Origin of the sequence: Kineosporia mesophila (assembly GCF_021129235.1) — a bacterium.
Lineage (GTDB): Bacteria > Actinomycetota > Actinomycetes > Actinomycetales > Kineosporiaceae > Kineosporia > Kineosporia mesophila.
The window spans coordinates 57,672-110,083 of record NZ_JAJOMA010000025.1 but is presented as its reverse complement, the minus strand read 5'-3'; the positions used below and the strand labels follow the sequence as shown (position 1 = coordinate 110,083).

The window sequence follows — 52,412 nt, the reverse complement described above, 5'->3', positions numbered from 1 at the left end:
GATGCTCTGTCCAACCGGATTTCCCAGGCGAACCACGCGAACTCAAACCCTTGCGGGCTGGAACTCGGCAGGTTCTTGAGGAAGTCGACCCGGGACCGGCCACTTTCGTGTCCGTGCCTCCCGCGCTGCCAACATGTAGAACTTTACGTACGCCCGACCACCAGGTCAAATCGACGTGACATCTACTCGCCGACGTACCCCCAAAGGGCTACGCGGTCATGCTGATCAGTCGCGGCGGAGCACCGGGACGCCGAGCGAGACGGGACGCGGGCCGCTACCCGCGGAGGCCGCCGGCGACGGACCGCACGCATCGATCTGACGGCGCTCCCACGCGTCCCCTGATCGGCTCCGACGCACCCGGTAGGCCTCACCCGAGTCGTCGGCGACCAGGTGGTGCGGGGCCCCGTAGGAGATGCGGACCGACACGAAGTCACCCGGGCGCGGCGTCTCGCCGCCCTCGGGCACGGTGAAGTGCACGAGCCGGTTGTCGGGGGCGCGGCCGGACAGGCGCGTGGTGGCGCCGTCCTTCCGCCCCTTGCTCTCCATCACCAGGAGCTCGAGCACCCGCCCCTCCAGCTTGCGGTTCTCCTGCCAGGAGATCTCTTCCTGGAGCTTGAGCAGCCGCTCGTACCTCTCCTGCACGACCTGCTTCGGGAGCTGGTCGGGCAGGGTGGCGGCCGGGGTACCCGGGCGCTGCGAGTACTGGAAGGTGAAAGCCTGTGCGAAACGGGCCTGTTCGACCACGTCGAGCGTGCCCTGGAAGTCTTCCTCGGTCTCCCCGGGGAAACCGACGATGATGTCCGTCGAGATCGCCGCGTGCGGGATCTGCTCGCGCACCCGCTCGAGGATGCCGAGGAACTTCCTCGACCGGTACGACCGCCGCATCTCCTTGAGCATGCGGTCGGAGCCCGACTGCAGCGGCATGTGTAGCTGAGGCATCACGTTGGGGGTCTGCGCCATCGCGTCGATGACATCGTCGGTGAACGCGGCCGGGTGCGGGCTGGTGAAGCGCACCCGCTCCAGCCCCTCGATCGCACCGCAGGCCCGCAGCAGCGCCGCGAAGGCTCCCTTGTCACCGAACTCCACGCCGTAGGTGTTCACGTTCTGCCCGAGCAGTGTCACCTCGACCACGCCCTCGGCGACCAGCGCCTCGACCTCGGCCAGGATCTCGCCCGGACGCCGGTCGCGCTCCTTGCCACGCAGCGAGGGCACAATGCAGAAGGTGCAGGTGTTGTTGCAGCCGACGCTGATCGACACCCAGGCCGCCGCGGCCGACTCGCGCCGGGTGGGCAGGGTCGAGGGGAAGACCTCGAGTGACTCCAGGATCTCGACCTGGGCCGACTCGTTGTGCCGGGCCCGCTCGAGCAGCACCGGCAGCGACCCGATGTTGTGGGTGCCGAAGACGACATCCACCCAGGGAGCCTTCTTCACGATCGTGTCGCGGTCTTTCTGCGCCAGACAGCCACCGACCGCGATCTGCATGCCGGGCTTGCCGGCCTTCACCGGAGCCAGCTGGCCCAGGTTGCCGTAGAGCTTGTTGTCGGCGTTCTCGCGAACCGCGCAGGTGTTGAAGACGACCAGGTCGGCGCCCTCTCCCCCGGGTTCGACGGGGACGTACCCGGCGGCGTCCAGCAGGCCGGACAGCCGCTCCGAGTCGTGCACGTTCATCTGACAACCGAACGTGCGCACCTCATAGGTACGCGTCGTGGTGTCTTCAGCGGACGCGGGGGTCTCGTGTTCGATCGTCGTCATAGCAGGTCAACTCTACGACGCCAGGATGACGGGTGAGTTCCACTACCGGCCGCGGGGGTAACGGTTCAGGACATCCCGCAGCGGGGGCACGACCACACCCTCCTGCGCCATCAGCCGGCGCAGGCCGCGACGGTTGTGCAGGACCCCGGTCACCCCGGCGAGCCAGAGCAGGTAGAAGCTGCAGAACGCGACCCGGAAGGCACCCAGGTCATAGGTCGCGGGGGTACCCGCACCCTGAACGTCCAGCAGCGTCCCGATCATCAGCAGGGCCAGCAGCGAGGCGAAGAACCCGGCGCTGTTGGCGATGCCGGTGGCACTGCTGATCAGATGCGGAGGGTTGGACGTGCGGGCGAAGTCGAGACCCACCAGCGAACCCGGGCCGCCGGCACCCATGCTGACCACCAGCAGGACGAGCAGCCACATCGGCGACGCCCCCGGGTGCGCCAGCACCGCGGCCAGCATGACCGCCTGCCCACCGACGATGCTCAGCACCGCCCACGACCGGCGCAGCGGGTGTCGGCCCACGAACCGGCCGACCAGGAGTCCGGTGGCGGCGTTGGCCAGCACGTAGAGCGTGAGCAGCGCCTGGGCCCGGCCGGTGGACTGGCCCTCCCCCTCCGTCAGGTAGGGAAATCCCCAGAGCAGCGCGAAGACGTTACCGGCGGGCGGGGTGACGAAGTGGGTCCAGAAACCCAGGCGCGTGCCCGGGTTGCTCCACACCTCCCGCAGCTGGTGGCGGACACCCGGGCTGGGAGGCAGGTCGGTCACAACCCTTCCAGGCGGCTCGTTGCGCACGCTCAGGCCCACCGCGAGCGCGGAGACCAGCAGGAGCGCGGCGAGGCCGAGGAAGGCGAAGGACCAGCCGCGGGCGTGGACCAGGGCCAGGAAGGGGACCACGCTGATGATCTGCCCGGACTGGGCGACCAGCCCGGTGACCTGGGTGAGCAGGGGCGCACTGGAGGGTGGGAACCAGGCGATGATCAGCCGGACCACGGAGACGAAGACGGTGGCGTCGCCGGCCCCGACCAGGATCCGGGCGGCGAAGGCCCCGGGCACGCTCTCGGTCAGGGCCAGCAGCGCCTGACCGGAGGCCATCACGAGGAGGCCGACCGTGAGGACCCGGCGCGGGCCGGCCCGGTCGAGGATCACCCCGACGGGCAGTTGCATGGCGCCGTAGACGCCGAGCTGGAGCACGGCGAACGTGGAGAGGGTGGCGGCCGCTACGCCGAACCGGTCGGAGGTCTCGACCGCGACGGCGGACAGGGACGAGCGGCTGGTGATGGCCAGGATGTAGGCCATGACGCCGAGGGACCAGACGAACCAGGCCCGGCTGGTGCTCACGGGACGCGTTTCCTTCAGTGGGACCGGAGGCCGGTGTTCCCGTCGTCCCCACGGCACACGACCGGAACGACAAGACGTCCCCGGCCCGTACCCCCATGTTGTACCGCACCGGATGCTCGCCCCGTTCGGCGTGCCAGATGTTTCGGGCGGATTGCGAGGTGGATCCACGCTGAGGGGATCAGGCATGGTGGGGCGATGCGGCAGGCCCGGGCACTCGTTCTCGCGGTGCTCCTCGTGCTGCCCCTGGCCTGTTCGGCGTCCGGCAGTGAGCAGGCCCGCAGCGACGGTGAGCCGGTCGCCGACCGGATCGTGATCACCGCGGGCACCACGGCCGGTGTCTACTACGCCTGGGCGACGGCGCTGAAGGAGCAGCTGAAGAAGGCGCACCCCTCGCTGGACGTGGTGGTGCTGCCCTCGTCGGGCAGCATCGAGAACCTGTCCCGGCTCAGTGCGGGCACGGCCGATCTGGCGGTGAGCGCGGGGGACGCGGCCGAGAACCGCAACGGGGTGGGGGCCGCCGACGACGTGAGCAATGATGTGCCGCTGCGGGCGATCGCCCGGATCTACGACGACTACTACCACGTGGTCGTGCCCGCCGGATCGTCGTTGCGGACGTTCTCGGACCTGGCCGGGAAGAAGGTGGCCGTCGGTGACCCGGGCTCGGGCACGGCACTGATCGCGCGGCGGCTGCTCGGGCTGGCGGGGATCACGGTGAAGGAGAAAGGGCTGGGGATCGTCGACGGTCTGGGCGCCCTGCGCGACGGGGAGGTGGACGCGGTGTTCTGGTCGGGCGGTGTGCCCACGACTGCGGTCGAGAACGCCCGGCGCACCACCCCGTTGCGCCTGATCGGACTGGACGACCTGCCGCGCCGGATGCGGGCCACGTACGGCTCCGTCTACCGGCCCGCGGCGATCCCGCCCGGTCGCTACGGCATCTCCGAGCAGGTCGACACGCTCGCCCTGGCCAACATGCTGGTGGCCCGGGCGGACGCGGACGACGACCTGGTCACGGCGGTGATCTCGACGATCTTCGAGCACCGGGAGGCGATCGCGCGGGCGGCCCCGGCGGCGAACCAGACCGATCTACGCTCGGCCATCCTCACCGGGAGGCTGGATCTGCACCCGGCGGCGGTCGCGTACTACCGACGGCAGAAGCTCTAGCCGGTCTCAGCGGGGTCCGGGCACCGGCGGCAGCCAGAGCGTCACGCGCAGGCCGCCCTCCTCCCCCGTGTCCACCTCCATCGTGCCGTGATGGCGTTCCACCAGTGTCTTCGCGATCGACATGCCCAGCCCGGTGCCCTCCTGCCCGGCGTCCTGCGAGCGCCAGAACCGGTCCGACACCCGGGGCAGATCCTCGGCCGCCACCCCGGGTCCGTCGTCGGTCACCGTCACCAGCACCCCGTCGTCCACCGGTCGCGGTGGGTTCGGGGGGTCGGTCACCAGCGCCAGAACAGAGGACGAACCGGGCCCGGCGAGCGGGACCGGCGGCGGTTCTGGAGGAGTCGGGGGGAACAGGGCCACAGGACGCACGTCGACCGTGACGGTGCCACCTTCCGGTGAGTACTTGAGGGCGTTGTCGAGCACGGCGTCCAGCGCCCCCGCCAGGGCCCCGGCGTCGTGCTGGGCGCGGGCGTGCGCGATTCCCCGCCGCACCAGATGGATGTCGCGACGGTCGGCGACGACCATCCAGAAGGCCAGCCGCTCGTCCACCACCGCGGCGGCGTCGAGCAGGACGGCGGGGGCGCCGGCGTTCTCGACCGTGGCGAGCGCGAGCATCCGGTCGAGGGTGCCGGCCAGGTGCTTGCCGTCGGCCAGGGCCCGTTCCATCGCCTCGGTCTGCCGGGCCGGTGAGGTGCCGGGCATCCCGGCGGCCAGGTTCAGCGCCTCCAGCCGCATGAGCAGCGCGGCGAGCGGGTTGCGCAGCTGGTGGCTGGCGTCGGCGACGAAGGCGCGCTGGGCCTCGACGGCGCCCTGCACGTGCACCGCCATCTCGTTGAAGGAGGTCTCCAGACGGCGCAGTTCCGGAGGGCCGGAGCCGGTGGGCACCCGGGCGGAGAGGTCGCCGGCGGAGATCTGGTGCGCGGCCTCGTCCAGGCGCCCGACCGGTTTGAGCAGCCGGCGGGCCAGCCGGTCGGCCAGCGCAACCGCCCCGATCATGGCGACCAGTTCCAGGGCGATCAGGATCGACCAGCGTTGCAGTACCCGGTTCGCGGCCCGGTCCACCGGCGAGACGCTCACCACCGCACCCACGACGTCCCCGTCGCGCACCACCGGCTGGGCGGCCACCAGGGGCTCGTCGTCCCAGGGCTGGATCTGGTCCCACACCTCGGTGAGCCGGCCGGACAGGGCCGTGTCGAGGGCGGCGTCCTCCGCCGGGTTCAGCGCGGTGGTGGGGTCGTCGTGGCCGCTGAACCGGGGCCGCCGGGCGGCGTCGTACACGGTCACCGAGATGCCGTAGAGCTCCTCGTAGCGGTTCAGGTCCCGCTCGAGGGTCTGTACCTCGACGTCACCGGCGTCCGGGGCGAACGGCACGGTGCTGACGAACAACGACAGGTCGGCCATCCGGTCGGTGTGCAGGGTCCGCGCCTCGTCGGAGGCGATACCGGTCATCAGCGGCACCCCCAGGGATGCGAGCACCACACCCATCAGCAACAACAGCAGAGCGGAGAGACGTGTCCTCATCGAGGAGCCGAGCTGTGCATGATCACGACCAGAACCTTGCTGCGCCAGATGTTTGCCGGATGCTCAGGACCAGGTGCTGCTCGCGGCACCGATCGCCAGACGGTAGCCCACCCCGCGCACCGTCTCGATCAGGCCCGGTGACTTGGTCTTGGACCGCACCGCGGCCACGTGCACCTCCAGCGTGCGGCCCAGGCCGTCCCAGGTGGACTGCCAGACCTCGCTGATGATCTGTTCCCGCCGGAACACCACACCCGGGTGCCGGGCCAGGAGCGCCAGCAGGTCGAACTCCTTGCGGGTCAGGGCGATGGCCTTCCCTCCCCTGACCACCGTGCGGCTACTGACGTCGATGACGACCTCCTCCGCGGACAGCGGCGGGGTCTCCTCGGCCGGCTGCGCGTCGTCGGTCGTGTGCATCGTCCGCAATTCGGGCTCGTAGGCCACCGGATCCACCACCCCCGAGCCCCCCGTGGCCCCCGGGGCCCCGACCCCGGCCACCGCCGGCTCGCGCCGGTGCCGACGGGCGATCGCGTGCAGGCGCGCCAGCAGCTCGCGCACGTCGTACGGCTTCACCAGGTAGTCGTCGGCGCCCAGGTTGAGCCCGTGCACGCGGGCCGTGAGGTCGGAGCGTGCCGTGGCGATGAGGATCGGTACGTCGTGGGTGCGGCGGATCCGGCTGCACACCTCGAAGCCGTCCCGGTCGGGCAGCCCGAGGTCGAGCACGACCGCCTCGGTCTGAGCCGTCAGGCGCGCGAGGGCCTGACGGGCGGTGGTCACGTGCTCGACCTCCATGCCGTGCACCCGCAGCACGTCGGACAACGCGGCACCGAGCCGCGCATCGTCCTCAACCAGAAGCACACGCATCCACCTACCATCGCCCCTTCGGGTGTTTCGTGGAAGTCACGTAATCAGTACGTGACCTCAGAGGATCCTCAATTCACCTTTTCGGTGTACCCCCATCTTCCCTACCTTCCAGACACACCATGCAGGAGGAGGAATCAGCAATGACGGCCGAAAACGTTGCACCGGGCGATGATTCAGCGACACCAAAGAGTGTCAATGAGCCCGGCGACCAGGCGGCACTGGTCAGGCTGACCGGCGTCAACAAGCATTTCGGCGCCCTGCACGTACTGCGCGACATCAATCTCACCGTTACCGCGGGCGAGGTGGTCGTGGTGATCGGCCCGTCCGGTTCGGGGAAGTCGACCCTGTGCAGAACGATTAACCGGCTCGAAACAATCGATGCGGGAACGATCGAGCTCGACGGCAGGCCGCTGCCGGAAGAGGGCAAGGCACTGGCGAACCTCCGGTCCGACGTCGGAATGGTATTCCAGTCGTTCAACCTGTTCGCCCACAAGACGGTTCTCGAGAACGTCACGCTGGGGCCGATCAAGGTGCGCAAGGCCAGGAAGGCCGACGCCGAGCAGCAGGCCCTGGCCCTGCTCGAGCGCGTCGGCGTGGCCACTCAGAAGGACAAGTACCCGGCCCAGCTCTCGGGCGGCCAGCAGCAGCGCGTGGCGATCGCCCGGGCCCTGGCGATGAAACCGAAGGTGATGCTCTTCGACGAGCCCACCTCCGCGCTCGACCCGGAGATGATCAACGAGGTGCTCGACGTGATGACTTCCCTGGCCAAGGAAGGAATGACGATGGTCGTGGTGACCCACGAGATGGGCTTCGCCCGCCGGGCCGCCGACCGCGTGGTGTTCATGGCCGACGGCCAGATCGTCGAGCAGGCGCCGCCGAGCACCTTCTTCACCAGCCCGAGCAGCGACCGGGCCCGGGACTTCCTCTCCAAGATTCTCACGCACTAAGCATTTTCGACACCAACCAAGAGATTGGCGCACACGATGAAGACCAGCACCCTGCGTTCCACACGCCGCCTGCGCACCGCCAAGGTCGCGGCCGTGGTCGCGGTCGGCGTCCTGGCCCTCACCGCCTGCGGCGGGGGTAGCGACAGCGACGACGACGGCGACGCGGAGGCCACCCAGGCCACTTTCGAGGCCGGCACGACGATGGAGACCCTGCAGAAGGCCGGCAAGATCACCATCGGCACCAAGTTCGACCAGCCCGGCTTCGGTCTCAAGGGCCTGTCCGGCGAACCCGAGGGTTTCGACGTCGAGATCGCCAAGATCATCGCCGAGGGCCTGGGCATCGACGACGACAACATCACCTGGGTCGAGACCCCTTCGGCCGTGCGCGAGACCAAGATCGAGGACGGCGAGGTCAGCCTGGTCGCCGCCACCTACACGATCAACGACGAGCGCAAGAAGCGGATCACGTTCGCCGGTCCGTACTACGAGGCCGGCCAGCAGGTCATGGTCCGCAGCGACGACAGCGCGATCACCGGACCGGAGAGCTTCAAGACGAACGCCGACCTCAAGGTCTGCTCGGTCGCCGGTTCCACCCCCGCCGACAACATCAGCTCGTACCTGGCGAGCAAGAGCCAGCTCACCACCTTCGACGTCTACAGCAAGTGCGCGGACGCCCTGCGCAACAAGCAGGTGGACGCGGTCACGACCGACAATGTCATCCTGCTCGGCCTGGTCGGCGACTCGGACGGCGCCTTCAAGGTGGTCGGCGACACCTTCACCAAGGAGCCGTACGGCATCGGCGTCAAGAAGGGCGACACCGCTTTCTGCCAGTACATCGTCGACACGCTGAAGAAGGCGTCGCAGGACGGCGACTACGAAGAGGCCTGGACCGAGACCGCCGGCAAGGTCGAGGGCTCGACGGTTCCGACCCTGCCCACCGCCGACGCCTGCGCCTGATCGCTCGTGGGCCGGTACCGGGGGCCGCCAGCCCCGGTACCGGCCCGACGGCGCCCGTCGCACGTCCCCTGACTGGAGTCGCTGGTCATGAACGTCATCACTGACAACTTGGACCTGTTCTTCCAGGGATTCCTGAAAACCCTGGGGATCTGCATCATCTGCCTGATCGGGGCACTGATCCTCGGCACGGTAATCGCCGGCTTCCGGGTATCCCCCGTCGCCCCGTTGCGGGGTGTCGGCACGACCTACGTGAACCTGGTGCGCAACTGCCCGCTGACCGTCGTGCTGTTCTTCATCGCGTTCGGTCTGCCGGAGATCGGGATCAACCAGTCGTACTATGTTTTCGGCTGCGCGGCCCTGATCGTCTACACGGCCGCCTTCGTCTGCGAGGCACTGCGCTCCGGCATCAACGCCATCCCGGCCGGCCAGGCCGAGGCGGCCCGGGCCATCGGCCTCACCTTCACCCAGAACCTGGGCTCGATCATCCTGCCGCAGGCGTTCCGCACCGCGATCCCGCCGGTGGGCAGCGTGATCATCGCGATGTTCAAGAACTCGGCCATCCTCGGTGCCTTCGGGGTCAGCGGCGACCTTCTCGGCAACGCGATCCTGCTGACCAGCTCCCGGGGTCAGGACCCGACGGCGGTCTACCTGGGCATCGGCTTCTTCTTCCTGCTGATCACGATCCCGGCCGGTCTGATCCTGCAGTACCTCGAGCGTAAGGCGGTGATCCTGCGATGAGCGATACCAATCTCTCCGTCCTCTACGACGTTCCCGGACCCCGGGCCCGCCGGAGGGCACTGGTCGGCAGCGTCGTCGTCGGGCTGCTCACGCTCGCCGTGCTCTACCTGATCTATGCCCGGCTCGACGACCAGGGACAGTTCGAGAGCGATCGCTGGTCGCCGCTGCTCGACCCGTCCGACGAGAGCTTCCAGGCGGTCTGGAAGCAGCTCGGCACCGGGCTACGCAACACGCTCGTGGGCGCGCTGGTCGCGATCACCCTCTCGGTGGCCATCGGCATCGTCCTCGGGATCGCCCGGGTGATGCTCGGACGTCGATCACGGGTTCCACTGGTCGCCGTGATCGAGTTCTTCCGCGGTCTGCCCGTCGTCGTGCTGATGTACATGGCCTACCAGCTGCTGCCCGACCTCGGCGTCAACTACGAGCCGCTGCCCGGACCGGACGCGTTCTGGTGGATGGTCGTCGGTCTGGTCGCCTACAACTCGGTGATCTTCGCCGAGATCCTCCGGGCCGGGGTCAACTCGCTGCCAGGCGGCCAGCGCGAGGCCGGTCTGGTCATCGGGCTCACCCCGCTGCAGACCATGCGGATGATCCAGCTGCCCCAGGCCTTCCGGACCATGCTGCCGGCCATCATCAGCCAGATGGTCGTCGTGCTGAAAGACACCTCGCTGATCGCCTTCATCGGCGGTTACGAGGAACTGCTGCGCAAGGGCCAGTTCGTCTATCTGAACCTGAAGAATCCGCTGCAGACCCTGCTTTTCGTCGCCATCATCTTCATTGCGGTGAACTTCACGCTGTCCTGGCTGGCGAACCTTGCGCAGCGGCGGATGTCGCGCCGGTCGGCCGGGCGCGGGATAAACCCGATCCACCTCGATCCGGGCAGCGCAGGCAACACCACCCTCTGACCCGATCGGGCGAACACCCCCTGCCAAGGGCGCCGGTGCGCGGGAGACTGGGCTCCTCGCACCGGCGCCCTTCGCAGGGGCGCTCCGGCGAAGGAGGAGCCATGACTCTGACCGGTGAAGAAGTCCGGACGTACGTCGGCCTCACGGTTTTCGACGCCACCGAGATGATGGTGGGCAAGGCCGACGGGATCTGGTTCGACGACGCCACCGGCGTCCCGGCCTGGATGTCGTTCAGCACCAGTTTCTTCGTGGAACGGGACGCCTTCGTCCCGGCCGCGCGGATCACGCCGTTCGCCCGGGGTCTGCTCGTGCCCCTGGTCCGCGACGACATCCGCAACATGCCCCGCATCAAGCCGCGTGACCACGCCCTGTCGGGCGTGCAGGTGGCCCGGCTGCACGAGTTCTTCGGCACCTTCGCGGGCGAGCACCTCACCAGCGCGCACGAGGGCGCGCCCCAGTTCCCGCAGCCGAGCACGGTGCCCGACCCGCACACGCTGTTCAAGGGACGTGCCCACGAAACCGCTTTCGGCACGGGCACTCCCGGCCCCAACGAACCCCACGACGTAACGTTGCAGGGCACCGGCAACCACGCGCCGTAGTCTTCCTCGTTCGTGATCATGCCAACGTTCCCCGGGGAACGTTGGCATGATCACGAACGAGGAGGAGGGGACGATCTCCTGCCGGGCTTTTCCCCGGAGTGTGCGGGAGCCTGTCGATCACGGTGAAAGCACTCGGGACGGACGAGGCCCCCAGATGCCCGCGGACCTCGTCCTCAAGCTCCGACTCGGGCTGCGCACCCGCGGGCTCCCGCAGCACCCGGAAGGCGACCACCGCCTCACCCGTGGTCTCGTCGGGCACACCCACCACATGGGCGCTCACGGCCTCCTGGCTCAGCTGTTCAGTGAGGATGGCCGTGAGTGGTTCCTGGTGCACGGCGGCCCGGTCTCACTCGTTCTCCAGGTTCTCGGCGAGGTGGTGCGTGGCCACCGGCTCGCGGTGGCGGTCGAACCGCACGACAGAGTGCAGGCCGGGAACAGCAGCTCCAGGTCGTTGTCGTCACCGCTGAGGTTCGAGTTCCAGTCCATCCGCAGGTTGAACTCGGGATGCGGCGAGCCGGTGCGTCTCTTGTTGATCGCGATCAGCCGGCGGTGCCGTGGGGAGGTCTCGAAGAAGGTGCCGGGCCCGGGTCATGCCTCCAGCACCAGGTGGTTCCGGCCCGAGCGCTCGAACCCGGCTGCCGGCTCCAGCCCCGCCGGACCCGCTCCGATGATCAGGTAATCGACCGTGCCAGTCATGACTGCGACGGTAGGTCGTTGATCTCAGAGGGATTTCAGCCGTGGCGGTCTCGAGTGGTGTTCCCGGGGTGCCGCAGCAGACTGGGCCTTCCCGGGACTCCCGGGCTGCACGATGAAGGAGGAGACGTGAACCTGAAGCCTCAAGAGGCCCGTGAGCTGGTGGGCCGTCCGATTCACGACGCCCGGGGTGAGCACCTCGGAGACATCAGCGGGGTGTATTTCAACGATTCCGGTCATACCTTCGACTGGCTGTCCATCGTCTCCGGCGACGCGACGGCCTTCGTACCGGCCGGCGGACTCCGCGACGACCAGGATCGGCTGACCCTGCCCTTCTCCGGTGACGTGCTGGACAACCAGCCCCACATCGAGCCGCACGATGGGGCCCTGTCGAATGCGCAGGTGGCGCGGCTGCACGAGTTCTTCCACACCTTTGACGGGCACACCCGCATCACCACCGCGACCGAGGGCGAACCCCTCGTCGCCTCTTCACCGGACGAGGACGTGCCCTTCACCGGGCGAGGCCACGAGGCCGCCTTCGGCACCGGAGCCCCTCGTGCGGACGAACCCCACGACGTGACCCTGCAGGGCAACGGAAACTACGCGCCCTGACCACCCGCCGTACGCGAGCGATGAGGCGAACCGGCCTCATCGCTCGCGGCGGTTTGCCCGTCCATTCCCCGCGCGGTGACCCATCCCCTCCGCGATCATGCGATCCCCCAGCCTTCGGCCGGGGCCCCCAACCCTTTCGTGATCATGCAAAACCTCCCCGAACCCGGTGGGCCAACCCCGTTCGTGAATATGCAGACCCTCCCCGGACGTGGTCGGCCAACGCCGTTCGTGATCATGCAAACCCTTCCGGCATGAGCTATTCACCCTTGCGCGTGATCGGGCAGGCCCTCAGCCCCCGCCGGTAGACACCCTCATTCCCGGGGAACCGGGGGACATCTCCCGACCAAAGGCTGAGGGGTTGCACGATCACGGATGAGGAGGGGGCCATCCCCTTCCGGCGGCCAGGCCAGTGGTCCACGGGCTGGATCCGGCTCAAGCTCTGGGCACTCGCGTCAGCACACCGCGCCTTCGCCGGCTGATTCCACCGAACACAACGGCGATCGGGGCTCAGTCGAAGTCCGGGTGGTCGAACACGCCCTGGGCGCCCAGATCGGCCAGTTCCTCGCGGATGGCCTGATAGGCGACGCCTGAGCTGTATCCCTTGCGGGCGAGCATGCCGGCCAGGCGGCGCAGGCGGCGTTCCGGGTCGTCTTTCGTCATGCTGCGGGCCTTTTTCCGCACGAGTTCGCGGGCCGTGGCGAGCTCGTCGTCGGAGCTGAGGGTGTCGAGTGCCTCGCGGGCCGTCTCCTCGGCGACGCCCTTCTGCCGCAGCTCGTAGGCCAGCGCACGTTTGGCCAGCCCTCGCCCGGTATGCCGGTTCTCGACGTACTGGTGGGAGAAGGCCGCGTCGTCCACCAGATCGACCTCTTCGAACCGGTCGAGCACCGCAGCCGCGACGTCGTCGGGAATCTCCTTCTGCACCAGCACTTTCGCCAGTTGCGCACGGGTGCGTGGACCGGCCGAGAGCTGCTTGAGCAGGATCTCCCGGGCCTCTTCCGTAGGGTCGGCCGGCGGTCGGGCCCGACGGGTCTTCCCGGCACTACCGTCGACCTCGTCGGAACCCTCGGGACCAGCGTCCCGGTCCCGCGACGCCCCCGGCCGGCCGAAACCACCGCCGCGGTTCAGACCGCCACGTCGCCCGAAGCCTCCCCCGGAGGGACCACGGCGCGAGCGACCCCGACCCGGGGACCCCTGGTCCGGACCGTCACGATCCGAAGCGTCACGCCCTGAAGAGTCACCCTCTGAAGAGTCACCCTCTGAAGAGTCACGGTCGAAGGCATCGCGGTCGGAGTCACGGCCCCGGGAACCCCGGCCGGAAAAACCGCGACCGCCCGAAGCCGTTCGGCCCCCGCGGGTCCTGCCCTCGGATCCCTGGCCGGCACCACCGCCGCGAGTACCCGCCGGATCATCGTCCGTGACCTGGCCGGCCCGAGGCACCCAGTCGGGGTTGGACCACTGCGGCTGGGACTCCGGCCCGGTGGTGGCCTGACCGGGATCGTCGCTACTGGCCGGGGCTTCACGCCACTCGGCTTCCTTCTGGGCGATCATGTCGCGCAGGTCGTGCTGGTTCAGCTTCGTGCCGTCGAGACTGACGACCTCGCTGCCGGAAGCATCGTTTTTCGTGGCGCTCTTCCCTGCGCCGCGTTTCGCGGTGCCGGCCTGACGGCCGGAGAAGAGATCGTGGACAGACGCCAGTCCCGAGGTGCCCCCCTCCGGGACACCCCGGGACCGTCGCTGGTCTTCGGTCATGCCTACTTCACCTTTTCTGACCCCGGAGGGTCGGGAGGTGCGCCCAATGATGGGCCCGCCCAGGGTTCCGACCGGTACCGGAGGAGGTCGGCCGGAACCCTGGGCGTGCTGTCAACGGGATCAGAAGCTGACCGCGACCTCGGCGGGGGCGTCCACCTTTGCGCCCACACCAAGCTTTTCCTTGATCTTCTTCTCCAGCTCGTTCGCCAGGTCGGGGTTGTCGCGCAGGAACCCGCGCGCGTTCTCCTTACCCTGGCCGAGCTGGTCGCCCTCGTACGTGTACCAGGCGCCCGACTTACGGATGAACGAGTGCTCGACGCCCATGTCGATCAGGCCTCCCTCACGGGAGATGCCCTGGCCGTAGATGATGTCGAACTCGGCCTGCTTGAACGGCGGGCTCATCTTGTTCTTGACGACCTTGACCCGGGTGCGGTTACCGACAGCGTCGGTACCGTCTTTCAGGGTCTCAATGCGACGGACGTCGAGCCGGACCGAGGCATAGAACTTCAGCGCCTTACCACCGGTGGTGGTCTCGGGAGACCCGAACATCACACCGATCTTCTCGCGCAGCTGGTTGATGAAGATCGCGGTGGTGCCCGAGTTGTTCAGCGCACCGGTGATCTTCCGCAGAGCCTGCGACATCAGGCGGGCCTGCAGACCGACGTGGCTGTCACCCATCTCGCCCTCGATCTCGGCCTTCGGCACCAGGGCCGCAACGGAGTCGATGACGATGATGTCGAGCGCGCCGGAGCGGACCAGCATGTCCGCGATCTCCAGCGCCTGCTCACCGGTGTCGGGCTGGGAGACCAGCAGGGCGTCGGTGTCGACACCGAGCTTCTCCGCGTAGGCCGGGTCGAGGGCGTGCTCGGCGTCGATGAAGGCGGCGATACCCCCGGCGCGCTGGGCGCTGGCCACGGCGTGCAGGGCCACGGTCGTCTTACCGGACGATTCCGGGCCGTAGATCTCGACCACACGGCCGCGCGGCAGGCCACCGATGCCGAGGGCGATGTCGAGCGCGATGGAGCCGGTCGGAATGATCTCGATGGGGGGACGCGTGTCGTCGCCGAGACGCATCACCGAGCCCTTGCCGAACTGCCGGTCGATCTGGGCAAGAGCGGCTTCGAGAGCCTTTTCACGGTCCGCGGGAGCGGGCATGGAGGTTCACCTCACAGTCGGCCGGCTTCGCGAGGTGTCGCGGTGCGCCGGGGTTCTTCGCGTCGGTGGAGACGCTAGACGCGACCACCGACAATCTTCGCCGAGTAACTTCGCCCTGTGGAAAACCGGGCACTCGATGCACCGGTGGAAAGCACGATCCTCGTCGACCCACGCCCACCGGAACACGGGGACTCTATCCGAACAAGTGTTCGGACGAACACCTCGACACGCCCAGCGATCGAGCCGTCACGCGAACCAGGCAAATGCGCGAAAACGCCCACATTGCATTCGCGGCCAAGGAACTCGGGGACCTGGAATTTTAACTCTCTGCAATCGCAGCCCAACACGTTGAGTGATCACGGAACGCACGCGGAACAGGCCCCAAAGTCATGCCACTCTCGCCCCGTAGTTCCCCACCGACCCAGCATCATCACTGGCCAAGACAAGGATGACAAATTCAGGAACACGGAGTGACACATGCTTCTAAGGGGTGGCGACGGACGTTACTTAGAGGCACAATGACGGACATGATCGATGCTCTCCGCGAAACCGACGAGTTCGGGCGTTCCCCGCTCCACTACGCCGCTGCTGACGGCGATGCCGCCGAGGTGGCGCGTCTCCTGGCCGAGGGTGCCGACCCGAGCCAGCCCGACGCCGTCCGCTTCACGCCGCTGCACTTCGCCGCCCAGGAGCAGCACCCCGAGGTGATCGCCCTGCTGATCGCCGCCGGGTCCGCCACCACGGCGACCGACCGCTGGGGCAACACCCCGCTGTGGCGCGCGATCTTCACCGCGCACGGGCAGCGCGCGGCCGCGAACGCCCTGCTGGCCCACGGCGCCGACCCGGACGCCGCCAACTCCACCGGCATCAGCCCGCGCCGTCTCGCGCAGCGCATGGGCCTGGGCGAGCTGACCAGCACCCGGGTCACCAGCAGCCCGCCCACCGGTTCGTTCGCCCTCCCCCGTCAGCGCGACTGAGCTGTCCCGGTCCATCACCAGCACCGGGTCAGGACAGCAGTAACCGCTCCAGCCGACGGCCGGCCATCAACAACCCGGCCGTACCCAGCACCAGCAGGTACAGCACGTGCACGACCGCCGATGCGTCCATCGTGCCGAGCACCAGCGCCCGCTCCAGCTCAACCCCGTGATAGAGCGGGGTGAGCTGAACGAGCACGCCGAAGGGCTGCGGGTAGGTGGAGAGCGGATAGAAGGTGGTGCTCAGCAGGAGCAACGGCAGCACCACGAGGTGCACCAGGTCGAAGTCCTGCCACGAGCGCATGAACGTGGTCGCCGCCATGCCCGCCCCGGCGAAGGCCAGCCCGACGAGCGTGGCCGCCGGTACCGCCAGTACCGCCCACCACGACTGCACATAGCCGGCCACCAGCAGGATCAGCAGGAACGCCGTGGCGTAGCCCGCTCCCCGCAGCAGTGCCCAGCAGATCTCCCCCGCCGCCACCGCGCGTGGCCCCAGAGGTGTGGCGAGCATGCCGTCGTAGACCCGCGCGTATTTGAGTTTCCAGAACACGTTGAACGTCGAGTCCGCCACCGCACCGTTCATGGCCGAGGCCGCGAGCAGCGCGGGTGCGATGAACTCCTGATAACTGAACGACTTCCCCCCGTACTCCACGCCTCCCACCAGCACACCGATGCCGGTACCCAGGGAGAGCAGGTAGAAGAGCGGCTCGAAGAACCCGGACAGCAGCACCGGCAGTCCCCGCCGGGCGGCCAGTCCGTTGCGCGCGACCACGGACCCGGCCCCACGGAACTGCCCGAATTCCGCCGCCAGCCGGTATGCCCAGCCCGCCGCCTGCTCCTGGTCCGCCGACGCGTCCGCGAGCGCACTCACGACAGCAGCATCTTCCGGTAGGAGCGCAGGGCGAGCGCGTAGCCGCCCACCACCCACACCAGCAGGTAGACGAGGTGACCCACCGATCCGAGCAGACCGGCGTCCCCCATGGAAAGTCCGCGACAGAGCTGTGTTCCGTGCCACAGCGGGGTGAGCCAGGCGAGGAACTCCACGGCCGCCGGAAGCTGGCTGACGGGGAAGAAGGTGCCCGCGAAGAGGAAGAGCGGGGTCATCACGAAGCGCACGAGCATCGAGAAGTCGGTGTCGGACTCCCGGGTGACGGCGAAGGCGATGAGCGGGGCGGCGTGGGCCAGGCCGGTGAGCACCGCGGCCGGCACGGCGAGAACCACCCAGGCCGAACCGAAGGCGCCGAACAGCGCACCGATCAACACGAACGCGACGGCCCCCAACGTCAGGCGGAACACGATGAACAGCAGGTGCCCGGTGACGATGTCGGGCATGGTCAGCGGGGAGGCCGCCTGGGCGTGGTAGTGGCCGTTCCATTTGCGGCTGGACAGGATCGGCCAGGTCGACTCACTGAACGCGCTCTGCATCGCGGCCCCGGCGAGGATGCCCGGCGCAACGAACGCCAGGTAGGAGACATCACCGAGCCCACCGGCCCGGTCGGTGTCCACCAGACTCCCCAGCCCCGCGCCGAATGCCCCCAGAAACACCAGGGGCATCACGAAGGCGGTCACCGCACTGGATCGCCAGGTACGCCGGTAGGCGCGCAGCCAGTATTCCAAGGCCGCCATCGATCGTGAGAAATCGCCCAAAGGCGGGACTTTCAGTGTTGTCGTGGTCATGGCACCCCCTCAGCCGGCCAGCGAACGGCCGGTCAGCTGCAGAAAGACGTCTTCCAGCGAACTGCGCCGGACCAGCACCGACACCGGGCGGTCCGGGCTCTGATCGACGATCCGGGAGACCGCGTCACCGTCGTGGGTGTAGATCAGCAGCCGATCGGGAAGCACTTCCACCCGCTCGGCCAGATCGCCGAGATCCAGCTGGTCACGGTGCGGTTCGAGATCGAAGTCGGGGTACCGCACCTCCACCACCTCACGGCTGGAGTAGCGCTCGATCAGTTCCCGGGGCGAGCCCTCCGCCACGATCCGGCCGCCGTCCATGACCACCAGGCGGTCGCACAGCTGCTCCGCCTCGTCCATGTAGTGCGTGGTCAGCACCAGCGTGACGCCCTGCTGCTTGAGCCGGTAGAGCCGGTCCCAGAGCACGTGCCGGGCCTGCGGGTCGAGGCCGGTGGTGGGCTCGTCGAGCAGCAGGATCTCGGGGGCGTTGATCAGCGCGCGGGCAATCGTCAGCCGGCGTTTCATCCCTCCCGAGAGCGGTTCCACCGGACTGTCGGCCCGATCGCTGAGCTGGGCGAACCGCAGCAGCTCATCGGCGCGCCCCGCGACCACCGAGCGGGACAGCCCGAAGTACCGGCCGTACACCAGCAGGTTCTCGCGGACCGTCAGTTCCTCGTCGAGCAGGTCTTTCTGCGGCACCACCCCGAGCCGTCCGCGGATCGCCGGGCCGTCGGCCTCAGGATCCATCCCGAACAGCGTCAGCGACCCTTCCGTCAGCGGCGAGACACAGCCGATCATGCGCATGGTCGAGCTCTTGCCGGCCCCGTTCGGGCCGAGGAAACCGAAGGCCTCCCCGCGGCGCACGTCGATGTCGATACCGTCGACGGCGACGAAGTCGCCGAACTCCTTGGTCAGGCCGCGAGCACTGATGAGAACGTCCGGATCGGAATCGGTTTCCGGCTGGTGGGCGCGTGCGCGGGCCGCCTCACCCCCGTCGGTCCGATGAGGGACGCGTTTCCTCACGGTCACATCGTCGGGCTCACCTTCGGTCGTCGAACGGGGGACGCTTGCCCGCCCGATCACACGGTCAGGCCCACCTTCGGCCGTCGAACGGGGGACGCTTGCCCGCCCGATCACACGGTCAGGCCCACCTTCGGCCGCCGAACGGCGAACGTCCTCCCGCCCGGTCACGCCCCCAATCCCACCTTCGTCGCTCCGGCGAGAGACGCCGACCCGCCCGGTCACGTCGCCGGGTCCACTCTCGCCAGGCGGCTGAGGGATCCGGGCCGACCCAGATGCATCTTCCGGTCCGTGCCCGTGGTCCGACCGGGTGGCGTCGGCATCCGGCTGCCGCAGAACGTGATTCCGATCTGGGGCAGCCGACAGCCGCGGGACGTCCGCGGTCCGGTCGGCCTCTGTGGCTCGCGGTCCGACCGGCCGGCCCGAAGTCCCCGAACTGCCCGGGCTCCCCGAGCGCTGACCGGCCTCCGCCTGGTGACGGGCGCCTGACCGGCCAGAGGACTCCGGCGACCGGGTGGCCTGTGAATTCTCCGGGTGGACGAGGTGCGCCCAGTCATGGTTGTCGTCCGGCTCGGCGACGCCCGCACCGCGGCCGGCGTCGTCCTGCCCCTGACCCGGATCGGCATCATGCACGATCCTCAGGTCGTCCTGCCCCGCCCCTGGCTGGGTGGGCGCCGCGCCGGTCTTCCGTGAACCGGTCGTGGGCCCTTCCCCTGCCCGTCCTGTCATCCCCGGCGGTGCTCCTTCTCGTCCTTGCCCCAACGGCGTTCGCGGGGCACGTCCAGTGAATCGCACAACGCGAACCAGACCTCGCGCACCGGTTCGCCGGCCTCCATGGCCTCCTGAGCCGTCCTGTTGCCCAGCTCCAGCAGCACGTGGTCCCGGACCAGTGTGCGCCCTCCAGCAGCACCGAACTCGCCATCCACCAGTTCCCAGAACTCACTCTCGCGCACCTCACGAGCATGCCACCCGTCCGGCCGGGTGCGCTCCCGACAGCCCTGCCCACCCCACCCTGGGCGTCCATTTCAGGGGTTCTGACCTGCGGGGACGATGATCGAACCGAAATTGTCGGTGGTCCGTGTGAGGATCCCTGATGTGACGGATCAGGTGCTCGAGCGCTTCTCCCCGGCCACGCGTGCGTGGTTCACCGGGGCCTTCGCAGCGCCCACGGCCGCCCAGGCCGGGGCGTGGAACGCGGTGAGCGCGGGCCGCCACGCACTGGTCGTCGCGCCCACCGGTTCCGGCAAGACGCTCTCGGCGTTCCTCTGGGCACTCGACCGGCTCACCTCCACACCCGCCCCCGAAGAGCCCAAGCGGCGCTGCCGGGTGCTGTACGTGTCGCCGCTGAAGGCACTCGCGGTCGACGTCGAGCGCAACCTGCGCTCACCACTGGCCGGCATCCGCCAGGCCGCGGGCCGTCTGGGGCTGCCGCTCCCTGAGGTGAAGGTGGCGCTGCGCTCGGGCGACACCCCGGCCGACGAACGCCGGGCCTTCACGCGCAACCCGCCCGATGTGCTGATCACCACGCCCGAGTCGCTGTTCCTGCTGCTCACCTCGCAGGCCAGGGAGATGCTGACCGGCGTCGAGACCGTGATCATCGACGAGGTGCACGCCGTTGCCGGGTCGAAACGTGGCGCCCATTTGGCACTTTCACTGGAACGACTCGACGCGCTGCTCGATCGTCCGGCCCAGCGGGTCGGGCTGTCCGCCACCGTGCGCCCGATCGAGGAGATCGCCCGGTGGCTGGGTGGGCGCAACCCGGTCGAGATCGTGCAGCCGCCCTCGACCAAGCAGTGGGACCTGAAGGTCGTCGTGCCGGTGGCCGACATGGCCGAGCTCGACAACCACGCGAACGGGGTGCCGGGGGCGGGCGCCGATCCCGGCGACGACCTGACCGGCGCAGCGGCCGGCGCGGCCCGCCGACCGTCGATCTGGCCGCACGTCGAGGAGCGGATCGTCGATCTGATCGCGGAGCACCGCTCCACGCTGGTCTTCGCCAACTCACGGCGGCTGGCCGAACGGCTCACCGCCCGGCTCAACGAGATCTGGACCGAGCGGCTCGCGCTCCAGGCCGGGGAGCCGGGCGCCGGGGAGGCCGCGGATCCGCTGCCCGATCACGGCGCGGTGCGCCCGGCCGAGCTGATGGGCGGGTCGGGTGCCTCGGCCGGGGCCCTTCCGGTGCTGGCGCGGGCCCACCACGGCTCGGTCAGCAAGGAGCAGCGGGCCATCATCGAGGGTGAGTTGAAGGCCGGGCGGCTGCCGGCCGTGGTCGCCACCTCCAGCCTGGAGCTGGGCATCGACATGGGCGCGGTCGACCTGGTCGTGCAGGTCGAGTCGCCGCCCAGCGTGGCCAGCGGCCTGCAGCGCGTGGGCCGGGCCGGGCACCAGGTGGGGGCGGTGTCCCAGGGGGCGCTGTTCCCGAAGTACCGCGGCGACCTGGTGCAGACGGCGGTCGTGGTCGAGCGCATGCGGGAGGGCGCGATCGAGCAGCTCGCCGTGCCCGCCAGCCCGCTCGACGTCCTGGCCCAGCAGATCGTCGCCATGGTGGCGATGGACGAGTGGCCCGTCGCCGAGCTGGAAGAGCTGGTACGCCGGTCGGCGCCCTTCGCCGGGCTCACCCGCGGCGTGCTGGAGTCGGTGCTCGACATGCTGGCCGGCCGCTACCCCAGCGACGAGTTCGCCGAGCTACGGCCCCGGCTCGTCTGGGACCGGCACGGTGACGTGCTCACCGCCCGGCCCGGGGCCCAGCGGCTCGCGGTCACCAGCGGCGGCACGATCCCCGACCGAGGGCTGTTCGGCGTCTTCCTGGCCGGTGGTGACGAGGCCCGCAAGGGGGCCGGGCGGCGGGTCGGCGAGCTGGACGAGGAGATGGTCTACGAGTCGCGTGTGGGTGACGTCTTCACTCTCGGTTCCTCGGCCTGGCGCATCGAAGACATCACCCACGACCGGGTTCTCGTCACCCCGGCACCGGGCCAGCCGGGCCGGCTGCCGTTCTGGAAGGGCGACCAGCAGGGCCGTCCCGCCGAGCTGGGCCGCGCCGTCGGGGCCTACGTGCGCTCGGTCGGCCGGATGAAGGAAGACGCCGCGCGCGAGCGGGTGATGACCTCCGGCCTGGACGAGTGGGCGGCCGACAATCTTCTCGGCTACCTGGCCGAGCAGAAGCAGGCCACGGGTCATCTGCCCGACGACAAGACCATCGTCGTGGAACGCTTCCGCGACGAGATCGGTGACTGGCGGGTGGTGGTGCACTCGCCGTTCGGCGGTCAGGTGCACTCCCCCTGGGCCCTGGCCCTGGCCGCCCGGTTCCGCGAGCGCTTCGGGGTCGATGTGCAGGCCGCGCCGGGTGACGACGGCATCGTGCTGCGCCTGCCCGACATCGAGACCGACGACGGTTCCGCGCCCGACGTCATCGACCTGATCGTGCTCGATCCGGAAGACATCGAGGAGATGGTGACCGCCGAGCTCGGTGGCTCGGCGCTGTTCGCCTCCCGGTTCCGCGAATGCGCGGCGCGGGCCCTGCTGCTGCCCCGTCGTCAGCCGGGCAAGCGCCAGCCGTTGTGGCAGCAGCGTCAGCGCTCGGCCCAGCTGCTCGAGGTCGCCTCCCGGTACGGCAGTTTCCCGATCGTGCTGGAGACCCTGCGCGAGTGCCTGCAAGACGTGTTCGACGTTCCGGGTCTGGAGTCGCTGATGCGCGACGTGCGGGCCCGTTCGGTGAAGGTGCTGGAGGTGACCACGCAGCAGCCGTCGCCGTTCGCGCGCAGCCTGCTGTTCGGTTACGTGGCCCAGTTCCTCTACGAGGGTGACTCGCCGCTGGCCGAGCGCCGGGCCGCGGCCCTGTCCCTCGACCCCGCGCTGCTGGCCGAGCTTCTCGGTCGCGGCGAGGGCGCGTCGCTGCGTGATCTGCTCGACCCGGACGCGTTGCGGCGCACCGAGGAGGAACTGCAGCGTCTGGCCCCGAACCGCCGGGCCCGCACCCTGGAGCAGGTCGCCGACCTGGTCCGGATGATCGGGCCGCTGTCCACCGCCGAGGTGGTCGACCGCACGATCGACGCCGAGGCCTGGGCACTGGTCGAGGCGGGGGCGGCCCTGGAGTCCGCGCCGGGCGAACCGGGCGGACCGGGCTCGCCGGGTGCCCAGGAGGGCTGGGGCGACGACGCGACCGAAGCCGAGATCGCCGCTGCGGGCGGTGATTCCGCTTCTCCGAAAGCCGAACCAGCCTCCCCGGAAGCCGACCCAGCCTCTCCGGGAGCCTTCTCGACCGACGTCGAGAATCCTTCGGCATCAGCGGAATCCAGTGCCGGCGAAGGACTGTTGGCGGGCTCCGTCCCTACGGCGTCGGGACCGGTGGTTCAGCAGCGGACGGTGTCACCACGGGTCCCGACCGCCGATGCGGGTGAGGTGTCGCGCTGGCTCAGTGAGCTCGAGGGTGCGCGGCGGCTGATCCGGGTGCGGGTGGCCGGGGAGGAACGCTGGGCGGCCGTGGAAGACGCGGGCCGCCTGCGCGACGCCCTGGGCACGGCGCTGCCGGTCGGGGTGGCGGAGGTGTTCACCGAGCCGGTGCCTGATCCGCTGGGCGATCTGCTGTCCCGGTACGCGCGCTCGCACGGCCCCTTCACCGCCGGCGACCTCGCGACGCGGCTCGGGCTCGGATCGGTCGTGGTGGTCGACGGCCTGCGCCGGCTCGTCGACAGCGGCCGGCTGGTACAGGGCGAGCTGCGTCCGCTGGAATGCGGTGGCGGGCAGGGCATGGACCACTGCGACGCGGAGGTCCTGCGCACCTTGCGGCGGCGGTCGCTGGCGGCGCTGCGGGCCGAGGTGGAACCGGTGCCCGCGATCGACCTGGCCAGGTTCCTGCCCGGCTGGCAGGGCGTCGGCGGTCGCACCCGGGGCGTGGACGGGGTGATGCGGGCGGTCGAGCAACTGGCCGGGGCCTGGCTCCCGGCCAGCGCCCTGGAGACTCTCGTGATCCCCGGCCGGGTGCCCGGCTACACCCCGTCGATGCTCGACGAGCTGACCTCGGCGGGTGAGGTGGTCTGGGCCGGTCACGGCAGCCTGCCCGGTGACGACGGCTGGGTCTCGCTGCACCCGGCCGACCTGGCGCCGCTCACGCTGGCCGCACCCGACGCCGAGTTCGAGCCCGAAGAGAAGCATCTGGCGGTGCTCGACGCCCTGGCCGGGGGCGGGGCCTACTTCTTCCGCGCCCTCAGCGACGCGGTGGCGAGCACCGACGACCAGCAGCTCACGCAGACCCTGTGGGACCTGGTCTGGGCCGGGCAGATCGGCAACGACACCCTGACCGCGCTGCGGGCGAAACTGGCCGGGGGCAGAACGGCCCACAAGACCCGTCCCAGCGCCCCGCGGGCCCGGTACGGGCGGTACGGCGGTCTGCGCGCGGGCCGGGCCGGGGCGGGAGCCGGGCGGGCCGCGATGCCCAGCCGCACCGGGCCACCGCTCGCCGCCGGGCGCTGGTCGCTGCTGCCCGAACGGGAGGGCGACCCGACCGCCCGGGCCCACGCCCAGGCGGAGGTGCTGCTGGAACGGCACGGGGTGGTCACCCGGGGCGCGGTGATGGCCGAGCGGGTGGCCGGCGGCTTCGCTGCGGCCTACCGGGTGCTGGCCGGGTTCGAGGACGCCGGCCGGGTGCGGCGCGGCTACTTCGTCGAAGGGCTGGGGGCTTCCCAGTTCGCCGGCACCGGAGCGGTCGACCGGCTCCGGGCGTCGGCGCGGCCCACCGGCGAGACGTTCGCCTCCGAGGGCGGGCTGCGCACCGTGGTTCTCGCGGCCGCCGACCCGGCCAATCCGTACGGCGCGGCGCTGCCCTGGCCCGAGCGCCCGGCCGACAACGCCGGGCACCGCCCGGGCCGCAAGGCCGGGTCGATCGTGATCCTGGTCGACGGCGCGCTCACCCTGTACGTCGAGCGCGGCGGGCGGACCCTGCTCTCCTGGACCGACGAGGAAGAGCTGCTCGGCGCGGCCGCCGACGCCCTCGCCCTGGCGGTACGGGAGGGTGCCCTCGGTCGATTGACTGTCGAGAAGGCCGACGGAGAAGGAGTTCTCAGCCGCGACAATCCCCTCTCCCTGGCCCTGGAACAGGCCGGCTTCCGGGCGACCCCCCGGGGGCTACGACTGAGGGCGTGAGAAGTGGCGATCCTCGAGGTACCCGTACCCGCCCAGTGGGCGGCGTCCCCCGCACGCCGACACCAGACGGCCGCCGCAGCCAACCACACCGGACGGCAGCACCAGACGGCCGTCGCGGACGACCGCCCGGGCCAAGCACATCGGACGACCGTCGAAGCCTGCCCGAGGGCCACCGACGGTTCCACCCCGGAAGCAACCAGGAGCACACCCTTGCCCGCGAACTGGTACCGAGGCGACTGCCACATCCATTCCGTGTACTCCGACGGCGAACTGGCTCCCCGGCAACTGGTCACCGCGGCCCGCGCCGCCGGCCTGGACTTCATCGCCACGACCGATCACAACACCGCCGCGGCCCACGACGTCTGGGCGCCGTACACGGGCGACGACCTCCTGGTCATCACGGGCGAGGAGGTCACCACCCGGACCGGGCACTGGCTCGCCCTGGGCATCGCCACCGGGCGGGTGATCGACTGGCGGTACGGAGCAGACGACGACGTCATCGGCCGGCACCTGGACGAGGTGCACAGTTCCGGAGGCCTGGGTGTGGTGGCCCATCCCCACGCGCCCTTCCCGACGGGAACCTTCGAGTACCCCTGGCGCGACTTCGATGTCGTCGAGGTGTGGAACGGCCGGTGGACGTCGGACCGTCCCTGGAACGCGGACAACGAGGCCGCACTCGGAGACTGGGCCCGGAACCTGGCCGTCGATGTCCCCGATGGGCGGTGGCGGCCCGCGATCGGCGGCAGCGACACCCACCTGGAGCACCAGATCGGGGTCCCCCACACCGTCGTAGCCGCGGAAAACCTCGGCGCCGGTGCCGTCCTCGCCGGGATCCGAGCGGGACGGAGCTGGATCGCCGGGTCCCGCGCCGTCGAACTGTCCTTCGGGGCGAGCGCCGGTGACGACCTCGCCGGGATCGGCGAACGTCTGACCACCCGCGGACGACCGGTCGTGGTGCATCTGGAGGTAAGCGGAGTACCGGACGGCACGGCTGTCATCCACACCGACCGCGGCGAGGTGTACCGGGAGTCCTTTCGCGGCCCACGACACGTCCTGGCCTGGACAACGGAGGCCGACGGTGTGAGATTCGCCCGCGCCGAGATCCGGCACCGCGACGGCTCGATGGCCGCGCTGACCAACCCGGTCATCCTGGTCTGACGGGTGCCCGAACCTCAGGCCGGACCGAAGCGCTCCACGTACCTTCTCTGCCAAGGTGTTTCGACGGCGTGCCGGGAGTACCGCTCCCGCACGTAGGCCACGGCGAGCCCGGGCGGCACCCCGTCGAGCACCGCGAGGCAGGCCAGCGCTGTGCCGGTGCGCCCGCGTCCACCCCGGCAGGCCAGCTCGACGCGTTCGTCGCCCGCCCGGGACCAGACCTCGCGCAAGGTGTTGCGGGCGGCGTTGCGGTCGGCGGGCAGGCGGAAGTCGGGCCAGCGGATCCAGCGGGACTCCCACACCACTGCCGGTGGCGACTGTCCCAGCAGGTAGACGCCGAAGTGCGGGTCAGGGCCGACCGGTGGGCCCTCACGCAGGCCCCGGCCCCGCACGAGGCGACCGGAGGGCAGCTCCAGCACGCCCCGGGCACCCGGCTCCCAGGCCGGGTCCCCGCTCACGTGAACCACACCCGTTCCGGGGTGCCGCATCCCTCACCGTGTCGCTGCATCACCTGCGTGATCATGCCCTCAGCCCAGGGATCGCCAGCAGGACGGGCACGATCACGCAGAGGCGGCCGGCCGGAGAAGCCCCTCCCGGCGCCGGCCGACCGGGCCGGTGACAGCGTTCAGCCCTGCGGGCTGATCAGGCCGGGGACTGCGCGTGCAGCTTCACGGATGCGACGAGCTGGTCGAGCAGCCCCTGGATCTCACCCTGACGGCGCTCCAGCGGGGCGAACTCCTGGGTGCTCCCCTCGACGTCGAAGAACATCGAGAACGCCACCTGGGCCCGCACGTCGACCATGTGAAAGTTCGCCACGATCTGGCGCCAGTGCTCGACGGCGCGGATGCCCCCGTCGGCCCCGAAGGAGACGAAACCGACGGGCTTGCCGGCCCATTCCGACCCGAGCGAGTCGACGGCGTTCTTGAAGGCGCCCGGGACGCTGTGGTTGTACTCGGGCGTCACGAAGACGTACCCGTCGCAGGCGTCGATGGCGGCGCTCCAGCGGCGCACGTTCTCCGACTCGTACTGCCTGCCGGCCGCGGCCGGGACCACGGGCGAGGTCAGCAGCGGCACGTCGAACGCCTTCAGGTCGATCAGCTCGAACTGCGCGTCGGTACGCCCGTCGGTCGCCGACAGCACCCACTTGGCGATCGACTCGCTGCGCCGCGCGCCGTCACGGATGGATCCGACGATGATGCCGATCTTCATGATCTTCTCCATACTTGAGAACTCAATTACTTCGTGCGAGCGTCAGTACAGCACCGCACGGAGGGCGACCGCAAGCGGCCGTCCGGGCCTGCGGCCGGGCCACAGGACAGGTCCTGGACCTCGACCTTCCCGATGACAGGCTGGAGTTCCGGGACCGCCGGGATCTGACGATCCATCTCCCGCCAGGCACCGCCCCGCAGGGGCTGGAGAGTCATGACGATGTAGAAGATGCCGATGAAGACCAGGGTCGGGCGCAGCCCCGCGTGATCGACGGCGAACCCCGCGAACAGGCTGCCGAGCGGCATCCCGGCCCAGCATCCGGCGCCGACCAGGCCGAACACCCGGGCCCGCATCCGGGGCGGGATGCGTTCCAGCTCCACGGTGCCGAGGATCGGGTTGACCGCCCCGGCACTGAGCCCGGCCAGGGCCTTCACCACGAGCAGCATCCAGAACGGCACCCCGGCCGCCAGTGCCAGGAACACCGGTCCGCCGGCCAGGGTGAAGGCAATGACGAGGGTGGGCCGTCGCGGCAGCCGATGACCGATCACCCCGAACAGCAGCGATCCGACCATGGCCCCACCGCCCATGGCCCCGATCAGCAGGCCGAGCGCGACCGCTCCCCCGAGCTCCCGTTGCGCGTAGACCGGCATCAGCACGGTGCTGCTCGCGGCGTCGAAGAGATTCGTGACCACGACGAGGAGCACGATGGCCCGCAGCAACCGGTCGTGGACGAGAAACACCAGCCCTTCCTTCAGGCCTCTCCAGTAGCCCTCGTCCACCGGCCCCGCACTGATGGTGGACGAGGGAACCGCGTCCTCGTGGGCGTCCACCATTGTTGTCCGGAAGGTCACGAGGCGGGCCACGAGCAGCGCCGAGACGAGGAACGTGGCAGTGTCGACGAAGAGGGCCTCCAGGGAACCCAGCACCACGACCAGGAAGCCGGCCGCGGGTGCCCCGAGCAACCGGGCCCCGCGCTCGGCCGCCTCCATCCAGCCGACGGCGCGTTCCAGGGGAACACCGGCCTCCTGGGCGACGTCGGGCAGCAGGGCCCGGCGTGCGGTCTGCCCCGGCGCGTCGACCAGGGATCCGACGAAGGCGAACGCGAACACCGCCCACAGCGGAATGCCGACACTCACGTGCAGCAGCGGCACCATCGCGATCATGCTGCCGCCGAACACATCGGTGAGGATGCTCGCCCGCCGGTAGCCGAGCCGGTCGACCACCGCCCCGCCGAACAGATCGCCCAGCACGATGGGCAGCGTCGCGACCACGCCCGCGACCCCGGTGGCAGAGGCCGACCCGGTGCGCGCGAGCACGTAGAGAGGCAGCGAGATCAGCGTGATCATGTTGCCGGTCAGCGAGATCGTGTGCGCCGCATAGAGCGCGAAGAGCGGTGTGGCGCGCTTCGTCCCGAGCGTCATTCCGGCCTCCGGAAGAGCTGGTAGATGAGGATGACCGTCTCCGTCCCGTCCTGGGCACCTTGGGCCGCCTTCTCCTCCCAGCGCCCCACCAGACCGTTGAGCTCGTCCTGCAGTTCACGCATTTGCTCGAGGGTCAGGTGCAGGAACGAGTCCCCGGTGGTCGCGGCGGCCACCCAGTCCGGGGCCATCGCCGGCTCCGCGGTCAGGTACTGGTCGAAGGTCTGGGCGTAGCGCTGCGCGATCGTCCGGCGCAGAGCCCCCGAGGCCAGCAGCCTTTCGGGGTCTTTCAGGTCTTCGGCCGGCGACCACGAGGTGTGCGTGTGCGAGGCCCTCCACCAGCGCTCGCGCCGATCACGCGCCAGCTCGGGCGCCTCTTCGACGAACCCGAACTGGGCCAGCTTGCCCACGTGATAGCTGATCGATCCGGGAGCCTCGTCGAGCAGGTCGCCGAGCATGCCCACGCTCTGCGGCCCCCGCACCCGCAGCTCGCCGAGCACCGCGATCCGGAGCGGATGAGCCAGCGCCCGCATCGCTTTCGGGTCACTGAGGTTGACCGTGCCGGCTCCGGAGCGGGGCGTTTCCGCCGTGCCTCCCGACTCCGGGACGGGACCGCCCACCGACCTGGTGGGGGGCGTCCTCAATTCCCCGCCGCCCTCACCGGACACGGTGACCTCGTGCGCCCCAGCCTCCCGGGGCGTCCCCTGTTCATCCCGCTCACTAGACCGCGCCATGAGATCATGGTACTTCCACAAGATTTCTTGTACAACACTCCTTGTTGATATTCCCCCGGCCACGTCGGCACGACGCACCCGGAACCTGCGGGCATGCTGGGCGGATGCCCGAAGGTGATGTGGTGCTGCGGACCGCGCGCCGGCTGCACGCCGCACTGGCCGGGCGGAAGCTGATCACCGCCGACCTGCGCTGGCCCTCCCTCGCCGACGAGAACCTGGTCGGGCTCGAGGTGCTCGAGGTCGTGGCTACCGGGAAGCACCTGCTCATGCGCCTGGAGCAGAACGCCACGCTGCACAGCCATCTGCGGATGGAGGGCTCGTGGCACGTCCACCGCACCGGCGAACCGTGGCGACAGGCGCGCACCGAGCACGAGATCCGGGCGATCCTGGCCAACCCGGAGTGGACGGCGATCGGCCACCACCTCGGCATGATGGATCTGGTCGCCACCGACCGCGAGCACACGCTGGTCGGCCATCTGGGCCTGGACATCCTCGCGCCCGGCTGGGACACCGCCATTGCCACGCAACGCGTGCGCGACCAGGGACAACGAGAAATCGGCCTGGTGCTGCTCGACCAGCGGGTGATCGCCGGGATCGGCACGTTCTTCATGAGTGAGGCGGCTTTCCTGCGGGGCGTGAATCCCTGGACGCCGACCGCCGAGGTCACCCGGCTCCCCGAACTCGTGCAGATGGCACACCGGTTGATGACGGTGAACGTCGACCGCGCCACCCAGGTCACCACCGGCAATGCGCGCAAGGGGCAGGAAGCGTACGTGCACGCCCGCTCGGGCCGGCCCTGCCGTCGCTGCGGCACCACGATCCGGGTCGCCCCGCTGGGCGAGCCCCCGACCGACCGACCGATCTTCTGGTGTCCCCACTGCCAGCCGGGGGTCGTCCCTACCGATGATGGACGCGCACGGCGCCCCTTGGGTGCGGTCCGTCGCGACGGCCCCGGCGTGCGTTCCGCCGCCCGCCGGCCCGGCCGGGCGCCCTACCGCCGCTGATCAGGTCAGCTCGTGCGGTGAACGCTCCCCTCGTGACCACGCAGTCCCCGGCCTGCCACCGGTTCCCCGAGCCAGGCACCCACCCCTCCGTGATCATGCAAAATCTTCCCCGAGTTCTAGAACTCCCTGAGTGAGAGTTCTAGAACTCCGGGGAGATTTTGCATGATCACGAACAAGGAGGGGGGAAGGGTCAGGGGTGGTGGTGGGCTGCCATCGCTGACCGGGCTGCGGCTCGGCCCTCCGGCACCGCTTGCGGATTCGCGCCAGCGGTGAGGAGGACGAGGGTGCCCTCGTAGAGCAGGTGCAGGTGGCCGCCGAGGACCGGGTCACCGGTGAGTATGTCGAACAGGGTGCGCATCCAGGCTTTCTCGGCGCGGATGACGGGGACGGCGGGGTGGTCGGTGTCGCCGAGTTCGGCATAGGCATTGACGAAGGCGCAGCCGCGTCGCTGGGGTCCCATCCATGCCTCCAGCACGTCGAAGACCGTCAGCACCTGGGACTCGCTGTCTGCGGGAGCGCTCTCGAGCCGGGCCAGCAGGTGCTCGCGCCAGCGGCCGGCCCGTTGCAGCAGGTACAGCCGCACGAGCGCGTCCTTGGAGCCGAACCGGTCGTAGAGGGTTTTCTTCGTTGTGCCGGCGGTCTCGGCGATCAGGTCCACCCCAACGGCCCGCACCCCGCGGTCGTAGAAGAGATCACCCGCCGCATCCAGAAGCCGCGTGCCCGCCTGGGTCATCACCGGCATCGGCGTCAGCACCGGACGTAGCGAGGCCGGCGTGGTCTCGTCGAGGGTCGTGGGTATCTGCAGCACAGGAGTTCTCCTCGTCGTCGGTGCACTGCGAGTATACCGACCGGTGTGGTTACCTGCCGCCATGGCTATCGGAAACCCTCTGTCGAACGCTGCGCTGCGTGGCTCCGCCATCGTCGCGGTGTGGAGTTCGGGCTTCATCGGGGCCGAGCTCGGAGCGCGGCACGCCGCCCCGGACACGCTGCTGACCTGGCGCTGCCTGGTGACTGCGGTCGTCCTGCTGCCCTGGGCCCTGCGCGCCGCCACCCGCCTGGACCGGCAGGAATGGATCCGCCAGGCCGTGCTCTCGCTGCTGTGCCAGTGTCTCTATCTGGGCGGCGTCTTCTGGGCCGCCTCGGCCGGGGTTCCGGCCGGCACCTCGGCCCTGATCGCCGCGCTGCAACCGGCTCTGGTGTTCACAGCCGCTGTCCTGCTGAACGCGCAGAGGCTTCAGGTCCGGCATCTGGCCGGACTGGTGCTGGGGACCGCCGGAGTGGCGCTGACCGCGGCCGGGGACCTGCGCGCCGGGGTCTCCGGGGTGGCCCTGCTCCTGCCCCTGCTGGCCATGCTGGCCCTGACCGCCGGAACCCTGCTGCAGCAACACTGGTCGGCGCCGCCCACCCCGCCGCTCATGCAGACCCTGGCCGTGCAGGCCGTTTTCACCGCGGGCTTCTTCACCGTCTACGCCGCCGGCGCGGGCCACCTGACGCCTCCCCTGACCGTGGGCTTCTGGATGGCCGTGGCCTGGTCGGTCGCGGCCGGCATCGGCAGCTACTGCCTCTACTACCTCGTCACCGCCCGCGACGGGGCGGCCCGCGCCAGCGTCCTGCTCTACCTGACGCCCGGGGCCACGGCCCTGTGGGCGGTGCCGATGTTCGGTCAGCCGCTGAGGATCTCGACGGTTCTCGGTCTGCTGATCAGTGCCGGGGCGGTCGTCCTGCTCGGTGTGGGCGATGACCCGGACGTCAGCACGGACACGAACGAAGGCCCGGAGCCGGCAGAACGCCCCGACGACCTACCCCGACAACCCCGGTCCACCCAGCGCCTCTGACCGCTTCCCCCTGTGCGTGATCAGGCAAGGTGGGCCAGGCAGCACAGAGGCAGCCTGCGGTGCGGCGAACCTGGCCACCGACGAAAACGGCACTGTCCCCGGACCCTGTGGTCCGGGGACAGTGCCGTTGGCAAAGCTCTGGGTTTATGCGGCTCCGGCCAGCTCGTCGGCCAGCCCGTCGGGAACGGTGTCGGGCACGCGGACGGCGGCGGGCACCAGGCTCTCGGCCGCGGCGACCCGTTCACTCACCTCGTGCAGCACCGAGGACAGCGGAACGGCGAGCGCTCCGCAGATCGAGGCCAACAGTTCGGACGACGCTTCCTTCTGTCCGCGCTCGACCTCGCTCAAATAGCCGAGGGAGACACGGGCCACCGATGACACCTCTCGCAGAGTGCGACCCTGCTGGCGCCTGGCATCACGGAGCACGTCGCCGATCTCCTGCCGTAGAAGCACCATGGCGCGCCCTCCTTTCTGTGGTCCTACCCTCGGCGCCCCGCCCGGAAGACGGGACTCGACGGTGTTGACACCATCTTGCCCCCGAACCGTTACGACCGTGTGGCCGACAGTCCGGCGTCCGTTCGTCTTGACGGACTGTTCTGTACCCCGGTCGTTCAGCGTGCGCGGATCGTGGGGACCGGCCGATGGACGTCGTGGTGGTTTTACCGTACCCCGCGGCACCGACAACGGTCGCGTAGGAGTCCGAACTGCGCGTGCCGAGACAGCGCTTTCGGACCGGTTGGCAGCTGGCGACATGTGAGCATCAACGGCAGACGAGGCCGTGGTGTTCCGGGGTTGAGGCTACCCGACTCATCTTTGATGGGCTCTTGACGAAAGGCACCCGGTGTGGCGCCGCCGGGCCCGTCTCAGCCGACGGCGTCGGCGAGGAGTTCGAGCACCCGGAGGGCGCTGCCCAGCCGCACAGCCGGGCGATCGCCGGGCAGGTCGAGCCGGACCACCCGCGCCGTGACCCCGTCGTGACCTACGACTGGGTAAAAGTGCTGATCAGTCGCAGGTTCATGATCACCGGACGGGTGGCCGGCGACGGCCACGAAGACCCGTCCGGCGGGTGCCCCGTCGGCCGGCCCGGGCCCCGCGACGCCGGTCGTGGCGATGCCGATATCGGCCTTCAGCAGGCGCCGGACACCGGTTGCCATCTGCGCCGCGACGTCCGGATCGACCGGGCCTTTCGCCGAGAGCAGATCCGGATCGACCCTCAGGACGTCTTTCTTGACCTCAGTTGCGTAAGCGACGACAGCCCCGCGCAGCACCGCCGACGCACCCGGAACCGCCACCAGAGAAGCCGAGACCAGGCCCCCGGTGAGGGATTCGGCGACCGCCAGGGTTCGCCCCTGTTCGCTGAGGGCTGAAACGATCCGGGCCGCGGCCCGGTCGACATCCGCAGCTGTGACGCCGGTCAGGACGGCCGTCCGGCCCGTCGCAGGCGCATGGCCTGGAACACGTAGTCCAGCCCGGTGATCATCGTCAGGGCGACGGCGATGCCCATGGCGGCGAACGACACCGGCTCCACCGCGTCGGGCAGCGGGCAGATCATCAGCAGGATCGCGACCGACTGGGCGACCGTCTTCACCTTGCCGCCCCTCGAGGCCGCCATCACGCCGTACCGGATCATGAAGAACCGCATGATCGTGATGCCGAGCTCGCGCACGAGCACGATCACCGTCACCCACCACCACAGCGACCCGATGATCGACAGCGAGATCAGCGCGGCACCGATCAGGGCCTTGTCGGCGATCGGGTCGGCGATCTTGCCCAGGTCGGTGACCAGACCACGGCTGCGCGCCAGGTCCCCGTCGATGCGATCGGTGATGATCGCAGCGGCGAAGGCCACGGTGGCCGCGATCCGCCAGCTGGTCTGCTGCCCGTCTTCGTGCAGCATCAGCACGGCGAAGAACGGCACCAGCACGATGCGCAGCCCCGTCAGCGCATTGGCGATGTTCCAGTTGCTGGGCGCCGTGGTCGTGGCGCTCACCCTGCTGAGATCACCGAGGCAGAAGTGGCGGACGTGACCGCATCGTCGGCCGGGACCGCGATCAGGTCGACACCCAGGGACTCGGTGACCACGGCGTCGATCCAGTCGCCCGGTGAAGCCTTCACGCCCGGCAGCAGCATCTGACCGTCGACCTCCGGGCCCTGATGGGCGGCCCGGCCGACGACCGTGTCCGGGTCGTCCTCGTCCACGCCCTCGATCAGCACCCGCACCCGCTCGCCGATGCGCTCCTCCGCCCGCTGGGCGGTGAGCTCCTCGACCAGGCCGGTGATGTGCGCGACCCGGGCGGCGATCTCCTCGTCGGGCAGCTTGCCCTCGAGCGTGGCCGCCTCGGTGCCGTCCTCGTCGGAGTAGCCGAACACGCCGACCACGTCGAGCCGGGCCTGCGTGAGGAAGCCCGCGAGCTCCTCGAACTCGGCCTCGGTCTCACCCGGGAAACCGACGATCACGTTGGAGCGGATGCCGGCCTGCGGACTGCGCTCGCGGATGCCGCGCAACAGGGTGGTGAAGTCGCCGGTGCTGCCGAAGCGGCGCATGCGGCGCAGCACGGTGTTGGCCGAGTGCTGGAACGAGATGTCGAAGTAGGGCGCCACACCCTCGGTGGCCGCGATCGCGTCGATCAGGCCGGGACGCAGCTCGGCGGGCTGCAGGTAGGACACGCGCACCCGGTCGATGCCGTCGATGGCCGCCAGCTCGGGCAGCATCGTCTCGAGCAGCCGCAGGTCACCGAGGTCCTTGCCGTAGGAGGTCGAGTTCTCGCTGACCAGGAACAGCTCCTTGACGCCCTGCTCGGCCAGCCAGCGGGCCTCGTTGACCACCTCGGCCGGGCGGCGTGAGAGGAAGGCGCCGCGGAAGGCCGGGATGGCGCAGAACGTGCACCGCCGGTCGCAGCCGGAGGCCAGCTTCAGCGGGGACCAGGGACGACCGTCGAGCCGACGGCGGATGACCCGCGGGCCACTGACCGGCGCCAGGCCGGTCGGCAGGTCGTCGATGATCACCGGGTCGGAGCTGTGCCCGGGCACGGCCACGTTGGCGGCGGAGCGCGCGGACGGCGTCAGCGGCAGCAGCGTGCGCCGGTCGACCGGCACGTGCGACTTCGGCTTCTCACCGTGCAGGATCGCGTCGAGGTGACTGGAGAGGTCGGCGTAGGAATCGAAGCCCAGCACCGCGTCGGCCTCGGGCAGCGAGTCGGCCAGCTGCTCGCCGTAGCGCTCGGCCATACAGCCCACGGCCACCACGGCCTTCGTACGGGCGGGGCTGTCTTTCAGCTCGGCGGCCTCCATCAGCACATCGATGGAGTCCTTCTTCGCCTGCTCGACGAAGCCGCAGGTGTTGACCACCGCGACGTCGGCATTCTCGGCGTCGTCGACGAGCTCCCACCCGGCTGCTGCCAGGCGGCCGGCCAATTCCTCCGAATCGACCTCGTTCCGGGCGCATCCCAGAGTGACCAGTGCGACGGAGCGGGTGTTGGAACGAGGGGCAACCACGCCCACAGACTACTGGCCGTTTCGGGGTCGCGGTTCTGCCCTGGTCAGATGCGCCCCGGATACCTCCTGAACGCCGGTGAGCGCCGGAGGGCCCCGGTCGTCCCGACCGGGGCCCTCCGAACTGCACCACCACCGGCGTCCACCCTCGTGCGGGCGCCGGTCAGCGCGTCCTCAATCTGTGGTTGATCAGGCGTTCTCGCTGAGCAGAGACCGCATCGAACGGGTCGGCTGGAGCCACGCACCACCGGCGGGCAGGTTGTCGAGCCGCACCCGCGGGAGCGGGGTGGTGAACGCGCCGGGCACGTCCTCCAGATCGACGAACCGGATCACGTCGGACTCCTGGGCGTAGCCCGCGACCTCGACGAACGACAGCACCGTGACGTCGACACCCTCACGGGCCAGCTCTTCGAGCGGCTCGTTGAAGTTCCGCCCGTCACCGCTGGCCACGACCAGACGGCGCAGCCGGTGCGTGCGGTGGCGCTCGGCGATGTGGGCCAGCATGTCGGCGTCCACGTCGTCGAGCGGGCCCAGCTTGGGCCGGGCGAAGACGGCGTAACCGAACGAGCGGATGGCCTCGACCCAGCCCCGCATGGTCGCGGCACCTCCGGGCGGCACGTTGGCGAACACCGCACCCTCGACCTCACGCTCACCCGCCTGCGCCAGCAGCCACTTCGCCACCGCGTCGAACCGGGGCCGGGACTGCGCCGAGGGACGGCCGCCGATCACGTTCGAGAGCGTCATGTCGATGTTGGGTGCGTCCCACACCAGAAGATCAAGCTCGGTGCCGCCCGGAATCAGGTCGTCCACCGAAGGGGGGGCGTCGTCGCCCATGTCATCAATCATCATCCATACCTGGTTCCCATAGATCTTCTACCCGCCCGGCATCGTCATCCGGCGGGGTCTCCCCCCGAATAAGGGCCAGCGTGCCAGGAAGATCGTCAGGTTTCACCAGGACGTCACGAGCTTTGCTGCCCTCACTCGGTCCCACTACGCCACGGGACTCCAGCAGATCCATCAGCCGGCCCGCCTTCGCGAACCCGACCCGCAGCTTGCGCTGAAGCATCGAGGTCGACCCGAACTGGGAGGTGACGATGAGTTCGGCAGCCGCGAGCAGCAACTCAAGATCGTCACCGATGTCCTCGTCGATCTCCCTGCGCACCGCCACGACGGCCACGTCTTCACGATAGACCGGCTGGAGCTGTTCCTTCACATGCTCGACAACCCGCTCGATCTCACTCTCGGTGACCCAAGCACCCTGCACGCGCATCGGCTTCGACGCGCCCATCGGCAGGAAGAGACCGTCACCCTGACCGATCAGCTTCTCCGCGCCGGGCTGGTCGAGCACCACCCGGGAGTCGGTGACCGAGCTGGTCGCGAAGGCCATCCGGCTCGGCACGTTGGCCTTGATGAGACCGGTGACGACGTCGACCGAGGGCCGCTGGGTGGCCAGCACCAGATGGATACCGGCAGCCCGGGCGAGCTGAGTGATGCGGACGATGGCGTCTTCGACGTCACGCGGAGCGACCATCATCAGGTCGGCGAGCTCGTCCACCACCACCAGCAGGTAGGGATAGGGCTGGAGCGCGCGGTCGCTGCCGGGCGGGAGCACCACGCTGTTGTTGCGGATGGCCTTGTTGAAGTCGTCGATGTGCTTGAACCCGAACGCCGACAGGTCGTCGTAGCGGGTGTCCATCTCCTTCACCACCCACTGCAGGGCCTCGGCGGCCTTCTTGGGGTTGGTGATGATCGGCGTGATCAGGTGCGGGATGCCCTCGTAGGCGGTCAGCTCGACCCGTTTGGGGTCGACCAGCACCATCCGGACCTCGTCCGGTGTCGAGCGCATGAGCAACGACGTGATCATCGAGTTCACGAAGGACGACTTACCGGCGCCGGTGGCCCCGGCCACCAGGAGGTGGGGCATCTTGGCGAGGTTCGCGATGACGAAGCCGCCCTCGACGTCCTTGCCCACGCCCATCACCATCGGGTGCTCGGAGCGCCGCGCCGTCTGGCTGCGCAGCACGTCGCCGAGCGCCACCGTCTCGCGGTCGGTGTTCGGGATCTCGATGCCGATCGCCGACTTACCCGGGATCGGCGACAGGATGCGCACGTCGGCGCTGGCCACCGCGTAGGAGATGTTCTTGCTGAGCGCCGTGACCTTCTCGACCTTCACGGCCTGGCCGACCTCGACCTCGTACCGGGTCACCGTCGGGCCCCGGCTGAAGCCGGTGACGTGCGCGTCGATGCCGAAGTCCTCGAACACCCGGGTCAGCGACTCGACCACCTTGTCGTTCGCCTCGCTCCGCTCCTTCGGCGGCGGGCCGGCGCTGAGGATGTCCGAGGGCGGCAGGTGATAGGTCACGTCGCCCGCGAGCAGCAACTGCTCCACCCGGCCGGGCAGCTGGGTGGTCTCCGGGGGCTCGGGCGGGGTGGAGGGCACCGGGGCGACGGGGACCGGCTGGGTGCGCTCGACCGGCGGGGGCGGCGGAGGTGGGGGCTTCTTGAGAGGGGTTCCCCGGCCCGCGTCGAGCAGATCCTGCAGGTCCACCTCGTTGACGTCACGGTCCCGGTCGGCCTGTTCCGCGGCATCGACGTCGAAGACGCGCTGCGCCTTGTTCTTGCGGACGCGGGCGGGCTGGGGTTCTTCCTCGTCGTCGGGTTTCAGGAGAGGTGTCGCGTAGGCCTCGTCGCCGTGCAGGGGGCCCTCGTCGTCGAAACGGCGGTTACGGCGGTTGCGGTGGTGCACGTCCTCGTCCGTGCCCATCCCGGTGAGCATGTCGTGCACGTACCGCAGGCGTTCCGGGATGGCGTAGACGGGAGTGGCGGTGACGACGAGGATGCCGAAGAACGCGAGCAGCAACAGGATCGGCACGGCGGCCCAGGCGCTCACCCCGGCGTTCAGCGGAGCGGAGGCCAGGTAGCCGATCATGCCGCCGGCGCCGCGCATCTCCCGCGCCCCGTCGGAGGGGCTGGGCAGGCCGGAGGCCAGGTGGGTCAGGCCGGTGGCGGAGACGACGATCGCGGTGGTGCCGATCGCCATCCGGTGCACCGAGGCCATCTCGTCGGGGCGGCGCATCACCAGCCAGCCGCCGATCAGCAGGAGGATCGGCAGGACCAGCGCGACCTTGCCGACGGTGCCGGCGGCGACCGCGTGTACGGCCACGCCCAGGTTCCCCGGCAGGCCCCACCATTCCCGCGAGGCGACCACGATCGCGGCGGCGACGAGGATGAAGCCGACGCCGTCGCGCCGGTGGTCCGGATCGAGGTCCCGGGCGCCCTGCCCGACGGCCCGGGCTCCCCCACCGATCAGATGCGCGACGCCCAGGTAGACGCTGCGGACCATCCGGAAGGGGAGGGACGGGCGGGACGCGGCGGTGCGCCGGGCCGGCGCCCTCGTGGTGCCCCGGGCGGCCGGCTTCGCCGCGGCCTTCGTGGTGGTCTTCGACGTGGCCCGGGGCTTGGTGGTGCGGCCCTTGGACGCAGCGGTCCCGCGGCCCCGGCCCGACGCACTCCGGGAGGCATTCGAGCGTGCCGAACTGCCGCCAGATGTGGACGTACGGGTCGCCATGGTGGCGAGGTTACGCGATAGGCACGTCCGATCACGGGTGCAACGCCGAGCGTCACGGTCAGCGGCGGCGGCCCGCCGCCGGGTAGTTCTCCGGGGCCCGCAGTCAACTCTTTACCCGTCCGAGACGGACACACCGCCCCTGTGCGTTACCCGCTCGCGCCCGTCCCCTCTACATTCAGGGGCGTGCCGGCCCAGCAGGAGTGGATCGACGCCGAACCGGGGAACAGCCCGGCCCGGACGTCCCACGACCACCCGTTCACCCGTCCGGCCCTCTTCGTGATCGTGCTCGTCGCGATCGCCCTCATCGCCGGGGTGGTCGGGGTCCGGCGGCTGACACCCGACCCGGTGCCCACCTACCCCGCGCAGGCCGACCAGAACGGCTCGTCCACCTGCACCGACCCGTCCGCGAACCAGCAGTGGCGGGTGTCGTGGACCGTGTCCGACCGGACCGGGGTGCTGCCCACCGCGATGGCGGTGCGCACGCTGCCCGACGGCGCCTGGACCGACCGCGGCGCCGACCAGTGGCAGCTGCGCTGGAACCAGGCCCCGGCCGAGGTGGCCGGAACCGACTTCGCCTGGGACCACTCCCTGACCGCCCCGCTGTCCGGCCTCTCACAGGTCGCGATCTCGGCCTCGCTGTCGCCGCGGTTCGTCACCCCGGACGGCGCCTGCACGGTCTACGCCGCGGCCTACGGGCCCGGCGCCGCCGGTCGCGGGTCGGTCGCGGTGGTCGGTGACAGCCTGATCGCCCAGCTGATCCCCTCCAACGGCACCGAGTTCGGCTCGTCCGGGGCCACGGTCTCCCCGATCCCGGGTGAGCCGACGGAGTCCCCCTCCCCCTCGAGCACGTCGACCGCGCAGGCCACGGTCGGCACCGCCGGCTCGGGACCCCTGGTGTCCCGGCTGACGTCGGAGGGGCTGCGGCCGCAGGTGGACGGGCAGGGTGGGCGCCGCTGGGTGGTCGCCCAGGAGACCTCCGACGCGCTGGACCTGGCCAACGGCACCATGCTCGACGAGCTGCGGGGGCTGCGGGAGGCCGGCACCGTGGTCGTGGCGCTGGGCACGAACGACTCCACCTACGCCAGCCTCGCCCCCAACGACGCGCAGTTCGAGGTCCGGCTCAGCTGGACCCTGTCGAAGTTGCAGGCGACGCTCGACGAAATGGCCCAGCACGGTCACTGCACCGTGCTGGTCAGCATGGCCAGCCAGGGCAAGAGGTACGCGGGCACGCCCCGGGGCAACCGGTTCGAGCTAGCCGCGGCCCGGATCAACGCGGTGCTGCGCTCCAACGCCGAGTCCCAGCCGCGCCTGGCCTTCTACGACTGGGGCACACAGGCCGACCAGCACGCGCTCGGCACGGCGGACGCCTGGTTCGGCGCCGACACCATCCACCTGTCACCGGCCGGGATCCCGATCTACGTCAAGGCCCTCGGCGACGCCGCGGACCTGGGCTGCGGATAGGCCTGCCACCTCGACGGCCAGGTCGGCGGCGAACGCGGCGTTGTTGCGGATCAGAGCCACATTGGCGGTCAGGCTGCGCCCGCCGGTGAGTTCGCTGACGCGGGCCAGCAGGTAGGGCGTCACGTCCTTGCCGGTCACGCCCTGCCCGTCGGCGTCGGTCAGGGCCTGCTCGATGATGCCGTCGATCTCGTCCGGGGCCAGGGCATCGGCCTGAGGGATCGGGTTGGCGACCAGCACTCCCTGCGCCAGGCCGAGCCGGCGTTGCGCGTCGACGAGCCGGGCCAGGTCGGCCGCCGTCTCCACGCGGTGCGCGACCGGTAGGCCGCTGGTGCGGGAGAAGAACGCCGGGAACTCGTGCGTGCCCACGCCGACCACCGGCACCCCGTACGTCTCCAGCACCTCCAGGGTCTTCGGGAGGTCGAGGATCGACTTGGCCCCCGCGCAGACCACGGTCACCGGGGTACTGCCGAGCTCGATCAGGTCGGCGGAGATGTCGAAGGTCTGGTCGGCGCCCCGGTGCACACCACCGATGCCGCCCGTGGCGAAGACGCCGATACCGGCCTGCGCCGCGACGTACATCGTGGCGGCGACCGTCGTGCCCGCCGTGGCCCCGGTCGCGATCAGGGCGGCGAGGTCGCGGCGGGAGGCCTTGGCCACGTCACCGGGCCGGGCCAGGTTCTCCAGCGCGGCGTCGTCCAGCCCCGCCCGCAGCCGGCCCCTGATCAGGGCGATGGTGGCGGGCACGGCGCCGTGCTCACGCACGACCTGCTCGACGGCCCGGGCCGTGGCCAGGTTCTGCGGGTAGGGCATGCCGTGGCTGATGATCGTCGACTCCAGCGCCACCACGGCCTTTCCCTGCGACAGGGCGGCGGCGACCTCGTCGCCGACATCGAGAAAGGGGTGACGGCCGGCGAACTCGGAGAAAGAGGTCACCCGACGAATCCTCCCCCGCCGGCGGGGTCGTGCCAAGGCTTTCCCCAGGTCTCCGGGAGTCAGGAGATCCAGAACTCCGGGGACGCTCTGCCTGATCACGAATGGTTGAGGACGCACGATGGAGGACGCGCGTCACCTGCGGTTCGCGGTCAGGGGTGCGGGAGCACGCTGAACTCGCTCTCGACCGTTCTCGCCGCGCGCTGAGCACCCCGGTGCGCAGCACTCACCAGGTCGAGGCCCTCGACCAGGGCGGCCAGGGTGCCCGCGACCATCGCGTCGCCGGCACCGGTCACGTCGATCGGGGTGGCGGGGACGGCCGGGAGCTGGACCATCACCCCGTCACCGGCCACGACCACGCCGTCGGCGCCGCGGGTGAGCAGCACGGACTGTGCTCCCGCGTCGAGCAGGCGCCGGGCCAGCACGGGATCGTCGTCATCGGCGGGCAGACCGTGGTGCGTCAGCCAGGCCCGGGCCTCGTCACGGTTGCAGCTGAGCAGGGTCAGTCCGGTCAGATCGCGCGGCAGCCGGATCACCTTGTGGGTCGAGACGGCGTCGAAGACCACGGGCAGATCGCGGCCCAGGGCCTCGGCGACCACCGCGGAACTGAGGTTCCCGTCGCAGAAGACCCACGCGTCCTTCATCGGGGGCCACGCGGAGCGCAGGTGCTCGACGGTGATGCCGTCGAGCACCTCCATCGCGGCGGCGCCGATGGTCAGATCACCGCCGGGTTCGAGCAGGGCCACGTACTGCGCGGTCGTCCGGCCCGCCAGCACGGCGACGTGCTCGGTCCCGATGCCGCGCTCGCGGGACAGCTCGAGCAGCACCGCACCCGGCGCGTCGTCACCGACGGCCGACAGCAGGCTCACGGGAACACCCAGCACCGCCAGGTTCTCCGCGACGTTGCGGGCCACCCCGCCCAGCGAGGTGACCCCGGTGCCCGGGTTGGACGTGCCGACGACGGACGGCGCGGTGAAACGGATCTTGAGATCCACCACCGCGCCGCCGGCGCACAGCACCTGGGTGATGTCAGGCCTCGATCACCAGGGGAATGATCATCGGACGACGGCGGTAGGACTCGTTCACCCACCGGCCGACGACACGGCGCACGATCTGCTGGAGCTGGTGCGTGTCGGTGTTGGTGCCGTTGTTCGCCGCGTCGCGCAGGGCGTCGACGATGCGGGGACGGACCTTGTCGAACACGGCCTCGGTCTCGGCGAAGCCCCGGGCATGGATCTCCGGCCCGGCCACCACCTTGCCGCTGGTCGGGTCGACCACCACGATGATGGAGATGAAGCCCTCCTCACCGAGGATGCGGCGGTCTTTCAGGTCGGCCTCGGTGATCTCGCCGACGGTGGAACCGTCCACGTAGACCATGCCGCACTCGACCTTGCCGACGACCGCGGCCTTGCCGTCGATCAGGTCGACGACCACACCGTCTTCCGCCACCAGCACGCGCTCGCGCGGGACGCCGGTCTTGACGGCCAGCTCCGCGTTCGCCACCAGGTGCCGCATCTCGCCGTGCACCGGCATGACGTTCTTCGGCCTGATGATGTTGTAGCAGTACAGCAGCTCGCCGGCGCTGGCGTGGCCGGAGACGTGCACCCGGGCGTTGCCCTGGTGCACGACCTTCGCACCGAGGCGGGTCAGCCCGTTGATCACGCGGAAGACCGAGTTCTCGTTGCCGGGGATGAGGGACGAGGCGAGCACCACGGTGTCGCCCACCCCCACCTCGACGCGGTGGTCGCGGTTGGCCATCCGGGACAGCGCGGCCATCGGCTCACCCTGCGAACCCGTGCACATCAGCACGACGCGCTCGTCGGGCAGGTCGCCCACGGCCTTGATGTCGATCAGGACGCCCGGCGGCACGTTCAGGTAGCCCAGGTCACGGGCGATGCCCATGTTGCGCACCATGGAGCGGCCGACCAGGGCCACCCGGCGGTTGTGCGCGTGCGCGGCGTCGAGGACCTGCTGCACCCGGTGCACGTGCGAGGCGAACGAGGCCACGATGATGCGGCGCTCGGCCGCGCCGAACACCGAGTTCAGGACCGGCGTGATCTCCCGCTCGGAGATCGTGAAGCCCGGCACCTCGGCGTTGGTGCTGTCCGGCATGAACAGGTCGACGCCGGCCTCGCCCAGGCGGGCGAAGGCGCGCAGGTCGGTGATCCGGCCGTCCAGCGGCAGCTGGTCCATCTTGAAGTCACCGGTGTGCAGCACGGTGCCGGCGCTGGTCTTGACGGCGACCGCGAGCGCGTCCGGGATCGAGTGGTTGACCGCGACGAACTCGCACTCGAACGGACCGAAGGTCTCGGTCTGCCCCTCCTTCACGGCGAGCGTGATGGGGGTGATGCGGTGTTCCTTCAGCTTCGCCTCGACCAGGGCCAGGGTGAGCTGGGAACCGATCAGCGGCAGGTCGTTCTTCAGGCGCAGGAGGTACGGCACGGCGCCGATGTGGTCTTCGTGGCCGTGCGTGAGCACCACGGCGACCACGTCGTCGAGGCGATCGGCGATGTAGGAGAAGTCGGGCAGGATCAGGTCGACGCCGGGCTGGTGGTCCTCGGGGAAGAGGACTCCGCAGTCGACGATCAGGAGCTTGCCCTTGTGCTCCAGGACGGCCATGTTGCGGCCGACCTCGCCCAGGCCGCCGAGAGCGACGACGCGCAGCGCGCCGTCTTTCATGGGCTTGGGCAGGCCGAGCTGCTCGTTCGGGGTCTTGTTCACGCGGTCACCTCGCGGCAGGCGCCATTACCGGCGCGCTGCTGTGAGGCACCGGTCTCAATTGCCAGGTTCAAAGAAGTTTTGCCTCCTCGAGGTCGCTGCGCAGCAGCGCTACCTCCTCGTTCGTCGCCGCCGTCTGCGGCAGTCGTACTGTTCTGTTGGGCAGTACACCCATGAGTTCCAGGGCGGCCTTCGCCATCACCGCGCCCTGTGCGCGGGTCATGACGCCACGGACCGCAGGCAGTACCTCGGAGTTGATCCGTCGCGCGGTGACCAGGTCACCTGCGTCGACGGCCTCGACCATCCGCCGGTACTGCGCGGCCGCGACATGGCCGACCACACTGATCATGCCGGAGCCGCCGATGCTGAGCCAGGGCAGGTTCAGCTGATCGGAGCCCGAGTACACCTCGAGACCCGTCCGGTCGAGCAGCCAGGACCCGGCGTACAGGTCGTCCTTGGCGTCTTTCACCGCGACGATGCGCGGGTGCTCGGCCAGCCGCAGGAGGGTCTCGGTCTGGATCGGGATGCCCGACCGGCCCGGGATGTCGTACAGCATCACGGGCAGCCCGGTCGCGTCGGCGACCGCGGTGAAGTGCGCGGTCAGGCCGGCCTGCGAGGGCTTGGAGTAGTAGGGCGTCACGGCCAGCAGGCCGTGGGCCCCGGCCTTGGCGGCCTGACGGCTCAGCTCGAGGGTGTGGGCCGTGTCGTTCGTGCCGATGCCCGCGATGATCACCGCGCGCTCCCCCACCGCCTCCACGACCGCCCGCAGGAGCTGCTCCTTCTCCACGTCGCTCGTGGTGGGCGACTCGCCGGTGGTGCCGGAGACCACCAGGGCGTCGCACCCGTCGTCGATCAGGTGCGTCGCCAGGTGCTGGGCGGCGTCCAGATCGAGTTCCCCGGTGTCGGTGAGGGGCGTGACCATGGCCACGCCGACAGAACCGAACGAACGGGTGACAGGTTCCACGGGCATGGCGCCAAAGGTACCGGGCGCGGGGGCCTGTTCGATGACGGCCGCCCGGGGGCTCGCTGTCACGGTGAGCAGCCGCCCAGCGTCACCGGGTTCGCGGGAAGCGACGGGCACCGTCCGCGGTCCCCGGCCATCCGCGCACCGTAAGTGCTCCTGCCCACCCTCCGCGACGACCGGAGGATGCGAGGTGCGCCGCCGGGCCGGACCGCAAATCCGGCACCCCGGACCGGACCGCGCCGACAGTGAATATTCCCGGGGCGTGCGGCAAAACAGTGAGTCCCGACGCTGGCTCGCTCGGGGGTTCGAGCAGCGTCGGGACCCGCCAGGCTCATCGGTCTGCCACGCAGGGATGTTACGGAAACCGCCGAGAAGTGATGCGGGTCACATGGCAATTCGTAGTACACGGTTCCCTCCCCCACGCTGCGTGATTGATTACCGGCGACGGTACGTGATGAACCGATATCGGATGCCCGTTCTTGACTCCAGCCAGTCACCGGCATCCGGCGCCCATCCGGGACCGGTCTCCGGGGCGTATGTATCGCCGGCTGGGTCCAGGTCGACCTCGGTGACCACGAGCTGGTCGGCGGCCGGCAGGTACTCGGCGTAGACCGCTCCCCCGCCGATCACCCAGACGTCACCGTCACCGGCCAGCTCCCGGGCCTGCCGCGCCGTGTGGGCCACGACCGCGCCGTCGGCCTTCCACGACGGGTCACGGGTGATCACCACGTTGACCCGATCGGGCAGGGGACGGAAGCGTTCGGGCAGGGAGTCCCAGGTGGCACGACCCATGATCACGGCGCACCCCCGGGTGAGACGGCGGAAGTTCGCCTGGTCTTCCGGGACGTGCCAGGGGATGTCGCCGTCGCGCCCGATCACCCCGCCGCGGGCCTGCGCCCAGATCAGCGAGAGCGTCACACCGCCACCTTCCCGCGGATCAGCGGGTGCGGGTCGTACCCGACCAGCTCGAGGTCTGCGTAGGTGTACTCGAAGAGGCTCGCGGCCTTGCTGACCTTCAGTTCGGCGAACGGACGCACGTCACGACCCAGCTGTTCGGTGACCTGATCAACGTGGTTGTCGTAGATGTGGCAGTCGCCGCCGGTCCAGATCAGCTCGCCCGGGACCAGGCCGGTCTGCTGGGCGACCAGGTGCAGCAGCAGGGCGTAACTGGCGATGTTGAACGGCACGCCGAGGAACAGGTCGGCGCTGCGCTGGTAGACCTGCACGCTCAGCTCGCCGTTCGCGACGTAGAACTGGAAGAGCAGGTGACACGGCGGCAGCGCCATGTTCTCGATCTCGGCGACGTTCCAGGCCGACACGATCATGCGGCGCGAGTCGGGGTTGGTGCGGATGGTCTGCACCAGGTCGGCGATCTGGTCGACGTGGCCGCCCTGCGGCCTGGGCCACGAGCGCCACTGCACGCCGTACACCGGGCCGAGCTCACCCTCCGGGGAGGCCCACTCGTCCCAGATGGTGACGCCGTTCTCGTGCAGCCAGCTGATGTTCGAGTCGCCGCGCAGGAACCAGAGCAGCTCGACCGCCACCGATTTGAAGTGCACCTTCTTCGTGGTGATCAGCGGAAAGCCGTCGCTCATGTGGAAGCGCATCTGGTGACCGAAGACGCTGCGCGTGCCGGTACCGGTCCGGTCGGACTTGGTGACGCCGGTGGCCATCACGTGCCTGAGCAGGTCTTCGTACTGCGTCGACTTCATGGCTGGGATCGTACGCGGACCCACCGACAGTTCCGGTGAGCCTTCCCGGGTCAGGCCGGGACGACCTGGACGCCCTCGTCGGTCACCACGAAACGCACCGCGGAGAGGTCCTTCACCACGGCCTCGGCCTCCAGCGCGTCGGCCGGGTGCGTGGTCGCGAGCGCGAGCCGGGCGGCACCGGCGTCCCGGCCGGAGGCCAGGCCGGCCGGGGCGTCCTCCACCACCAGGCAGTCCGAGGCGTCCACCCCGAGCCGCCGCGCCGCCAGGAGGTAGGGCTCTGGATCGGGCTTGCCCACCTTCACCATGTCCGCGGTCACCAGTACCTGCGGCGGGACCAGGCCGGTGACCCCGATCCGGGCCAGGGCCAGGTCGCGCACGCAGGAGGTGGCGATCGCCGAACGGCCCGAAGGAGCCAGCGCGGCCAGGGCGCCGGCGGCGCCGGGCAGGACCACGATGCCCTCGACGTCCTGGGTCTCGATCTCCTCGATCCGCCGGACGGCGGTCTCCCACTGTTCCTCGGGCAGGAACCGGGTCACGATCTGCGCCGCCGGAATGCCGTGCCAGCTGCCGAAACCGGTCAGGTGGACGCCGAACTCGTCGGCCCAGCGCAGCCAGGAACGCTCCACGGCGGGGGTCGAGTCGATCAGCGTGCCGTCCATGTCGAACAGGACGGCGGAGAAGGTGCGCCCGGTCAGCGAGCCCAGGGAAACGGTGTCGGCCACGGAGCCAGACTAGCCAGCGCCCCAGAACTGTCGGTGCCGGGTGGAATGATGTCTCACATGGCATCGAACGTCCTGGTCCGGCCCGCCCACGGCGGCGATCCCGCCGTCATCGGCTCCATCCAGGCCCGCGCCTGGGGGCTGGCGTACGCGAGTCTGCTGCCCGCGCCGGCCCTGGCCGCGCTCAACCCCGAAGAACTCACCCCGGTCTGGCGGGAGGCGGTGCTGCGGCCGCCGAGCCCGAAACACGGCGTGTTCGTGGCCGTCTCCGACGACCTGGTGATCGGCTTCGCCGCGGTCGCGCCGAGCGACGACAAAGACGCGACCGAAGGGGTCGGCGCCCTGGGCGTGCTCGCGGTCGATCCCGGGCACCAGCGCGAGGGGCACGGCTCGCGGCTCCTGGCGGCGGCGGTCGACCATCTCCGGGGTCACGGCCTGACCTCGATGACGGTCTGGGTCCCCGAGGCCGACGAGCCCCGCGCCACCTTCTTCGCCTCCGCCGGCATGGTCGCCGACGGCGCCCGCCGCTCGTTCGCCGGCGCCGACGGGGCCACGGTCACCGAGGCGCGCTACAGCGCGGACATCGCGGAGTCCGCGGGTGGCTGAGCCCGGTCCGCGGGTGACTGAGCCCGGTCCGCGGGTGACTGAGCCCGGTCCGCGGGTGACTGAGCCCGGTCCGCGGGTGGGCAGTGCGACACCGGGCCATGATGGACGTGCGCGGCCCACCTTTCGCGCGTCCCGCGCCGGCACCCAGCACCTGGACCACTGCGCGGAACCGACTCGTTCCACGAGTATCTCTCCGGTGACACCTCCTGTCTGGGCCGTAGTCCTGGCCGGTAGAACTTTCCCGCTCCCTGCCCACCCCACGGCCCTCCCCCGATGACCAGCCGGCCCCCTTCCCACCCGGCGGCCACGACCACCGGGCCGGGTGCGTCCTCTGCCGCGCGTCTCACCGGGATCGACATCGCCCGGTCGTTCGCGCTGTTCGGGATGATGGCCACACACGTGCTGTCCGGCAGCGGGTCGGACACGGGGGCGATGGGCGTGGTGCACGACATCGCCGGGGGGCGGGCGGCGGCGCTGTTCGCGGTGCTGGCCGGGCTCGGGCTGGCCCTGGCCTCCGGGGGTGACCGGCCGACGGCGGAGAAGGTCTCGCGGGTCCGGCGCACCACGCTCGTGCGGTCGGGGGCGCTGGTCGCGCTCGGCCTGACGCTGGGGCTGGTCGACACGCCGGTCGCGATCATCCTGGCCTACTACGGGCTGCTGTTCCTGGCCGCGGTTCCGGTGCTGGCCCGGGGTGCGCGGGCTCTCGCGGTGGCAGCCGTGCTCTGCGCGGTGGTGACGCCGGCGATCAGCTACTGGTTACGAGGCGCGGGAGGTCTGGACGAGCACTCCGGCAGCAACCTGTCCTGGCGCTCGCTCACCGATGTGGCCTCGGTGGTCCGGCATCTGCTGCTGACCGGTTACTACCCCGTGCTCACCTGGACCACTTACCTTTTCGCGGGCCTGGCGATCGGCCGGCTGGCCCTGCGGAGTCCTCGTGTCGCCGGGGCCGTGGCGGCGACCGGCGCCGCGCTGGCGGCCGGGGCCTGGCTGGTGTCGGAGTTCGCGGTCCGGGCGGGCGGGGGCTTCGCCACACTGGTGACCGGCGACCTGCTGAGTCGTTACTCCGCCGACGGGCAGACACCGAACGACGGGTTCTACGGCACCACGCCGGTCAACGACCCGTGGTGGTTGCTCGTGCGGGTGGCCCACAGCGGCTCGATCACCGACCTGGTGCACACCACGGGCACGTCCATGCTGGTCATCGGCCTGACCCTGCTGACCGTGCACGCCCTGGGCCGTCGCGGTGAGATCCCGGCGATCGCCCGGGTGCCGCTGCACATGCTGGCCGCCGCCGGCTCGATGACGCTGACCCTCTACTGCCTGCACGTGCTCGCGGTCGGGTTCAACAGCGGCAGTGACCTCGTGCCGCCGTGGCCCTACCTGGTGCTGAACGTGGTCGGGGCGATCGTCATCGCCCTGCTGTGGGGTGCGCCCCGGCGCCGCGGCCCGATCGAAGACGCGATCGCGACGGCGGCGGCCGGGACGGTCACCAGCTACAGGTAGTTCTCAAGTCCCTGCACCAGGCCCGGGCGGTCGGCGATCTGGCGCACAGCCAGCAGCACGCCCGGCATGAACGAGATCCGGTCGAAGCTGTCGTGGCGGATCGTCAGCTGCTCCCCCGGGTTACCGAGCAGCACCTCCTCGTGGGCCACCAGGCCCCGCAGGCGCACCGAGTGCACGCGCACGCCGTCGACGTCCGCGCCACGGGCACCGTCGAGGGCCGACGTGGTGGCGTCCGGCGACGGCGCCAGCCCGGCTTCGCTCCGCGCCTCGGCGATCTTCGCGGCGGTGTGCCGGGCCGTGCCGGAGGGGGCGTCGGCCTTGTTCGGGTGGTGCAGTTCCACCACCTCGACCGACTCGAAGTGCCGGGCCGCCTCGGCCGCGAAGCGCATGAGCAGCACCGCGCCGAGCGCGAAGTTCGGCGCCAGCAGAACCCCGGTGGACGGCGACTTCTTCAGTGCCGCACGCACCTTCGCCAGACCTTCCGCGGTCCAGCCGGTGGTGCCGACCACCGCGTGCACGCCCTGCTCGACACAGGTGGCGACCACGTCGTCCACACCGTCGGGCGGGGTCATGACGACCGCGACGTCGGCTCCCTTGATCCCGGCGAGAAGATCGTCACCCCGGCCGATCCGCGCACTGAGCGTCAGATCTCCGGCGGCCTCCACCGCTTCGCAGGTGGCCTTGCCCATCCGACCGGCCGCGCCGATCACTGCTACCGCTGTCACGAGGGCGAAGGTACCAGCGGCCGACGGACGGCAGCACGATCACGGCGGTCGCGACGGACCCCGGCCCGCCGCCATCGCTTACTAGCCATGGCTACTATCGCCATGTACCGTGAATTCATGGCGCCCCCGGAACCCGTCCACCCCCACGGCCACCTGATCTGGCGGCTCTCCCTGCGCTGGCGGGTAGCCGTCGACCGGGCCCTGACCTCACTCGGCCTGACCCACGCCCAGTACGTCGCCCTGTCCTCGCTCTCCGCCCTGAGCGCCGACGGCGGTGCGCCCAGCCAGCGCGTTCTCGCCGACCACACCGGGCTGGAGCCGCTCTACGTCTCCAAACTGGCGCGCGGGCTCGAGGCGACCGGGCTGATCGTGCGGGAGCCCGATCCGGCCGACACCCGGGCGGTCCGGCTATCCCTCACCCCTCAGGGGGCCGAGGTCACGGCGAGGTCCGTGGACGTCGTCCGGCAGCTCGTCGCCCAGTTGCTGGAACCTCTCGGTGGCGCGGAAAGCCCTCGCGCCCAACAGTTCCGCGAAGACCTCAGCACCCTGCTCGGCCCAGACCCCGACCCCGACCCGGCACCCGAAGGAGCAGCACCATGAGCACTGCCCTCACCGGTCAGCACATCGGCCGTGCCCACTACGCCGTCCGCGCCCTGCTGGAGAGGAAACTCGCCCCGGCCGGATTCGGCTTCGAGACCTGGATCCCGCTGAATGCCGTCGGCACCGGCGGCCCGATCCCGCAGCCCGACCTGATCGCCTTCGTCACCGGCGGGCTCAGGATCAGCGAGCAACGGGCCCGCGACGGCGTCACCACACTGATCGAGGCCGGGTATCTCGCTACGGACGAGAAGCACGCGCTCGCCCTCACCGACTCCGGGCGGCAACTCTGGACCCGGATCAGTGACGAGGTCAGGCCCGTCACCAGCTACCTGTTCGATGGTTTCACCGAGGCCGAGAAGGCCACGGCGGCAAGCGTTCTGCTCAAGGTCACCGAGCGGGCGGACGCCGCGCTCGGGTGACCAGGGAAGTGGGGGCACCTCCCGGCCGGAGGCGGGGGATCGCCTGACGACGAACCGGAAGGTGCCGACCTTCAGGCGACAGGCGCCTACGGCAGGGCGACGTCCGGGGTGGACGCGGCGATCGCGGCCTCGCGGCTGGTGTCTTTCAGGGCCACGCCGGAGCGGCCCAGCTGACGGGCCCCGGCGATCAGGCCACCGATCACCCGGGCCGCGGCCTCGTACGGCAGACCGCCCGGGCTGTGGATGTTCGAGACACAGTTACGGTCGGAGTCCGGGCGGCCCGGTTCCGGGTGGTGGGTCAGGTAGACGCCCAGGCTGTCCGCCACCGACAGGCCGGGACGTTCACCGATGAGCACGAGCACCGTCTTCACACCGAGGGCCGCGCCGATGTGATCTCCCAGGCCGACCCGGGCCTGGGTGGCGATCACCGGCGGGGCCAGGGTGAAGGTCGCGGGCAGGGCCTCGACCAGCGCCTTGAGCAGAGCCGGGCCGTGGGTCTGCAGGGCCCGGGCGGAAAGACCGTCCGCCAGGACGAATCCGACGTCCGCACCGGTCGCGGGCAGACCCGCGAGATCCCGGGGCAGCCGGCCCCGGTCGGGCCGCCGGAGGTACTCCGCACGGTTCGCCGCCCGGCTCGTCACCACGACCGGAGCACCGAGCCGAGCCCTCCCGGGCTCCCCCTCGATCACCGGCGCTCTGACCGCGCCGGTGCCAGCGTCGTCCTCAATTCCCGCACAGACGCCCGAACGCACCAACTCACCCACCAGTGCGTCCACGTCCAGCGGATCGTGCACCGCATCCCGCGCCACCGCATGGGCCAGCCGGAACTCCAGCACCCGCGAG

Annotated in this window: 49 protein-coding genes and 1 pseudogene (1 of these 50 only partly in view); 18 read left to right on the top strand and 32 right to left on the bottom strand. The window is 70.3% G+C overall.

The features are described 5' to 3' along the window. Nucleotides 1-225 precede the first annotated feature (225 nt). Nucleotides 226-1,752 (bottom strand): tRNA (N6-isopentenyl adenosine(37)-C2)-methylthiotransferase MiaB, encoded by a 1,527-nt coding sequence (gene miaB / locus LR393_RS28135; RefSeq protein WP_231487914.1) that lies wholly within the window; start codon nt 1,750-1,752, stop codon nt 226-228. Between the two features lie 42 nt (nt 1,753-1,794). Beyond that, entirely contained in the window at nt 1,795-3,093 is a 1,299-nt protein-coding gene (locus LR393_RS28130) for an MFS transporter (protein WP_231487913.1), read from the bottom strand. Nucleotides 3,094-3,288: 195 nt separating this feature from the next. Between LR393_RS28130 and LR393_RS28125 the strand changes: the two genes are divergently transcribed. Next, the gene (locus tag LR393_RS28125; protein WP_231487912.1) at nt 3,289-4,254 is read left to right on the top strand and encodes a TAXI family TRAP transporter solute-binding subunit; all 966 of its coding nucleotides are present in this window, start codon (nt 3,289-3,291) and stop codon (nt 4,252-4,254) included. Between the two features lie 6 nt (nt 4,255-4,260). On the opposite strand, the gene LR393_RS28120 is transcribed toward LR393_RS28125, so the two are convergent. Together LR393_RS28120 and LR393_RS28115 are read right to left on the bottom strand one after the other, a co-directional pair. Next, nucleotides 4,261-5,775: a sensor histidine kinase gene (locus LR393_RS28120; RefSeq protein ID WP_231487911.1), complete on the bottom strand. Its 1,515-nt coding sequence runs from the start codon at nt 5,773-5,775 to the stop codon at nt 4,261-4,263. 63 nt (nt 5,776-5,838) lie between these two features. Then, a complete protein-coding gene (locus LR393_RS28115; RefSeq protein WP_231487910.1) occupies nt 5,839-6,636 on the bottom strand; it encodes a response regulator transcription factor in 798 nt (265 codons plus the stop codon). A 218-nt stretch (nt 6,637-6,854) separates the two neighbouring features. Between LR393_RS28115 and LR393_RS28110 the strand changes: the two genes are divergently transcribed. The 5 genes from LR393_RS28110 (at nt 6,855) to LR393_RS28090 (ending at nt 10,782) form a co-directional block, all read left to right on the top strand. After that, entirely contained in the window at nt 6,855-7,583 is a 729-nt protein-coding gene (locus tag LR393_RS28110; protein WP_231487918.1) for an amino acid ABC transporter ATP-binding protein, read from the top strand. 36 nt (nt 7,584-7,619) lie between these two features. Next, nucleotides 7,620-8,540, top strand: coding sequence for a glutamate ABC transporter substrate-binding protein (locus LR393_RS28105; protein ID WP_231487909.1), 921 nt, complete (start codon nt 7,620-7,622; stop codon nt 8,538-8,540). 87 nt (nt 8,541-8,627) lie between these two features. Further along, on the top strand, nt 8,628-9,278 hold the full coding sequence (locus tag LR393_RS28100; protein WP_231487908.1) for an amino acid ABC transporter permease: 651 nt from the start codon (nt 8,628-8,630) through the stop codon (nt 9,276-9,278). Continuing rightward, a complete protein-coding gene (locus tag LR393_RS28095) occupies nt 9,275-10,183 on the top strand; it encodes an amino acid ABC transporter permease (protein ID WP_231487907.1) in 909 nt (302 codons plus the stop codon). The genes LR393_RS28100 and LR393_RS28095 overlap by 4 nt, the downstream gene beginning before the upstream one ends. 101 nt (nt 10,184-10,284) lie before the next feature. Beyond that, nucleotides 10,285-10,782: a hypothetical protein gene (locus tag LR393_RS28090; RefSeq protein WP_231487906.1), complete on the top strand. Its 498-nt coding sequence runs from the start codon at nt 10,285-10,287 to the stop codon at nt 10,780-10,782. 16 nt (nt 10,783-10,798) lie between these two features. On the opposite strand, the gene LR393_RS28085 is transcribed toward LR393_RS28090, so the two are convergent. Both LR393_RS28085 and LR393_RS37275 read right to left on the bottom strand, forming a co-directional pair. After that, entirely contained in the window at nt 10,799-11,116 is a 318-nt protein-coding gene (locus LR393_RS28085; protein WP_231487905.1) for an AMP-binding enzyme, read from the bottom strand. Nucleotides 11,117-11,226: 110 nt separating this feature from the next. After that, nucleotides 11,227-11,478, bottom strand: a pseudogene (locus LR393_RS37275) (pyridine nucleotide-disulfide oxidoreductase); the annotation flags it as partial. A 126-nt stretch (nt 11,479-11,604) separates the two neighbouring features. Here LR393_RS37275 and LR393_RS28080 point away from each other — a divergent pair. After that, nucleotides 11,605-12,087 carry a PRC-barrel domain-containing protein gene (locus tag LR393_RS28080; protein WP_231487904.1) on the top strand — a complete coding sequence of 161 codons (483 nt, stop codon included), beginning with the start codon at nt 11,605-11,607 and terminating at the stop codon, nt 12,085-12,087. Between the two features lie 507 nt (nt 12,088-12,594). Here the strand turns inward: LR393_RS28080 and LR393_RS28075 are convergent. Together LR393_RS28075 and recA are read right to left on the bottom strand one after the other, a co-directional pair. Beyond that, nucleotides 12,595-13,836, bottom strand: a complete 1,242-nt coding sequence (locus LR393_RS28075) for a RecX family transcriptional regulator (protein WP_231487903.1) — start codon at nt 13,834-13,836, stop codon at nt 12,595-12,597. Nucleotides 13,837-13,956: 120 nt separating this feature from the next. Further along, nucleotides 13,957-14,991: a recombinase RecA gene (gene recA / locus LR393_RS28070; RefSeq protein WP_231487902.1), complete on the bottom strand. Its 1,035-nt coding sequence runs from the start codon at nt 14,989-14,991 to the stop codon at nt 13,957-13,959. A gap of 527 nt (nt 14,992-15,518) precedes the next feature. On the opposite strand from recA, the gene LR393_RS28065 reads away from it, so the two are divergent. After that, complete coding sequence (locus tag LR393_RS28065) at nt 15,519-15,968, top strand: ankyrin repeat domain-containing protein (protein WP_231487901.1); 450 nt, start codon at nt 15,519-15,521, stop codon at nt 15,966-15,968. Between the two features lie 28 nt (nt 15,969-15,996). Here LR393_RS28065 and LR393_RS28060 read toward each other — a convergent pair whose 3' ends face one another. From LR393_RS28060 to LR393_RS28050, 3 genes are read right to left on the bottom strand one after another with little or no spacing between them, the layout of a single operon-like run. Further along, entirely contained in the window at nt 15,997-16,836 is an 840-nt protein-coding gene (locus LR393_RS28060) for an ABC transporter permease (RefSeq protein ID WP_231487900.1), read from the bottom strand. Further along, nucleotides 16,833-17,591, bottom strand: a complete 759-nt coding sequence (locus tag LR393_RS28055) for an ABC transporter permease (protein ID WP_231487899.1) — start codon at nt 17,589-17,591, stop codon at nt 16,833-16,835. The genes LR393_RS28060 and LR393_RS28055 overlap by 4 nt, the downstream gene beginning before the upstream one ends. 60 nt (nt 17,592-17,651) lie before the next feature. Further along, entirely contained in the window at nt 17,652-18,569 is a 918-nt protein-coding gene (locus tag LR393_RS28050) for an ABC transporter ATP-binding protein (RefSeq protein ID WP_345718592.1), read from the bottom strand. A gap of 645 nt (nt 18,570-19,214) precedes the next feature. Here LR393_RS28050 and LR393_RS28045 point away from each other — a divergent pair. Next, on the top strand, nt 19,215-19,352 hold the full coding sequence (locus LR393_RS28045) for a hypothetical protein (protein WP_231487897.1): 138 nt from the start codon (nt 19,215-19,217) through the stop codon (nt 19,350-19,352). A gap of 32 nt (nt 19,353-19,384) precedes the next feature. Here LR393_RS28045 and LR393_RS28040 read toward each other — a convergent pair whose 3' ends face one another. Beyond that, nucleotides 19,385-19,612 carry a DUF3046 domain-containing protein gene (locus LR393_RS28040; protein ID WP_231487896.1) on the bottom strand — a complete coding sequence of 76 codons (228 nt, stop codon included), beginning with the start codon at nt 19,610-19,612 and terminating at the stop codon, nt 19,385-19,387. Nucleotides 19,613-19,709: 97 nt separating this feature from the next. Here LR393_RS28040 and LR393_RS28035 point away from each other — a divergent pair, with 97 nt between their 5' ends. After that, entirely contained in the window at nt 19,710-24,797 is a 5,088-nt protein-coding gene (locus LR393_RS28035) for an Lhr family helicase (protein WP_269327999.1), read from the top strand. 210 nt (nt 24,798-25,007) lie between these two features. Continuing rightward, the gene (locus LR393_RS28030) at nt 25,008-25,955 is read left to right on the top strand and encodes a CehA/McbA family metallohydrolase (protein ID WP_231487894.1); all 948 of its coding nucleotides are present in this window, start codon (nt 25,008-25,010) and stop codon (nt 25,953-25,955) included. Nucleotides 25,956-25,969: 14 nt separating this feature from the next. On the opposite strand, the gene LR393_RS28025 is transcribed toward LR393_RS28030, so the two are convergent. The 4 genes from LR393_RS28025 to LR393_RS28010 all read right to left on the bottom strand — a co-directional run bounded on the left by LR393_RS28025 (nt 25,970) and on the right by LR393_RS28010 (nt 29,313). Then, the gene (locus LR393_RS28025) at nt 25,970-26,410 is read right to left on the bottom strand and encodes a protein-tyrosine phosphatase family protein (RefSeq protein WP_231487893.1); all 441 of its coding nucleotides are present in this window, start codon (nt 26,408-26,410) and stop codon (nt 25,970-25,972) included. Nucleotides 26,411-26,594: 184 nt separating this feature from the next. After that, nucleotides 26,595-27,161: an NADPH-dependent FMN reductase gene (locus LR393_RS28020; protein WP_231487892.1), complete on the bottom strand. Its 567-nt coding sequence runs from the start codon at nt 27,159-27,161 to the stop codon at nt 26,595-26,597. Between the two features lie 26 nt (nt 27,162-27,187). After that, nucleotides 27,188-28,582 carry an MFS transporter gene (locus LR393_RS28015; RefSeq protein ID WP_231487891.1) on the bottom strand — a complete coding sequence of 465 codons (1,395 nt, stop codon included), beginning with the start codon at nt 28,580-28,582 and terminating at the stop codon, nt 27,188-27,190. After that, nucleotides 28,579-29,313 carry an ArsR/SmtB family transcription factor gene (locus tag LR393_RS28010; RefSeq protein ID WP_231487890.1) on the bottom strand — a complete coding sequence of 245 codons (735 nt, stop codon included), beginning with the start codon at nt 29,311-29,313 and terminating at the stop codon, nt 28,579-28,581. The genes LR393_RS28015 and LR393_RS28010 overlap by 4 nt, the downstream gene beginning before the upstream one ends. A gap of 104 nt (nt 29,314-29,417) precedes the next feature. On the opposite strand from LR393_RS28010, the gene LR393_RS28005 reads away from it, so the two are divergent. Next, nucleotides 29,418-30,317, top strand: a complete 900-nt coding sequence (locus tag LR393_RS28005; protein WP_231487889.1) for a DNA-formamidopyrimidine glycosylase family protein — start codon at nt 29,418-29,420, stop codon at nt 30,315-30,317. A 190-nt stretch (nt 30,318-30,507) separates the two neighbouring features. On the opposite strand, the gene LR393_RS28000 is transcribed toward LR393_RS28005, so the two are convergent. Continuing rightward, a complete protein-coding gene (locus LR393_RS28000) occupies nt 30,508-31,125 on the bottom strand; it encodes a TetR/AcrR family transcriptional regulator (protein WP_231487888.1) in 618 nt (205 codons plus the stop codon). Between the two features lie 61 nt (nt 31,126-31,186). Between LR393_RS28000 and LR393_RS27995 the strand changes: the two genes are divergently transcribed. Further along, nucleotides 31,187-32,152 carry a DMT family transporter gene (locus LR393_RS27995; RefSeq protein WP_231487887.1) on the top strand — a complete coding sequence of 322 codons (966 nt, stop codon included), beginning with the start codon at nt 31,187-31,189 and terminating at the stop codon, nt 32,150-32,152. Between the two features lie 144 nt (nt 32,153-32,296). Here the strand turns inward: LR393_RS27995 and LR393_RS27990 are convergent, their stop codons facing one another. The 6 genes from LR393_RS27990 to LR393_RS27965 form a co-directional block, all read right to left on the bottom strand. Continuing rightward, nucleotides 32,297-32,608 (bottom strand): helix-turn-helix domain-containing protein, encoded by a 312-nt coding sequence (locus LR393_RS27990; RefSeq protein ID WP_231487886.1) that lies wholly within the window; start codon nt 32,606-32,608, stop codon nt 32,297-32,299. Nucleotides 32,609-33,015: 407 nt separating this feature from the next. Next, entirely contained in the window at nt 33,016-33,525 is a 510-nt protein-coding gene (locus LR393_RS27985) for a CinA family protein (RefSeq protein WP_331283003.1), read from the bottom strand. Between the two features lie 41 nt (nt 33,526-33,566). Next, nucleotides 33,567-34,142, bottom strand: a complete 576-nt coding sequence (pgsA, locus tag LR393_RS27980; RefSeq protein WP_231487885.1) for a CDP-diacylglycerol--glycerol-3-phosphate 3-phosphatidyltransferase — start codon at nt 34,140-34,142, stop codon at nt 33,567-33,569. Next, entirely contained in the window at nt 34,139-35,647 is a 1,509-nt protein-coding gene (gene rimO, locus LR393_RS27975; protein ID WP_231487884.1) for a 30S ribosomal protein S12 methylthiotransferase RimO, read from the bottom strand. The genes pgsA and rimO overlap by 4 nt, the downstream gene beginning before the upstream one ends. A gap of 186 nt (nt 35,648-35,833) precedes the next feature. Next, a complete protein-coding gene (locus LR393_RS27970) occupies nt 35,834-36,478 on the bottom strand; it encodes an NYN domain-containing protein (RefSeq protein WP_231487883.1) in 645 nt (214 codons plus the stop codon). Between the two features lie 4 nt (nt 36,479-36,482). Then, on the bottom strand, nt 36,483-39,212 hold the full coding sequence (locus tag LR393_RS27965) for an FtsK/SpoIIIE family DNA translocase (RefSeq protein WP_231487882.1): 2,730 nt from the start codon (nt 39,210-39,212) through the stop codon (nt 36,483-36,485). A 183-nt stretch (nt 39,213-39,395) separates the two neighbouring features. Here LR393_RS27965 and LR393_RS27960 point away from each other — a divergent pair, with 183 nt between their 5' ends. Further along, nucleotides 39,396-40,673 carry an SGNH/GDSL hydrolase family protein gene (locus LR393_RS27960; RefSeq protein ID WP_231487881.1) on the top strand — a complete coding sequence of 426 codons (1,278 nt, stop codon included), beginning with the start codon at nt 39,396-39,398 and terminating at the stop codon, nt 40,671-40,673. Here LR393_RS27960 and LR393_RS27955 read toward each other — a convergent pair. From LR393_RS27955 to LR393_RS27925, 7 genes are all read right to left on the bottom strand, one after another. Beyond that, a complete protein-coding gene (locus LR393_RS27955; protein WP_231487880.1) occupies nt 40,608-41,606 on the bottom strand; it encodes a pseudouridine-5'-phosphate glycosidase in 999 nt (332 codons plus the stop codon). The two genes, LR393_RS27960 and LR393_RS27955, sit on opposite strands and share 66 nt — an antisense overlap. 149 nt (nt 41,607-41,755) lie before the next feature. Next, nucleotides 41,756-42,622: a carbohydrate kinase family protein gene (locus LR393_RS27950; RefSeq protein ID WP_231487879.1), complete on the bottom strand. Its 867-nt coding sequence runs from the start codon at nt 42,620-42,622 to the stop codon at nt 41,756-41,758. 10 nt (nt 42,623-42,632) lie between these two features. Continuing rightward, entirely contained in the window at nt 42,633-44,282 is a 1,650-nt protein-coding gene (locus tag LR393_RS27945) for a ribonuclease J (RefSeq protein WP_231487916.1), read from the bottom strand. A gap of 109 nt (nt 44,283-44,391) precedes the next feature. Then, complete coding sequence (gene dapA / locus LR393_RS27940) at nt 44,392-45,291, bottom strand: 4-hydroxy-tetrahydrodipicolinate synthase (RefSeq protein WP_231487878.1); 900 nt, start codon at nt 45,289-45,291, stop codon at nt 44,392-44,394. A gap of 429 nt (nt 45,292-45,720) precedes the next feature. Then, a complete protein-coding gene (locus tag LR393_RS27935; RefSeq protein ID WP_231487877.1) occupies nt 45,721-46,203 on the bottom strand; it encodes a dihydrofolate reductase in 483 nt (160 codons plus the stop codon). Next, complete coding sequence (locus tag LR393_RS27930) at nt 46,200-46,997, bottom strand: thymidylate synthase (RefSeq protein ID WP_231487876.1); 798 nt, start codon at nt 46,995-46,997, stop codon at nt 46,200-46,202. Before LR393_RS27930 ends, LR393_RS27935 begins: the two co-directional genes overlap by 4 nt. Nucleotides 46,998-47,047: 50 nt before the next feature. Further along, a complete protein-coding gene (locus LR393_RS27925; protein WP_231487875.1) occupies nt 47,048-47,719 on the bottom strand; it encodes an HAD-IA family hydrolase in 672 nt (223 codons plus the stop codon). A 57-nt stretch (nt 47,720-47,776) separates the two neighbouring features. Here LR393_RS27925 and LR393_RS27920 point away from each other — a divergent pair, with 57 nt between their 5' ends. Then, a complete protein-coding gene (locus tag LR393_RS27920) occupies nt 47,777-48,322 on the top strand; it encodes a GNAT family N-acetyltransferase (protein WP_231487874.1) in 546 nt (181 codons plus the stop codon). A 273-nt stretch (nt 48,323-48,595) separates the two neighbouring features. Next, a complete protein-coding gene (locus LR393_RS27915; protein WP_231487873.1) occupies nt 48,596-49,825 on the top strand; it encodes a heparan-alpha-glucosaminide N-acetyltransferase domain-containing protein in 1,230 nt (409 codons plus the stop codon). Here the strand turns inward: LR393_RS27915 and dapB are convergent. Beyond that, the gene (dapB, locus tag LR393_RS27910; RefSeq protein ID WP_231487872.1) at nt 49,816-50,550 is read right to left on the bottom strand and encodes a 4-hydroxy-tetrahydrodipicolinate reductase; all 735 of its coding nucleotides are present in this window, start codon (nt 50,548-50,550) and stop codon (nt 49,816-49,818) included. The genes LR393_RS27915 and dapB overlap by 10 nt on opposite strands. 117 nt (nt 50,551-50,667) lie before the next feature. Between dapB and LR393_RS27905 the strand changes: the two genes are divergently transcribed. Continuing rightward, nucleotides 50,668-51,150 carry a MarR family winged helix-turn-helix transcriptional regulator gene (locus LR393_RS27905; RefSeq protein ID WP_231487871.1) on the top strand — a complete coding sequence of 161 codons (483 nt, stop codon included), beginning with the start codon at nt 50,668-50,670 and terminating at the stop codon, nt 51,148-51,150. After that, nucleotides 51,147-51,569 (top strand): MarR family winged helix-turn-helix transcriptional regulator, encoded by a 423-nt coding sequence (locus tag LR393_RS27900; protein ID WP_231487870.1) that lies wholly within the window; start codon nt 51,147-51,149, stop codon nt 51,567-51,569. Before LR393_RS27905 ends, LR393_RS27900 begins: the two co-directional genes overlap by 4 nt. A gap of 86 nt (nt 51,570-51,655) precedes the next feature. Here the strand turns inward: LR393_RS27900 and eutC are convergent, their stop codons facing one another. After that, a protein-coding gene (eutC, locus tag LR393_RS27895; RefSeq protein WP_231487869.1) for an ethanolamine ammonia-lyase subunit EutC crosses the window boundary here: on the bottom strand, nt 51,656-52,412 show its 3' portion. It continues 80 nt past the right edge of the window; only the last 757 of its 837 coding nucleotides appear in the window; its start codon lies beyond the right edge, outside the window; the stop codon is at nt 51,656-51,658.

What these genes read in the sequence shown, in the direction of transcription:
- LR393_RS28010 (WP_231487890.1), bottom strand. Translation starts at nt 29,313, where the DNA reads ATGGCGCGGTCTAGTGAGCGGGATGAACAGGGGACGCCCCGGGAGGCT.
- LR393_RS28055 (WP_231487899.1), bottom strand. Translation starts at nt 17,591, where the DNA reads ATGGCGGCCTTGGAATACTGGCTGCGCGCCTACCGGCGTACCTGGCGA.
- LR393_RS28015 (WP_231487891.1), bottom strand. Translation starts at nt 28,582, where the DNA reads ATGACGCTCGGGACGAAGCGCGCCACACCGCTCTTCGCGCTCTATGCG.
- LR393_RS27915 (WP_231487873.1), top strand. Translation starts at nt 48,596, where the DNA reads ATGACCAGCCGGCCCCCTTCCCACCCGGCGGCCACGACCACCGGGCCG.
- LR393_RS27990 (WP_231487886.1), bottom strand. Translation starts at nt 32,608, where the DNA reads ATGGTGCTTCTACGGCAGGAGATCGGCGACGTGCTCCGTGATGCCAGG.
- LR393_RS27995 (WP_231487887.1), top strand. Translation starts at nt 31,187, where the DNA reads ATGGCTATCGGAAACCCTCTGTCGAACGCTGCGCTGCGTGGCTCCGCC.
- LR393_RS28075 (WP_231487903.1), bottom strand. Translation starts at nt 13,836, where the DNA reads ATGACCGAAGACCAGCGACGGTCCCGGGGTGTCCCGGAGGGGGGCACC.
- dapA (WP_231487878.1), bottom strand. Translation starts at nt 45,291, where the DNA reads ATGCCCGTGGAACCTGTCACCCGTTCGTTCGGTTCTGTCGGCGTGGCC.
- LR393_RS27945 (WP_231487916.1), bottom strand. Translation starts at nt 44,282, where the DNA reads ATGAAAGACGGCGCGCTGCGCGTCGTCGCTCTCGGCGGCCTGGGCGAG.
- recA (WP_231487902.1), bottom strand. Translation starts at nt 14,991, where the DNA reads ATGCCCGCTCCCGCGGACCGTGAAAAGGCTCTCGAAGCCGCTCTTGCC.
- LR393_RS28065 (WP_231487901.1), top strand. Translation starts at nt 15,519, where the DNA reads ATGATCGATGCTCTCCGCGAAACCGACGAGTTCGGGCGTTCCCCGCTC.
- LR393_RS28125 (WP_231487912.1), top strand. Translation starts at nt 3,289, where the DNA reads ATGCGGCAGGCCCGGGCACTCGTTCTCGCGGTGCTCCTCGTGCTGCCC.
- LR393_RS28035 (WP_269327999.1), top strand. Translation starts at nt 19,710, where the DNA reads ATGATCGAACCGAAATTGTCGGTGGTCCGTGTGAGGATCCCTGATGTG.
- LR393_RS27905 (WP_231487871.1), top strand. Translation starts at nt 50,668, where the DNA reads ATGGCGCCCCCGGAACCCGTCCACCCCCACGGCCACCTGATCTGGCGG.
- LR393_RS28115 (WP_231487910.1), bottom strand. Translation starts at nt 6,636, where the DNA reads ATGCGTGTGCTTCTGGTTGAGGACGATGCGCGGCTCGGTGCCGCGTTG.
- LR393_RS28105 (WP_231487909.1), top strand. Translation starts at nt 7,620, where the DNA reads ATGAAGACCAGCACCCTGCGTTCCACACGCCGCCTGCGCACCGCCAAG.
- miaB (WP_231487914.1), bottom strand. Translation starts at nt 1,752, where the DNA reads ATGACGACGATCGAACACGAGACCCCCGCGTCCGCTGAAGACACCACG.
- LR393_RS28095 (WP_231487907.1), top strand. Translation starts at nt 9,275, where the DNA reads ATGAGCGATACCAATCTCTCCGTCCTCTACGACGTTCCCGGACCCCGG.
- LR393_RS28045 (WP_231487897.1), top strand. Translation starts at nt 19,215, where the DNA reads ATGGTTGTCGTCCGGCTCGGCGACGCCCGCACCGCGGCCGGCGTCGTC.
- LR393_RS27970 (WP_231487883.1), bottom strand. Translation starts at nt 36,478, where the DNA reads ATGGGCGACGACGCCCCCCCTTCGGTGGACGACCTGATTCCGGGCGGC.
- LR393_RS28005 (WP_231487889.1), top strand. Translation starts at nt 29,418, where the DNA reads ATGCCCGAAGGTGATGTGGTGCTGCGGACCGCGCGCCGGCTGCACGCC.
- LR393_RS28120 (WP_231487911.1), bottom strand. Translation starts at nt 5,775, where the DNA reads ATGAGGACACGTCTCTCCGCTCTGCTGTTGTTGCTGATGGGTGTGGTG.
- LR393_RS28090 (WP_231487906.1), top strand. Translation starts at nt 10,285, where the DNA reads ATGACTCTGACCGGTGAAGAAGTCCGGACGTACGTCGGCCTCACGGTT.
- LR393_RS28020 (WP_231487892.1), bottom strand. Translation starts at nt 27,161, where the DNA reads ATGAAGATCGGCATCATCGTCGGATCCATCCGTGACGGCGCGCGGCGC.
- LR393_RS27965 (WP_231487882.1), bottom strand. Translation starts at nt 39,212, where the DNA reads ATGGCGACCCGTACGTCCACATCTGGCGGCAGTTCGGCACGCTCGAAT.
- LR393_RS27920 (WP_231487874.1), top strand. Translation starts at nt 47,777, where the DNA reads ATGGCATCGAACGTCCTGGTCCGGCCCGCCCACGGCGGCGATCCCGCC.
- LR393_RS27930 (WP_231487876.1), bottom strand. Translation starts at nt 46,997, where the DNA reads ATGAAGTCGACGCAGTACGAAGACCTGCTCAGGCACGTGATGGCCACC.
- LR393_RS27900 (WP_231487870.1), top strand. Translation starts at nt 51,147, where the DNA reads ATGAGCACTGCCCTCACCGGTCAGCACATCGGCCGTGCCCACTACGCC.
- LR393_RS28100 (WP_231487908.1), top strand. Translation starts at nt 8,628, where the DNA reads ATGAACGTCATCACTGACAACTTGGACCTGTTCTTCCAGGGATTCCTG.